The sequence below is a fragment of the Thioalkalivibrio sp. ALE17 genome, from assembly GCF_000425605.1.
In the GTDB taxonomy this organism is placed as follows: Bacteria; Pseudomonadota; Gammaproteobacteria; order Ectothiorhodospirales; family Ectothiorhodospiraceae; genus Thioalkalivibrio.
The window spans coordinates 54,520-110,606 of sequence record NZ_AUDT01000003.1 but is presented as its reverse complement, the minus strand read 5'-3'; the positions used below and the strand labels follow the sequence as shown (position 1 = coordinate 110,606).

Below are 56,087 nucleotides of genomic sequence, written 5' to 3'. Positions count from 1 at the left end.
GTGACCATCGAGAGCATCAACGGTGAACCGGCGCGCCAGTCCCCGTTCGCCGCCGCCCTGCGCGCCGGCGGCGCACTGGGCGAGGTGCGCGGCCTGCGCCTGGAGCCACCCGCCGGCCGCCGCTAACCCAACTTGCAGGGAAAGGGCCAGGAAGGGCTTTTCACCACAGAGCGCACAGAGGACACGGAGAAGTTTGGGTCTCGGTTAACAGGAAGATGAGAAGGCTGGAAGGAGAGCTTCGGGGGTGTGGCCGATTGGGCGGCATCCCGCCGCAGGGCGGCATTCGCACCCCCCCCAGCCGGTAGGAGCCTGCTCGCAGGCGAAGCCCCTGCCCACGGTGGTGCGACCAGGAAGGTGTCAGGTGGAGAGGGCCTGCCCCAGCGCCGCCAGGAAGGCGTCGTTTTCGTCGGGGCGCCCGACCGTGACGCGCAGGCAGTCGGCGAGCAGGGGATGCGCACGGCCGACGTCCTTGATCAGGATGCCGGCGTCGCGCAGGGTGGCGAAGGTCGCATGCCCGTGTCCCTCGCGCACCCGGAACAGGATGAAGTTCGCCTGGCTCGGAAAGACCTGTTCGACGCCCGTCGTGGCCGCCAGGCGCTCGCCCAGGCGGTCGCGCTGGTCGATGATCCCCCGCGCCTGGGCATCCAGTGCCTCGCGATGATCCAGGGCGAAGGCGACGGAGCGCTGGGTCAGGGTGTTGATGTTGTATGGCAGGCGCAGCCGGTCCAGCGCGTCGATCCAGGCCGGGGTGCCGGCCAGATAGCCGAGCCGAGCGCCGGCCAGCCCCAGCTTGGAGACCGTGCGCATCACCATCAGGCCGTCATCCGCGCCGACCCGCGAGAGGAAGCTGTGGGCGGCAAACGGGGCATAGGCCTCATCGACCACGGTAACCCCCGAATTCGCGTCGACGACCGCCTCCACCGTCGCGGCGTCGTCCAACGTGCCGGTGGGGTTGTTGGGGTAGGCCAGGAACACCACGGCCGGGTTGTGCTCGGCCATCGCCGCGCGCATCGCCGCGAGGTCCAGGGTGAAGTCCGCGTTCAGGGGCACGCCAACGAACGGCACGCCCAGCGCCCGGGCCAGCACGCCGTACATCACGAAGGTCGGCTCCGGCGCCAGCACCGGTCGCCCGGATCCGGCGATCGCCGTGATCAGGATCTGGATTAGCTCGTCGGAGCCGTTGCCGAACATCAGCCCGGCGGCCTCGGGCACGCCGTGGGCGGCGCGCACCTGCCCGGCCAGGCCCAGCGCCTGGGCATCCGGATAGCGGTTCAGTTGCGGGTCGCGCAGGGCCTCCAGCCAGGCGTCTTCCAGCGCGCCGGGCCAGGGGTGCGGGTTCTCCATCGCGTCCAGCTTGATCAGGCCGGTGGCGTCGGCCACCTGATAGGCCGGCTGCGCCAGCACCTCCGGGCGCATCAGGGCGTCCGGGGTTCGTGTCGAGCGTGCGGTCATCGACTGCGCAGTTCGGCGGATCGCGCGTGGGCGGTCAGGCCCTCGCCGTGCGCGAGGGCGGCGGCGGTCTTGCCGAGCGTCGCCGCGCCCTCGGCCGAGCAGTGGATGATGCTCGAGCGCTTCTGGAAGTCGTACACCCCCAGCGGCGAGGAGAAGCGCGCGGTGCGCGAGGTCGGCAGCACGTGGTTGGGCCCGGCGCAGTAGTCGCCCAGGGCCTCGGAGGTGTAGCGGCCCATGAAGATCGCGCCGGCGTGGCGCAGGCCGGCGTCCAGCATCGCCTGCGGGTCGGCCACGGACAGCTCCAGGTGTTCCGGGGCGATGCGGTTGGCGACGGCAACGGCCTCGGCGGAGTCGCGTACCTTCATCAGCGCACCGCGCTTGTCGAGGCTGGTGCGGATGATCTCGGCGCGCGGCATCTCGGCCAGCAGGCGGTCCATGGCCTCCGCGACGCGGTCGAGGAAGGCCGCATCCCAGGACAGCAGGATGGACTGGGCCTGTTCGTCATGCTCGGCCTGCGAGAACAGGTCGGCCGCGATCCAGTCCGGGTCGGTCTCGCCGTCGCAGACCACCAGGATCTCCGACGGGCCGGCGATCATGTCGATGCCGACCGTGCCGAACACCTCGCGCTTGGCCGCGGCCACGAAGATGTTGCCGGGGCCGACGATCTTGTCCACCGCCGGGATGGTATCGGTGCCATAGGCCAGGGCCGCCACCGCCTGGGCGCCGCCCACGGTGAACACGCGGTCCACCCCGGCCACGGCGGCCGCGGCCAGCACCAGATCGTTCAGTTCGCCGCCCGGGGCGGGCACGACCATCACCAGCAGCTCGACGCCGGCGACCTTCGCCGGGACCGCGTTCATCAGCACGGAGGACGGGTAGGCCGCCTTGCCACCGGGCACATACAGGCCGGCGGAATCCAGCGCGGTCACGCGCTGACCGAGGACCGTGCCGTCTTCGTCGGTGAAGTCCCAGTCCTGCATCTTCTGGTGTTCGGCGTACTGGCGGATGCGCGCGGCGGCGGTCTCCAATGCCGAGCGCTGCTCCGGCGGGATCGACTCCAACGCGGCCCGCAGGCGCTCGTGCGGGATCTCCAAGTCCGCGACCGCAGGGCGATCGAGGCGATCGAATTTGGCGGTGTAGCGCAGCACGGCCGCGTCACCCTCGGCGCGCACGGCCCCCAGGATCTCGTCCACCGCATCGCGTACGCCGGTGTCGGCAACGGACTCCCAGGACAGCAGGTGCTCCAGGGCCTGGTCGAAGTCGGGCTGCTGGGTATCGAGTCGGGCAATGGAGGGCATGGCGTATTCCTCGGTTCAGACGGGCACGGACGTCTTGTCAGGCAGGCACGGGCGTCTTGCGGCGGGCCCGCACGGCCTCGGCCAGCAGGCGCAGGGTGGCCTCGCTGTCGTCCCAGCCCATGCAGGCATCGGTAATGCTCTGGCCATATTTCAGCGGCTTGCCGGGCAGGATGTCCTGGCGGCCGCCGGTCAGGTGGCTCTCCAGCATCACACCCATGATGCGTCGGTCACCGCCGGCGATCTGTTCGCCCAGCACCCGTGCCACCTCGACCTGCTGTTGCGGGTCCTTGCGGCTGTTCGCGTGGCTGCAGTCGACCATCACCATCTCCGGAAGCTCGGCCATGCGCAGCTCCTTGCAGGCCTGTTCGATGCTCGCGGCATCGTAGTTCGGCTGCTTGCCGCCGCGCAGGATGATGTGACAGTCGTCGTTGCCGGTGGTGGAGAAGATTGCCGAGCGCCCGGCCTTGGTCACCGACAGGAAGTGGTGCGGGCGCGAGGCTGAGCGGATCGCGTCGATCGCCACCCGCAGGCTGCCGTCGGTGGAGTTCTTGAAGCCCACCGGGCAGGACAGGCCGGAGGCCAGTTCGCGGTGCACCTGGCTCTCGGTGGTGCGTGCGCCGATCGCGCCCCAGGCGACCAGGTCCGCGATGTACTGCGGGCTGATCAGGTCGAGGTATTCGGTAGCCGCCGGCATGCCCTTGACCGCCAGATCGCGCAGCAGCCCGCGCGCCACGCGCAGGCCCTTGTTGATGTGGAAGCTGCCGTCCAGGTCCGGGTCGTTGATCAGGCCCTTCCAGCCGACCGTGGTGCGCGGCTTCTCGAAATACACCCGCATCACGATGTGCAGGGCATCGGAGAGTTCCTCGCGCAGGGTCTTCAGGTGATCGGCATAGTCCAGCGCGGCATCCACGTCGTGGATCGAGCAGGGGCCGACGATCACCTGCAGGCGATCGTCCTCACCGTGCAGGATGCGATGGCAGGCCTGGCGTGCCTCGAACACGGTGTCGGCGGCCGCATCGGTGATCGGCAGCTCCTCGCGGACGGTGTCCGGGGCGGACACCTCCTGGATTTCGCGGATTCGGAGGTCGTCGGTATCGGCGGTCATGGTGTTCTCGGTTACGTCGTCGCGGGCGTGACGGCCTCCCGCAGGCCCTCGATGAGATTTTGAATGGTTCTATGTCGCATCTTCATGGCTGCCTGGTTCACGATCAACCGGGAACTGATAGGGGTAATCAGTTCCAGCGGCTCCAGGCCATTGGCCTTGAGGGTGTTCCCGGTATCGACCAGGTCCACGATGTAGTCGGCCAGACCGACCAGCGGCGCCAGTTCCATCGAGCCGTAGAGCTTGATGATCTCGACCTGACGGCCCTGCTGGGCGAAATAGTTCTGCGTGATGTTCACGAACTTGGTGGCGATGCGCAGGCGCTGCTGCGGGTCCGGCTGCTGGCCCGGGCGCCCGGCCAGCATCAGGCGACACTGGGCGATATGCAGGTCCAGCGGCTCGTACAGCCCCGCGGCCCCATGCTCCATCAGGACGTCCTTGCCGGCCACGCCAATGGATGCCGCGCCGTGCTGCACATAGGTGGGCACGTCGGTCGCGCGCACCACCACGATCTTCACGTCCTCACGGTTGGTGTCGAGGATCAGCTTGCGCGTCTTGTCCGGATCCTCCAGCAGTTCAATCCCGGCGCTGGCCAGCAGCGGCAGGGTGTCCTTGAGGATACGGCCCTTGGACAGGGCGATGGTCAGGGCGTTGGGATCCATCATGGGTCAGGCGTTCGTCCGGTTCCGTGTGAGTCGCGTATCAGACCGGCTCGCGACGGATGGTCGCGCCGATCTGGCTCAGTTTTTCCTCGATGCACTCGTAGCCGCGGTCGATATGGTAGATGCGGTCCACCTCGGTCTCGCCCTCGGCCACCAGACCGGCGATGATCAGGCTGGCCGAGGCCCGCAGGTCGGTCGCCATCACCGGCGCGCCGACCAGCCGTTCCACACCCTCGACGATCGCGGTATTGCCCTCGATCGTGATGTGCGCGCCCATGCGCTGCAGCTCCAGCGCGTGCATGAAGCGGTTCTCGAAGACCGTCTCCACCACCGAGCCGGTGCCCTCGGCGACCGTGTTCAGCACCATCATCTGCGCCTGCATGTCGGTCGGGAAGGCCGGGAACGGCGCGGTGCGCAGGTTCACCGCCTTCGGCCGGCGGCCTTCCATGTCCAGTTCGATCCAGTCGGGCCCGGTATCCACGCGGGCACCGGCCTCGACCAGCTTGGCCAGGACCGCATCCAGTAGCTCGGGACGGGTATTGCGGCAGCGTACGCGCCCTCGGGTCACGGCCGCCGCAACCAGGAACGTACCGGTCTCGATTCGATCCGGCATCACGTCGTATTCGCAGCCGTGCAGGCGTTCCACGCCCTGCACCCGGATGGTGTCGGTGCCGGCGCCCTGGATCTTCGCCCCCATCGCCGTCAGGCAGTCCGCCAGATCGATCACTTCCGGCTCGCGCGCGGCGTTCTCGATCAGAGTCTCGCCCTCGGCCAGGGTCGCGGCCATCAGCAGGTTCTCGGTCCCGGTCACGGTGACCTGGTCGAACACCACCCGCGCGCCCTTCAGGCGATCCGCGCGCGCATGGATGTAGCCGCCGTCGACATCGATCTCGGCGCCCAGGGCCTCGAGGCCACGCAAGTGCAGATTCACCGGCCGCGAGCCGATCGCACAGCCACCCGGGAGCGACACCTCCGCCTCGCCGAAGCGCGCCAGCAGCGGCCCCAGCACCAGGATGGAGGCGCGCATGGTCTTCACCAGATCGTACGGCGCCACGCACTGGGTCAGCGTGGTCGGGTCGACCTCGATGCGCATGCGCTCGTTGACCGTCAGGCTTACGCCCATGCGCCCGAGCAGCTCCATGGTCGTGGTGACGTCCTGCAGGTGCGGGACGTTGCCAATGGTCATCGGCCCGTCCGCCAGCAGGGTGGCGGACAGGATCGGCAACACGGCGTTCTTGGCCCCGGAGATCCAGACCTGACCCTCGAGTCGGCCGCCTCCGGTGATGATCAGCTTGTCCATGGGGTGTCCGGATTCACCGCCGGACCGACCATGGCCCGGCGAAACGCGCCATGATAACGAATCCGCGCGGCACTCGCCCGTTCGCCCGGGTCAGGCCACGGAACGGGCCGCGGAGTCGGTGATGATCGCCTCCAGGTCATACAGCCCCAGCAGCGGCCGGAGCCCGTCCGGCAGGGGTTCGAAGACCAGCGTGCGGCCCTGCTCCCGCGCCCGGCGCCAGAGGATGACGAGGAAGGCCACGCCGGCGCTGTCGATGCGTCCGGCCCGGGACAGGTCCACCCGTGCATGCTCCGGCAGGTGCGCCATCAGCCCGCGCGCCCGGGCCTCCAGCCCGGAGACGGTGGCGAAGGTCAGCGGCCCGCTGACAACCAGGCCACCGTCATCGGCCCGGATCTGTGCATCGCTCACGGGTTGCCGGCCCCGTTGTCCTGGATGGCATCGCCCACCGCGTCCTCGACCAGACTCTCGTCCCCGTCTTCCAGGCGCTCGATCAGGGCGTCCAGACCGTCGCGGTTGATCTCCTCGTTGAATCGGGTGCGGAAGTTGCCCACGAAGCTGAGCCCCTCGGCCTCGACATCGAAGACCTTCCATTCGCCGTTCACCGGGCGCAGCCGGTAGTTCACCTGGATGTTCGACTGGCCGGAGCCCATCACCACCTCGGTGGCCACCACCGCCATGCGTTCGTCCTGGCGCGAGCGGCGCTCGATCACGCGCACATCCTTGTCCAGATGGTCGGCCAGTTGCACCCCGTAGGCCTGCAGCAGCGTGTTCTTGAAGGCTTCGGTGAACCGGCTTTGCTGCTCGCTGCTGGCATCCCGCCAGTGGCGCGCCAGGACCAGCCGGGCCATGCCGTTGACGTCCACGCCCGGCAGGATCTTGTCCTCGATGACACCGATCACGAAGTCCGGATCCTCCTGCGCACGCGACTCGTTGGCGCGCAGCTCCTTGTACACCGCGTCGATGGACTGCTGGATGATCTCGGCGGGATTGTCGGCCTGGGCCGGCGCCGCCAGCAGCAGGACCATCAGCCCCAGCGGCAGGCTCCACATATAGTCACGCAACCGTGTCATGTCTCTTGCTCCGGGTTTGGGCGAATCAGTCACTACCCATGTTGGTCATGAAACGACCAATGAGGTTCTCCAGCACCAGGGCCGACTGGGTAAACATCAGCTCGTCGCCGTCCTGCAGGGTTTCGTAGTCGCCGCCCGGCTCCAGGGCGATGTACTGCTCGCCCAGCAGCCCCGCGGTATGGATAGCCGCCTGCGTATCCATCGGCAGATAGTCGTGCTCCGAGCGGATGGCGAGGGTCACCTCGGCGCGGAAGCGCTCCGGATCGTAGCGGATATCCGCGACCCGGCCGATGCGCACACCCGAGACCGTGACCGGGGCCCGGGTCTTGAGCCCGCCGATGTTGTCGAAGTAGCCAGTCACCGTGTAGGTGTCGCGGTCGTGGTAGTCGGTTACGTTGCTGACCTGGACCGCCAGGTAGAACAGCGCCCCGATGCCCAGCAGTACGAAGACACCCACTGCCAGTTCGAAGAAACGTACCTTCATATTGCCACCCTAGGGAAATACTGGTTGGTCAACCCGCGCCGAACATCAGCCCGGTCAGGATGAAATCGAGGCCCAGCACCGCCAGCGACGCGACCACCACCGTTTGCGTGGTCGCGCGCGAGATGCCCTCGGAGGTCGGCTGCGCGTTGAAGCCCTGGAACACCGCGATCCAGGTCACCACGAAGCCGAACACGATGCTCTTGATCACGCCGGACAGCACATCCTCGTTCCAGTCGGTCACCGACTGCATCTGCGAGAAGTAGGCGCCGCTGTCCACGCCCAGCAGCCCCACCCCGACGAGGTAGCCCCCCATCACCCCCACGGCGCTGAAGATCGCTGCCAGCAGCGGCATGGAGAGGAATCCCGCGACAAAGCGCGGCGCGAAGATCCGGCGGTACGGATTCACCGCCATCATCTCCATCGCCGAGAGCTGCTCCGTGGTCTTCATCAGGCCCAGCTCTGCGGTCAGCGCCGAGCCGGCGCGGCCGGCGAACAGCAGCGCGGTGACCACCGGCCCCAGCTCGCGCACCAGCGACAGCGCCACCACCCCGCCCAGGGCCTCGGCCGCGCCGAAGTTCACCAGCGTGATGTAGCCCTGATACCCGAGCACCATGCCGACGAACAGCCCCGACACGATGATGATCAGCAGCGAGCGCACGCCCACCGAATACACCTGGGCGAGTGTCAGGCCGAACCGACGGATGACGATATCGAGGCTCGCCAGCACCCGCATCAGGAAGACGAAGGCGCGACCGAACACCACCAGGGCGTTGATCGTGGTCCGGCCCAGCGAGGCAATCGCGTCAGTCATCGCGGCGCTCCCCCTGTCCCAGCAGGTCGTCGCGATAGGACGCGCCCGGATAGTGGAACGGCACCGGCCCGTCCGGGCGGCCCTGCAGGAACTGCGCGCTCCAGTCGGAGGCGCGCGCCTCCAGCTCGTCCGGCGGCCCGGCATCCACCACCCGGCCATTGGCGATCAGCACCACATGGTCGGAGATCGCCATGGCCTCCGCCACATCGTGCGAAACCAGCACGCTGGTGAGCCCCAGGCTCTCGTTGGTCTGGCGAATCAGGCTGACGATCTGGCCCATGGTGATCGGATCAAGCCCGGTGAACGGTTCGTCGTAGAGGATCAGGTCCGGGTCCAGCGCGATGGCCCGCGCCAGGGCGACGCGCCGGGCCATGCCCCCGGACAGCGAGGCCGGGTCCAGCTCGCGCGCCGCGCGCAGACCCACCGCCTCCAGCTTCAGCAGCACCAGTGCGTGCAGCACATCCTCCGGCAGATCGGTGTGCTCGCGCAGCGGGAAGGCGACGTTCTCGAATACGGAAAGGTCGGTCAGCAGCGCGCCGCTCTGGAACAGCATGCCCATGCGCTTGCGCAGCGCGTACAGGCGGCGGGTGGAGAGCTTCGCCACCTCCTGGCCATCCACCCAGATGCGCCCCGCGTCCGGGCGCAGCTGTCCGCCGATCAGGCGCAGCAGGGTCGTCTTGCCGCTGCCGCTGGGGCCCATCACGGTCGTCACCTGCCCGCGCGGGATACGCATCGACAAGTCGTCGAAGACCACCTTGCGCCCGCGCCGGAAACGCAGGTTCTCGATCACGATATGCGGACTGTCTGCCACTGCCGGGTCAGCCACGCGCGCTCCTCGCCATTAAGGAACTCGGAAGTCTGGCCGCCGGCCGGTGGACCGTCAAACCCACGGGGAGATGCTCATCCCATTCCCAGTAGCTGGGCGATGGTCCGAAAGTCCGACAGACGGTCCGGGCGGGCCCGCAGGAAGACCGGAGTCTCGCCGCTTCCGCCGGCCGCACCCAGGGCCTCCACCAGCGCACGCCAGCCCGGCGCGCCCAGGCCCGGCTCGGGGGTGATCTGCCAGGCTCCACCCACGGTCGTCGATCCCGTCGGGGCCGGATAAAACAAAGCCGCCTCGGCGTGGGTGATCGTATGTGGCTCACCGGGTCCATAGACCATCAGTCGCGCCAGGCCGGCCGCCTCGAGCGCCTCCCGGATCGCCGAGACCTGCGCCGCCGTCATCGGCCCCGGCGCCACCGCCTGCAGACAGGGGCCCGCGGCCTCGGCAAGCGCGAGCGCCCGCGCGGCCCCCGACTCGGGCGTGACCTCCACCGGCCACTCGAGCGTCAGCCGCAGCGCGGGGGCGACGGCCTCGCCCCAGTCGCCGAACGCGGGGGCCGAGGTCTCCAGCCACAGCGCGGCGGGCAGCAGCAGGCGGCTGTGATAGTGGGTGTAATACTCGAGTTGCCACTCGCGCGGCAGATCCTCCGGGAAGAAGCCTTCCCACCAGTCCTCGCCGGGGCCCGCGACTCCGGCGGCCTGCAGCGCCAGCGCTTCCTGATCGTTCGTCATGTCTCTCCTTCCGTGCCGTCACCGCCCGGCCATCACCACGTTGTAACCGTATCCTCGCGCAGTCTGCTTGTATCGCCCCCGTGCGCGCGGCACAGTTGCGCCATGCGCTTCGACCTGTTCCATGAACTCTCGGTGCCCGACTTCCTGCAGACCTCCGAATCGGAGGTGCTGGAGAACACCCTGCGCCTGTGGGAGCGGGCCGACCGTCTGGGCTTCGGCACCGCCTGGCTGGTGGAACACCACCTGATGCCGGAGTTCTCGCACTCCACCGCGCCGGACCTGGTCCTGGCCGCCGCCAGCCAGCGCACCGAGCACCTGCGCCTGGGGCTCGGCGTAGTGCCCCTGCCCTACCACCACCCGCTGCGGGTGGCCCAGCGGGTCGGCATGCTGGACCAGCTCTCCGGCGGTCGGCTGGACCTCGGCATCGGACGCGGCTTCTCGCCGCGCGAATATGCCACATTCGGGGCCGAGATGAGCGAGTCCCGCGCGCGGGTCGATGCCGGGCTGGACGCGCTGCGCCAGGCCTTCGCGACCGGCCGCATCACCCAGGACGGCCCGTTCCATCACCTGGACGACGTGCCCGTGATGCCGCGCCCGGTGCAGGCCCCGCACCCGCCGATCTGGACCGCCGCGGTCAGCCCGGAGTCCTTCACCTGGGCGGCCGAGCAGGGCATCGGGGCGCTGGCGGGCCCGTTCAAGCCCTGGCAGATGATCCGCGAGGACATCCGCCTGTACCACGAGGCCTGGGATGCCTCGCGCGCCGATATCGCCCATCCGCCGCGGGTCGGCATGACGCTTGGAGTCCTGTGCCTGCCGGACGGCAAACGCGCCCGGCGCGAGGCCAAGCCTGCGTTCGAGTGGTTCTACCGCCACATGTTCCAGCAGACCCTGCCGGTGCTGGAACGCCTGATCGAGGGGTACGACTACTACCGTTCGCTGGGCCGCTTCCGCCACCTGGTCAAGGCCGGGATCAACCTCAAGATCCTCGACATGCTGGGCATGACGCTGGTCGGCACGCCCGCCGAGTGTCGCGAGCGCATCGAGGGACTGCGCGAGGCGGGGGTCGACCAGGTCCTGCTCGCCTTCGGCGCCGGCGCCGTCCCGCAGGCCCTGGCCGAGGAGTCCATGGACTGCTTCGCGGAGGAGGTCATGCCCGCGTTCGCCGACCCCGCTCCAGCCGTCGCCCGCAGCGCGACCTGAGGGCCACACGGACCCATGCATATCGCCGTGACCGGCGCGGCCGGATGCGTGGGACAGGCCCTGCTGCCCGCCCTGGCGCGCGAGCCGGCGATCCTGCGCATCCTCGCGCTGGACCGGACCCCGCCGGCGCTCCCCCCGCCGGGAGGCGCCGCCGTCTGCGAGGCCCGTGTGGGCGACCTGACGCGGCTCCGGCCGGAGGATCTGGCCGGGGTCGACACCTTGGTGCACCTCGCCTTCCAGTTGATGGGGGGCCACGGCCGCCGGCACGACCGTGCCTGGGTCCGGCAGCAGAATGTCGCCCTCAGTGATCAGGTCTTTCGGACCGCCATCGCCGCCGGCGTGCGCCACCTCGTGTTCCTGTCCAGCGCCGCGGTCTACGGCCCCTGGCCGGACAGCCCGCAGCCCCTGACCGAAGACCACCCGACCCGGCCGCGCTTCCCCTATGCAGAGGACAAGGTGGCCGTGGAGCAGGCCCTGCGCGCCCTCGCGCGCGAACACCCTGAATGCCGCGTGACCATCCTGCGTCCGCCCGCGATCGTCGGGCCGCATGCGCACCCGCTGCTGCTGCAGATCGCCCGCGGACGTCTCTATCCCGCCGGGGGCGAGCAACCGGTGCAGATCCTGTGGGAGGACGATGCCGCGGCGGCGATCGCCCGCAGCGTGACCACCCGCACACAGGGCACCTTCAATCTGGGGGCCGAACCCGCCTGGTCACTGCGGGCCATGGCTCACCACCAGCGGCGCTGGGGGGTACCGGTCCCCCTGGGGCTGATCCGCGCCCTGCACCCGCTGGCCTGGCGCCTGAGCGCCCGCGCGGGCGACCCCGGGTGGGTGCGCGGGCTGGACGGCCCGCTGGTGCTGGACTGCACCCGCGCTCGCGAGCAGCTGGGCTGGACCCCGCGGGTCAGTACCACCGCGTGCCTGGAGCGCCTGCGCCACTGACACAGCGCCCCAATCCGCTACAATCGCGGCCTGACCGTTCGGGACCCGTCTGCCCCATGGCCCTACCCATCGCCGCCGTCATCGTCGGCCTGATCCTGCTGACCTGGAGTGCCGACCGCTTCGTGTTCGGCGCCTCCGCCTTTGCCCGCGGGGTCGGCGTGAGCCCGCTGGTCATCGGCCTGACCATTGTCGCCTTCGGCACCTCGGCCCCGGAACTCGTGGTCTCGGTCCTCGCGAGCCTGCAGGGCAACCCGGGCGTGGCGGTAGGCAACGCGATCGGCTCGAACATCGCCAATATCGCACTGGTGCTGGGGGCCGCCGCGGTGGTCGCACCACTGGCGATTGGCCGCGGCATGGTTCGCCGCGAACTGCCGATCCTGTTGCTGGTCAGCTTCGGCGTACTGCTCCTGCTGGTCGGCGGCGAGCTGGGCCGGATGGAAGGCATCGCCCTGCTCGCGGGACTGACCGCATTCACCGCCTGGATGGCGTTGACCGCCCGCCGCGCGCAACAGGCCTCGGGCGAGGATGCCCCCGAAGTCGTGCGCGGCATGGTGGAGACCATCCCGGACAGCGATCGCCTCGGTCCCGCGATTGCGTGGCTGGTGTTCGGGCTGCTGCTCCTGCTGGCCAGCAGCCAGGCCCTGGTCTGGGGCGCGGTGGAAATCGCCGAACAACTGGGGGTCAGCGATCTGGTCATCGGCCTGACCATCGTCGCGATCGGCACCAGCCTGCCCGAGCTGGCCACATCGGTGGTCGCCGCCTTCCGCCGCGAGGCGGGGCTGGCGATCGGCAACGTGGTCGGCTCCAACCTGTTCAACCTGCTCGCGGTGCTGGCGGTTCCGGCCCTGATCGCGCCGCTGGCAATCGACGCCGACGTCCTCGCACGCGACTATCCCGTGATGCTGGCACTGACGGTGGCCCTGTTCCTGATCGCGCTGGGCCGCCGGGGACAGATCCTGCGCTGGCAGGGCGCCCTTCTCCTCGTCGCCTTCGCAAGCTACCTTGTCTATTTGGGAATTACGGCAACTGCATGAACTTCAACCCCGAAACCACCCGCAACCTGGCCCTGGCCGTCCTCAACGACGAGGCCGAGGCCGTGCACAACCTCGCCCGGCGCATCGACGACAGCTTCCTCGAGGCCTGCCGCTGCATCCTCGAGTGCAAGGGCCGCGTGATCGTCACCGGCATGGGCAAGTCCGGGCACATTGGCAGCAAGCTGGCCGCGACCCTGGCCTCCACGGGCACCCCCGCGTTCTTCGTGCACCCGGGCGAGGCCAGCCATGGCGATCTCGGGATGATCACCCGCGAGGATGTGGTCATCGCGCTGTCGAACTCCGGAGAGACCGACGAAATCCTCACCATCCTGCCGCTGATCCGGCGCCTGGGCGTGCCGCTGATCGCGATGACCGGCAACCCCGGCTCGCGCCTGGGCGCCGACGCCACCGTGCACCTCGATGTCAGTGTCGAGCGCGAGGCCTGCCCGCTGGGCCTGGCCCCCACCTCCAGCACCACCGCGGCGCTGGCGATGGGCGACGCCCTGGCGGTCGCGGTACTGGATGCACGCGGCTTCACCGCCAACGACTTCGCCCGCTCGCACCCTGGCGGCCGGCTGGGCCGGCGGCTGCTGGTGCATGTCGCCGACATCATGCACACCGGCGACGCGATCCCGCGCATCACGCCGGAGGCCCCGCTGAAGGACGCCCTGTTCGAGATCACCCGCAAGGGCCTCGGGCTGGTGATCGTGGCCGGCGCCGACGACCGCATCCAGGGCGTGTTCACCGATGGCGACCTGCGCCGCACCCTGGATGCCGGGCACAGCCTGGACGGCCTGACCATCGGCGAGGCGATGACCACCGGCGGCCACACCGCGCAGCCCGACTGGCTGGCGGTCACGGCACTCGAGACCATGGAGAGCCGGCGCATCAACGCCCTGCCGGTCACCTACGCCGACCAGCGCCTGGTCGGCGTGATCAACATGCACGACCTGCTGCGCGCCGGGGTGGCCTGATGAACCTGGATGCCGCGACCCTGCGCACCCGCCAGCAGGCCGTACGCCTGCTTATCCTGGACGTGGACGGCGTGCTGACCGACGGCAGCCTGTTCCTGGGCGATGGCGGCGAGCAGTACAAGGCCTTCAACAGCCGCGACGGCCACGGGATCCGCCTGGCGCTGGACGGCGGCCTCGACATCGCCATCCTGACCGGGCGCACCTCCGGGGTGGTCGAACACCGCATGCGGGACCTGGGCGTGGAGCACCTGATCCAGGGCCGCCGCGACAAGGGCGAGGCCCTGCACGAGTTGCTGCAGCGCACCGGCCATGACCCGGCGGAAGCCGCCTTCATGGGCGACGACATCGTCGATCTGCCGGCCATGCAGCGGGTCGGGCTCGGGATCGCGGTCGGGGACGCCCACCCGCTGGTATGCCGCCACGCCCAGTGGGTCACCGAGGCCCACGGCGGGCGCGGCGCCGTGCGCGAGGCCTGCGAGGGGCTGCTGGCCGCGCAGGACCGGCTGGACGCCCTGCTCGAGACCTACCTGAACGGATGAGCCGGCGGAGACGCAACCGGTACGGTCTGGCGCCGCCGTTGGTCCTGTTCACGCTGGCGTGCGCAAGCCCCGCAACCGCCGAGGTCACCCCGCCCGAGGGCGAGGTGACCCTGCAGATCGACGGATTCACGCTGCACGCCACCGGCGACGACGGTGAGCGGACCCACCGGCTGCAGGGCACCCGACTGCGCGAATTCGGCCGCGACGGGCCGCAGTGGGTGGATGACCCGGAACTCGACCTGTTCGCCGATGGCGGTATCGAATGGCGCTGGACCGCCCCGGCGGCCCTGCACCGCCCGGCTGACGAAACCCTGGACCTGGTCGGCCCCACCCACGGCGTACAACCAGCCCGCGGCGAACGCGTGCAGACGGTCATCGACTCGCGGGATGTACGTATCGCCACAGACACCATGGTCGCCACCTCGGACGCCCTCTCCACCCTGAACCAGCCCGGGCTGTTCCAGCGCGGCACCGGCCTGCGCGTGGACTCGCGAGCGGATACCATAGAGCTGTTCCATGACGTGTACTCGCTCTACAGCGAGGCGAGCGAGGAGGACCCCGCGCATGACCCCGATCCCGAATAGCCGCCGCCTGCCGGGCCTGCTTGCGGCGGCCGGCCTCCTCTCCGCCCTGCTGGCGACGCCGGCCCTGGGCCAGCAGGGATCGGGACCCTCGCTGCCGGTGGAGATCACCGCCGACCGCGCGGAGATGGACGAACGCCAGGGCCTGGGCACCTACACCGGGGACGTGATCGTGATCCGCGGCGACATGACGCTGGAGGCCGACACGGTCTACGTGCGCACCCGGGATCGTCGCCCTTACGAGATGGAGGCCCACGGCGAGCCGGCCCGCCTGGAATCCCCCGACCCCGAGACCGGCGAGATGCGTATCGCCACCGCGCTGCGCATCGACTACCTGCTGAACGAGGACCGCATGATCCTCACCGACCAGGCCCATGTGATCACCGCCAGCGAAGAGGCGCGCGGCAAGCGCATCACCTACGACCTGACCACCGACGTGATCGAGGCCGAACGCGGCGAGGGCGACAGCGAACGCGTACGCATCACCATCCAGCCACGCGACGACGAATGAACGCACCCGCCACCAGCCCGGCGCCGGAACCCGCCGAGGCCCGTGATCGCCTGATCGGGCGCGAACTGACCAAGCGCTACGGCCAGCGCACCGTGCTCGACCAGGTGGATGTCGACCTCGCACCCGGTGAAGTGGTCGGCCTACTGGGTCCCAACGGCGCCGGCAAGACCACCTGCTTCTACAGCCTGGTCGGGCTGATCCGCCCTAACGCCGGGCGCATCACCCTGGGCGGGCACGACATCACCCGCGCGCCCATTCACGTGCGCGCCCGCGCCGGTCTCGGCTACCTGCCCCAGGAGGCCTCGATCTTTCGCCGCCTGAGCGTGTGGGACAACCTGCAGGCCGTGCTGGAACTGCGTCCCGGACTGGACCGCCACGAACGCCGGCGTATCGGCGACGCGCTGATCGAGGAGTTTCAGCTCGAGACCGTGCGCCACAGCCCCGGGATCGCGCTGTCCGGCGGCGAACGTCGGCGCGCCGAGATTGCGCGGGCCCTGGCCGGTGACCCGCAATTCATCTGCCTGGACGAGCCCTTTGCCGGGGTGGACCCGATCTCGGTGGGCGATATCCAGGATGTAATTCGCCACCTTGCAGCGCGCGGCATCGGGGTTCTGATCTCCGATCACAACGTGCGCGAGACCCTCGGGATCTGCCACAGGGCCTATATTCTGAGCGAGGGGCGCCTGCTGGCCGCCGGGACACCCGACGAGCTACTGGCCGACCCCCAGGTGCGCCAGGTCTATCTCGGCGAGAATTTCCGCCTGTGATGCCGGCACGCGCACAACCCGCGCCGGTGCACAAACCACGAGGCACGATTTAAGATCGCTCTTATGGTCACCCGCGCCCCGCATAGCCAATGCTGAAACCCGGCCTGAATCTTCAGCTGGGTCAGACGCTCACCATGACCCCGCAACTGCAGCAGGCCATTCGCCTGTTGCAGCTGTCCACGCTCGAACTACAGGTGGAGATCCAGCAGGCGCTGGAGAGCAACCCGATGCTGGAGCAGGTGGAGGACGAGGACGAGATGGCCGCGACCGAGCGCCTGGACGCGGAGGGCGAGGTGGTGGAAGGCGACCGCATGGAGGCCACTACCACCAGCGATGACGTGATTCCCGAGGAGCTCACCACCGACAGCCGCTGGGACGACATCTACGAACCGCCGCCCGCCCCCAAGGGCGTGGATGACCGCGACCCACTGGAGAACACCAGTGACGATGACGGCGAGGGCCTGCAGGACCACCTGCTGTGGCAGCTGCACCTGAGCCACCTGACCCCGCGCGACCAGCGCATCGGCGCGGCCCTGATCGACGCGATCAGCCCCGATGGCTATCTCGAAGGCGACCTCGAGACCCTGGCCGAGACCATCAGCCGCGGCGAGGACGAACCCGTCGGCGTGGACGAGGTCGAGGCGGTCCTGCACTGGATCCAGCAATGCGACCCGCTGGGCGTGGGCGCGCGCGACCTGCGCGAATGCCTGGAGATCCAGCTGCGCGAACTGGCCCCGGACGCCCCCGCCCGCGAGGCCGCCCGGGCGATCCTGGAACACGGCATGGACAGCCTGGGCAAGCGGGATTACAAAGCCCTGCAACGCCAGTCGGGTGTGCGCGACCCGGACGAACTGGCGCGCGCCCTGGACCTGATCCGCACCCTGAACCCGCGGCCGGGCGCGCAGATCAGTGCCGCCACCTCCGAATACGTGGTGCCCGATGTCTACGTGCGCCACACCCCGGAGGGCTGGCGCGTGGAGCTGAACCCGGAGATCGCGCCACGCATCCGTATCAACGACCTCTACGCCGGCATGGTGCGCCAGGTATCGGATGCCCGCGACAGCGCCTTCATGCGCGACCAGCTGCAGGAGGCGCGCTGGTTCCTGAAGAGCCTGCACAGCCGCAACGACACCCTGCTGCGCGTCGCCGAGGCGATCGTCCATCGCCAGCAGGGCTTCCTGGAACACGGCGAGGTCGCGATGCAGCCATTGATCCTGCGCGATATCGCCGAGATCCTGGAGATGCACGAATCGACCATCTCCCGGGTCACAACCCAGAAATACATGCACACCCCGCGCGGGGTCTTCGAGTTCAAGTATTTCTTTTCCAGCCACGTCGGCACCAACGACGGTGGCGAGTGTTCCGCCACCGCCATCCGTGCCATGATTCGCGAATTGATCGACGACGAACCCGCGAACAAGCCGCTCAGCGATGCCCGGCTCGCCCAGATCCTGGCGGACCGGGGCATCAATGTGGCGCGTCGCACCGTAGCCAAGTACCGCGAGGCGATGCACATCCCTTCATCCAGCGAACGCCGGCAGATGGCCTCCATGCCCACCGGCCACAAGTAACCAAGGAGTCCCGACCATGCAGATCAACCTGACCGGCCACCATGTGGACCTCACCGACGCCCTGCGCGACTACGTCAACGAGAAGTTCGCGAAGCTGGAGCGCCACTTCGACAAGGTCATCGACGTGCACGTCGTGCTGACCCACGAGAAGACCCAGAACCAGTTCAACAAGGCCGAGGCGAATCTCCAGGTCAGCGGCAATCACATCCACGCCGAGGCCTCCCACGAGGACATGTACGCCGCCATCGACGCGCTGATCGACAAGGTCGACCGCCAGCTGATCAAGCACAAGGAAAAGGTCAAGGATCATCACCGGGCCGAGGGCGCCCAGCGCAACCGCGAGCAGGCCTCCTGACCCATGTCCATTGCCGAGCTGATCACCGCCGAGCGCATCCGCCTGGAGCCGGAATGCTCCAGTCAGAAGCGGGCCCTGGAGGCCCTGTCGGAACTCCTCGCCGGCGGCGGTGATGCCGGCGGACCGGGCAGCACCGCGATCTTCGAGGCCCTGTCCGCGCGCGAAAAGCTGGGCTCCACCGGCCTGGGCCATGGGGTTGCGATCCCCCATGGCCGCCTGGCCGATCTCGAGGCTCCGCGCGTGGCCGTCCTGCGCCTGGAGAGCGGCGTCGACTTTGACGCCATGGACCACGAGCCGGTCGACATCCTGATCGCCCTGCTGGTCCCGGAGGCCGCCACCAGCGATCACCTCGACCTGCTGGCCCAGCTGGCGCGCGGGCTTTCGCAACCGGACACCATTGCCGCCCTGCGCCGGGCCGGCGATGCCGCCAGCCTGGAACAGGAACTCGTCCGCCGCTTCCGCGAGGGCTGATCCCGTGCGCCCCGCACCCTGCCACGCCACCGATCCCCGCCGGCCCTGCTCATGAACGAGGCACTGGGCGAAGGCGGGATTGCCCGCGACATCAACGTGGAGAGCCTGATCCAGGCTATGGGCAACCGCCTGGATCTGCGCTTCGTGCATGGCGAGCACGCCGCCCCCGACCGCAAGCTGGTCGGCGAGGACGGGGATGACCTGCCACTGGCCGGCCACCTCAACCTGATCCGCCCCAACCGCATCCAGGTCATCGGGGACTTCGAGGCCCGCTACATCGCCGGCCTCAGCGACGACCAGCGCAACGACCTGATCCTGGAGATGGCCCGCACCGGCACCACCGCGGTGATCTTCGCCGAGGACACCTGCCCGTTCTCGGAGATGCCCCATGCCCCGCAGGAGGCGCTGCCGCTGATCCTGTGTTCCAGCACCAGCAGCCACGAGATCATCGCGCTGCTGCGCTACTTCCTGCAGCAGCGTCTGGCGCACTTCGAGGTGCGCCATGGCGTGTTCATGGAGATCCTCGGCATCGGTGTCCTGATCAGCGGGGCCTCCAGCGTCGGCAAGAGCGAGGTGGCGCTGGAGCTGATCTCGCGCGGGCACCGCCTGATCGCCGACGATGCCCCCGAATTTGCGCGTATTGCCCCCGACATCGTGCGCGGTCACTGCCCGGCCCTGCTCCAGGACCTGCTCGAGGTGCGCGGGCTGGGGGTCCTGAACATCCGCGCCATGTACGGCGACTCCGCGATCAAGGGCGGCAAGTACCTGCGGCTGATCATCGACCTGCGCGATCACGGCGAGCCCTCGCCGGTCCCCGACGACCGGCTGAACGGCCGCCGCGGCGAGATCGACATCCTTGGCCTGCGGATCCCGCTGATCAGCCTCCCGGTGGCGCCGGGTCGCAACATCGCGGTGATGATCGAGGCCGCCGTGCGCAACCACATGCTGCACATGCAGGGCTACATCGCCGGGGATGACCTGCGCGCCCGCCAGCGCCGGCAGATGAGCGGCGAGGCCGAGGAGCCGCCCTACCACCGGGCCGTGCCCGCCACGACCGTCCCTAACCCGGACCCGGAGGGCTGAGCCCGCCATGCGCCTGCTGATCGTCAGCGGTCTGTCCGGATCCGGCAAGACCGTGGCCCTGCACACCCTGGAGGACGCGGGCTATTTCTGTGTGGACAACCTCCCGCTGCCGCTGCTGCCGGACCTGATTCGCCAGGTGCGCCAGGGCCACTACGACACCGAGGGCGATCGCCACCTGGCGGTCGGCGTCGACGTGCGCAGCGGGCTGGAGGCCCTGAAGGGGTTTGCCAGCCTGCTGGCCGGGCTACGGGCGGAGGGCCTGCAGGTGGAGGTCCTGTTCCTGCAGGCCTCAAGCGACGTACTGCTGCGGCGCTACCACCTGACCCGGCGGCGTCACCCGCTGGCGCGCGATGGCGTGCCCCTGGTGGAGGCCATCGACCGCGAACGCGAGTGGCTGGGCCACGTCGCGGCGGAGGCCGACCTGACGGTGGACACCTCGCGGCTGTCGATGCACGACCTGGCCCGTACCCTGCGCGACCGCATGGGCGAGCGCGGAGAGCACGAGCTGTCCCTGCTGTTCCAGTCCTTCGGCTTCAAGCACGGCGCGCCGATGGACTCGGACTTCGTGTTCGACGTGCGCTGCCTGCCCAACCCCTACTACGAACGCGAGCTGGCCGGCCTGACCGGCCGCGACCCGGCCGTATGCGAGTTCCTCGAGGGGCACGGGGAGGTCGCGGCCATGTTCGACAGCATCCAGGGCTTTCTCTCGCAGTGGCTCCCGCGGCTGCTGGAGGACCACCGCAGTTACGTGACGGTCTCGATCGGCTGCACCGGTGGCCGACACCGCTCGGTATACCTGGTCGAACGCCTTGCGGGGGCGTGGCGGGACCGGGAACATGTTACTGTTAGCACCCGTCACCGCGAGCTGGGCAAGCAGTAACCACGAAGCGCGGGGGCAGGCCCCTACGGAACCCGCAATTGGAGCAGATCCATGGGCGTTGGTCTCATTCTGATCACGCATCAAAACCTGGGCGACACCCTCTTGCAGACCGCACAAAGCATGCTTGGCGGCCTGCCCGATGACTGCGAGTCCATGGCGATGTCCCAGAACGACGACCCCGACGAGGTCCTGGCCCGCGCCCGCGAGCGCCTGACCACTCTGGACAGCGGCGCCGGGGTACTGATCCTGACCGACATGTTCGGTTCCACCCCCTCCAACGTCGCCAGCCGAGTGGCTCGCGGGGCCAACGCGCGCGTGATCGCCGGGATCAACCTGCCGATGCTGATCCGCGTCCTCAACTACCAGCATCTCCCGCTGACCGAGCTGGTCAACAAGGCCCTGTCCGGCGGGCATGACGGAATCCTTCTCTGCGACCAGGAGTGCAGCGATGCCGCAGCGCGTAGTCCCCATCGTTAACCGCCTGGGGATGCACGCGCGTGCTGCGGCCAAGTTTGTCAGCCTGGCCAGCCAGTACGCCGCCGATGTCACCGTCTCCCGCAACCAGCAGGAGGTCAACGGCAAGAGCATCATGGGGGTCATGATGCTGGCCGCGGCCCAGGGCAGCGAGATCACCATCGAGACCGAAGGCGAGGATGCCCCCGAGGCGCTGGACGCGCTGACCGAACTGGTGGCCGACCGTTTCGGCGAAGAGGCCTGACCCCCCTGACGCCTGTGTGCCGCTGAACAGGCGGCTATCCCCCTTATCCCGGCCCTAACCCGGCCCGACGCCGAGGTCGGACACCTCCGCCGCCAGCCCCTCGAACCCGAGCTGCGCGAGCTTGCGCTCGGCCAGGCGCACGGCCGCGTACAAGGCCTGCTCGGGGGGGGTGCCGGAGACCAGCGCATCGATCAGGCCGGCATTGAAGGCATCTCCCGCACCCACGCTGTCCACCACCTGCAGACCGGGCGTGGGTGCACAGTGGTGGATCGCGCCACGGGCAGCCAGCCAGGCACCGGCGCTTCCGGCCGTCACGGTCAGGATGCGGTCGGGGAAGCGGCTCGCCATCTGCCGCAGCGCGTCCTCCGGTGTGTCCGCCACAGTGGCAGCCCAGTCCCGCGAAAGCATCAGGACGTCGGCATACTCCAGGCAGGCCTCCAGGCCGGGACGGGGTTTCTCCAGCTCCAGCGATACGGGCTGGTCGAAGATACTCGCGCGCGCGGCTGCCAGGATCGCGACCAGGGCTTCGGGGTTACGGCCCTCGAAGTGCAGCCAGTCGTATTCCGACCAGGGCACGCCGGAGACATCCGCTTCCTCCAGTTCGGGGAGATCGCGGTGGTGGACGATGGTACGGCTGCCGGTGGCCCGGGAACGCAGGATATGCGAGGTCGGCGTCGCTCCGGGCTTCCGCACGCAGTGCCGCACGTCCAGCCCGCGCGCCTGCAACTGCTCGACCTGGGCATCCCCGCCCGCGCCCCGGGCAATCACCGCGGCCAGTCCCGGGCGATGCCCGAACTGGGCCAGGATCGCCGCGGTATTGGTAGCGTTGCCGCCGGGCTGGGTCGTGCTGGCGAGCGCGCGGATCTCCGCGTCCTCGGCGGGAAATGCGGCGACGTCGAGGGTATGGTCGAGGGTCACAATGCCGGTGGCGAGGATGCGTGCCATGCGGGCTCCAGAGGTCCGGGGGCGCCATTCTGGCGGCTCGAGCCGACTACGTCATCTCCCGGGCCCGACCCGCATTCGTCATCGGGAAGCGCTCCTGCGACAATAAGCATTCCGTTTCTGGAGCTCCCCCGACGCGTATGGCCACGTTCCCCTCTCCCCAGTCCGCGGAAGCCGCGTTCTACGAAGCCTTTCAGGCGGGCGACCCGCAGGGCATGCGCGAGGTCTGGCACGACAGCGACGAGTGCGTCTGCATCCACCCCGGGGGCGAACGCCTGCAGGGCACGGACGTGATCCTGGAGAGCTGGGACGACATTCTGCCCGGCATGCGCGGCGTCGTGGTCCACCGCACCCAGGTGACGGCGATCCCGGGCGATGACCTCGTCCTGCACGTCCTGCGGGAAAACCTCTACGTCCACGGGGAGCGCCGAGGCGTGATGCTGGCGACCAACGGGTACCGCCAGGTGGGCGACAGCTGGCGCATGGTGCTCCACCACGCCAGCCCGGACCCGGAACCGGCCCCGGAATGGCCGACCGGGGGTATGCACTGATGGAGACCGATGCCGACCGCTGCGTCGAGGCGTACTACACCGCGTTCCGCGCCGCCGACATCGAGCAGATGATGCGCCTGTGGGCCGAACGCCCGGACATCGTCTGCATCCACCCGGGCAGCCCGCGCGCGCACCGCGGCGTGGCGGAGGTGATGGAGAGCTGGCTGCTGGTCTTCGCGCGCGAACTGAACATCGGTATCGAGCCGAAGATCGTGGGGCGCCACGAGAGCGGCGAAGTCATCAGCCTGGTCATCGAGGAGGCGATCACCCGCCCGGGCGACGTGGCGCCGACCGGGACCATCCTGATCAGCCAGACCTGGCGACGGGTGGATTCGCGCTGGCGGCTCCTGTTCCATCACGCCTCGCACGGCCGCCGCTCGCCCCCCTCCCAGGAAGGCATGTTCGTCCCCGACGGCGGCGGCAACACTCGCCACTGACGACCAACTGGATAACCCAACGGGAACCGCACACAGAAAGTCAAAAGCGGATCACAGGAAGGCTGGAAGATGGGAAGTTGGGTCAGGGTCCGGTGCGCTCGGGCATCACTCGCAAAATCACTCTTCCGCTCTTCCAGACTTCCTGTCACCGCTTTTGTCCTGTTTCCCCAAGAGGTCGAGCAAACTAACCGTCGGAGCGGGGCTGGCACAGGTCGGGGCGCTGGACCTGGAGGGCCGAGCACACGCCTTTGACGGCGTCGCGCACACGGCGACCTTTGCCCTCCAGTGTCAGGCTGGCGATCTCCTGATAGAGCGGGTCTCGCGCCTCGAACAGCTCCTGCAACCGCGCCTTCGGATCCGCCGCCTCCGCAATCAGCGGACGCTTGCGGTTGCGCCGAGTGCGGCGGAACTGCTCTTCAACCGGGACGCGCAGGTAGATCACGAACTGATCGCGCAGCCGCTCGCGATTCTCCGGGCGCTCGACAATCCCGCCCCCCGTGGCGATCACGGCCCCTTCCTGTTCCAGCAGGGATTCCAGCATCGCCGTCTCGCGCTTGCGAAACCCCGCCTCGCCCTCGAACTCGAAGATCGTCGGGATATCCACACCGGTACGCCGCTGGATCTCCTGATCCGTGTCGAAGAAGGGACGCCGCAGCAGCCCGGCCAGGCCGCGCCCGATTGTGCTCTTGCCGGCCCCCATAGGGCCTACCAGTACGATGTTCTGCATGGTCGCCAAGGCTACTGGCTGGGTCCGACAAAGAAAAGCCGGGGACTGGCCCCGGCTTTTCGGATCAACTCCCGGTGCCTTCGGCAGCCGGGGTATCACGCGGACTCAGTCGAGCACGCGCGGGGTCACGAAGATCAGCAATTCGGCCTTGGTGTTCTCCGTGGAGCGGTTGCGGAACAGGTTGCCGAGGAACGGGATGTCCCCGAAGAACGGCACTTTCTCCAGGTTGGTGCGGCTGTCGATCTCGTACACGCCGCCCAGCACCACGGTCTCGCCATTGCCGACAAAGACCTGGGTCTCCACCTCGCGCTTGTTGATCCCCGGCACGCCGAGGATGACGCGCTGGCTGGGCTCATCCTTCTTGACGTTGATGTCGAGGATCACGTTTCCGTTCGGTGTGATCTGCGGCGTCACCTCGGTGGAAAGCACCGCCTCGATGAACTGGGTGGACGTCGCCCCGGAGGCGGTCGCCTCCTGATAGGGGATCTCCTCACCCTGCTTGATCGTGGCGGTCTGGCCGTTGGCGGTGATGACACGCGGGCTGGAGATGATCTCGCCGCGACCCTCGACCTGCAGGGCCGACAACTCGAGATCCAGCAACACGCCGCTACGCAGAATGCTCAGGCCTGCCTGCCCGGCATTACCACCGGCCGGCAGCGAACTGTTCAGCCGATCGCCAATGGCAAGGCCACCCATGTCCCCGGGACTCGTCCCCAGGGCGCTGTTCGAGCCTTCCAGCGATCCGGACAAACCCGCAGGGGTGCGTCGATCACTTCCACGAGTAGCGCTGATCCCAAAACGAGCGCCCAGTTCGCGGTTGAAGGTGTCCTCCGCGATCACGATACGAGTCTCGATCAGGACCTGCTGGACCGGGACGTCCAGCGTAGAGACCAGACGACGCACGTCCTCGATCCGGCTCTGAGTGTCCTGCACCAGCAGGGTATTGGTACGCGTATCGATGGTGATGCTGCCACGCTCGGACAGGAACTGGCCGCCATCACCACCCCGGATCAGCGAGGCAATCTGTTCCGCCTGGGCGAAGTTGATCTGCACGAACTCGGTGCGCAGGGGCTCCAGCTCCTGGCGGTCACGCTGTGTCTCCATCTCCTGGCGCTCGCGCGCGGCGATCTCCTGGCTGGGGGCGACGTACAGGACGTTGCCGTCCATGCGCTTGTCGAGGCCGCGGGCGCGCAGAATGATGTCCAGCGCCTGGTCCCAGGGGACGTTGTTCAACCGCAGCGTGATGTTGCCCCCCACGGTATCGCTGACCACGATGTTCAGATCGGTGAAGTCCGCCAGCAGCTGCAGGACGGAGCGCACCTCGATGTCCTGGAAATTCAGCGACAGGCGTTCACCCTCGAATTCCTCTTCCTCACGCGCACGGGCCTGGCGCTCCGCCTCGGAGATCGGGGCGACCTCGAGGACAAACTGGCGGTCGCTCTGGTAGGACAGGATCTCGTATTCCCCGCGCGCCTCGACCTCCATACGCACGCGGTCACGTTCCGCGACGGTGTCGATCATATGCACCGGGGTGGCAAAGTCGACGACGTCGAGGCGGCGCTCGAGGGCTTCGTCGATCATCGCGCGGGGGAAGGTCATCTCGATGCGCCCCGCCTGCTCACGGACGTTGATCTCGGCGCCGGAGCGCGAGAGATCGACCTCGACGCGACCCTCGCCCTCGCTGCCGCGACGGAAGTCGATTCCGGTAATCTCGACCGGGCGCGCACTGCGGGTGACCGGGGTCGGTTCACCCGCGCGGTCCACGACCTGCTGGGTTCGGGCATCCGCCTCGGAGACCCCGCGACCCAGGGTCAGGATCAGGTTATTGCCCTCCACCCGGGTCTGGTACTCGGAGGCCTGGGTCAGATTGAGGACCACGCGCGTGCGGTTGCCCGCCTCTACGGAGCTTGCGCGCAGGATGGGCCCCACGTTCAGGTCGGTCTCGCGCTGTGGCAACGAGTTGCCCACGTTGGGCAGATCCAGCGCAATACGCGGCGGCGAATCAATCGCGAAGGCACGGATGTCGGAAGGCGGCGCTTCGGAGAAGCGCAGGTTCACCTGCACCCGGTCCCCGCTTAGGCTGCCGGCCCGGATCTCTTCCAGTTCGGTGGCAGCCACCCCCTGGGACACCATGAACAGCAGGCCGGCCACGACCGTCCCTGCGAAAGCGCGCATGGAAGAACCCATGTTGAATCCCCTGTTGGTTATGCCGACCTTGCGGCGAATGCTCGTCATCATGTTCTTCTCCCCCAACCGCTATTCGGTCAGCGCTACCGAATTCTCGCGTTCCACATGTCCCCCGAAGGCATCCGGCACCACCTCGATCAACCGGATCTGGGTGGGCGTGATTTCGACGATTTCGCCGTGGTTCTGTCCCATGTAGTTGCCTTCCGTTACCCGCTGGACCCCGCGGTCCGGGGTTCGGACCAGGGCATAGCGAACGCCATGCTGCTCCAGCGACCCGACCATACGCAGGGAATCCAGCGGGAAGCCCTCGAGGAACTCGCGCGGGCGATCGGGATCGACCTCGGCATCACCCGGCTGCCCCTCGGCCGCCGCCAGCTCCGGCTGCGCGATTACCGACGAGTCAAACGGCGACCGCGTATGTCCGGGATAGAGGTACGGTTCGTGCGGGTCCAGGGTCGGGATCGGCTCGATCCCGCTCCCCGGGCGCTCCTTTACCTCGGCGATATAGCGCTCGAGGTCGCGGTTATCCTGGGTGCAGCCGGAAAGCAGGAAGCCACCCGCCAGCACCAGGGCCAACCCGGGCCACACCACCTGCATGGAAGAATGCTTCATCAGTTCTCCTCCAGGTAGCGGTAGGTACGGGCGACCGCATCCATCAGCAGGTCATTGTCGGAATCACCGGGACGGATATGCATGTTGTGCATGGTCACCACCCGAGGCAGGGCCGACACCCCGCTGGCGAACTCGGCAAGGTCCTCGTATCCACCGCGGACCCGCAGCCGGATCGGGACCTCGGCGTAGAAGTCACGGCGGTTCTCGCCGCGGGGCTCGAACAGCTCGATTTCCAGCCCCGCCTGCAATCCGGTCTGCGAGATGTCCACCAGCAGACTGGGGATCTCCGCGCTGCTGGGCAGCAGCTCGAGCAGGGAGGCGAACATGCGCTCCATCTCCTCGAGCTGGTCCTCGTAGGCCTGAAGGTTGGCAGCGCGCTGCTGTTTGTCCTCGAACTCGTCGCGCAGCTGCAGCTCACGGCTCTCCGCGCGCTCGAGATCCGTGCGCTGATCACCGATGAACAGGTAGTAGGACAGGCCGAGGATGGCCAGGACAATCACGACCAGGATCAGGCCCTTGACGCCCCAGGAGGCCTCCCCGATGTTGTTGAAGTCGATCTGGTTGAGTTCCTTGAGATCCATCAGGAATCCCCCTCTTCGGCATCCGGCCGGGTCTGCGTGGCATCCAGACGGAAGTCACGCACCTGGAGACGGCCCTCTTCCCGGGTCTCGATGATCTGCAGGTTGGAACTGCCCAGCCAGGGCGACGCGTCGATCCGGCGCATCAGCGCGGAGATCCGCGTGTTGGACTCGGAACGCCCGACCAGCCGGACATTCTCGCCCTCCTGACGAACCTCGCTGAGGAATGTGCCATCGGGCAGCGTCTCGACCAGCTGGTCAAACAGGTGGACCGCCTCGGGACGGCGGGCCTGCAGGGTCTGGATCACTTCCATGCGGGCGATAAGCGCCTCGCGCTGCTCGTCCAGATCTCGGATCCGGGCAATCTGGCGGTCCAGCTCGCGGATCTCGCTCTCCAGCATCTGGTTGCGCGACTGCTGATGGTCAATCAGCGCGCCCATGAAGCTGTAGCCAGCGAAGGCCAGCAGAACGCCGACCACGGCGGCGCCGCCGGCCGCACCGAAGAACTGCTTGCGCCGTTGCTCGCGGGCCTTCTCGCGCCAGGGAAGGAGGTTGATGTAGATCATGACGCATACCCCCGCATGGCCAGGCCACAGGCGGTCATCAGCGCCGGGGCATCATTGGCGAAGCGTTCCTGGTTGACCCGCTTGGCCAGCGCCATGCCGCGGAACGGATTGGCGATGGAGACCGGCGTGCCGGCAGCCTCCTCCAGCAGTTCGTCCACACCCGGGATGGCCGCACACCCGCCGCCCAGGAGGATGTGGTCGATGGTGTCCTGCGGGCGCGTGACGTAGAAGTACTGCAGCAGCCGCTGGATCTGGTCGACCATGGTCTGCTTGAAGGGCTCGAGGATGGAGCTGCCGTAGTCGGCCGGCAGGTCACCGCTCATCTTGGCGGACCCGGCTTCCTGATAGTTCATGCTGTAGCGGCGCATGATCTCCTCGGTAAGCATGCGACCGCCGAAATTCTGCTCGCGGGTGTAGACCACGCCCTCGTCCTGGCTGACGACGTACACCGCGGTGACCGAGGAGCCGACGTCCACCACCGCCACGATAGGCTTGCTTTCGCGATCGGGGATCTGCTCCATCAGGCGCTCGGCGGTGTGCTCGATCGCGTAGGCCTCGACGTCCACCAGCTCGGGGGTCAGCTTGGCGGCCTCGGCAATGGCCACGCGCGAATCGACGTTCTCGCGGCGCGAGGCCACCACGAGGACATCCACCATCTGCGGGTTCTTCTCGTTCTTGCCCAGGACCTGGAAGTCCAGGTTGACCTCTTCGAGGGTGTAGGGGATGTACTGATCGGCCTCCACGAAGACCTGGCCTTCGAGTTCCGCATCGCCCAGCGCGGCCGACATTTGAATGGTCTTGGTGATGACAGCGGAAGAGGGGACGGCCATCGCACAATGCTTGAGTCGAGTCCCGGACCGCTTGACCGCCCGGGCCAGGGCATTGCCCACGGCCTCGGTGTCCTGACAGACCTTGTCGACCATCACCCCGTCCGGCAACGGCTCGACCGCGAAGGCCTCGACCCGGTACCCCTTACCCTGTCGCGCCAGCTCCAGCACCTTGACGGCTGCCGAGCTGATGTCCACGCCCAGGACCCCATGTTTGGATTTTCCGAGACTCAGCACACATCCCCCTGTATACCCCAACGAAAGTAACTGGTAGCGTTACAATCACGTATGCTAGCTCGTTCACAATATACACCGCGACTTCGAGGTTGCAAGTCGCATTGAATGCGACTTCTCACCTTGGCCTCACTTTTTTTGCTGTCATGAATCCGGTCTTGAAGATTATTTCGGCGCTGCTGGCCCTGATTCTGGCAGCCGGTATCGGCCTGTCCGTCGCCCTGGCGGCCCTGTACATCTACTATGCGCCCACCCTCCCCGAGGCGGACGCCGTGCGGGACGTACGCCTGCAGACACCCCTGCAGGTACGCAGTGCGGATGGACGCCTGATGGGCGAGTTCGCGGAAGAACGGCGCATCCCGGTGCCGATCGACGCCATCCCGCAGCAGGTTCGCGACGCCTTTATCGCGGCCGAGGACGAGCGCTTCTACGATCATCCCGGCGTGGACGTGATGGGCCTGGCCCGGGCCGCGCTGAACCTCGTCTCCACCGGCGGCCAGCGCACCCAGGGCGGCAGCACGATCACCATGCAGCTGGCGCGCAACATCTTTCTTACGCGCGACCGTACGTATGAACGCAAGCTCCGCGAGATCTTCCTGGCGATCCGTCTGGAACAGGAAATGTCCAAGGACGAGATCCTCGAGCTGTATCTGAACAAGATCTACCTGGGCCAGCGGGCCTACGGTATCGAGGCCGCCTCGCGGGTCTACTTCGGCCGGTCGCTGGAGGATCTGGAACTGGACGAGATCGCCACCCTCGCGGCCCTGCCCAAGGCCCCCTCCACGACCAACCCGGTCGCCAGCCCCGAACGCGCCGAGATCCGCCGCAACTATGTGCTGCGACGGATGCTGGAGACCGGCGCCATCGACGAGGCCGCCTTCGAAACGGCGGTGTCGCGCCCGGTCCTGTCGGAACGCCACACCGCCGCGACCGAAATCGACGCCCACTGGGTCGCGGAGATGGCACGCCAGATGGTTGTGAACCTGTGGGGTGACGAGGCCTATCGCCGCGGGCTCCAGGTGCACACCACGATTGATTCCCGCCAGCAGGAAGCGGCCAATCAGGCCCTGCGGGAAGGATTGCTGGAATATGACGAACGTCACGGTTTTCGCGGTCCGGAGATGCGCATTCCGGAGGCCACACTGGACGATTCCGATGCCCGCGAACGGGCACTGAAGGCCATCGGCATCCACGGACGCCTGCTTTTTCCCGCAGTGGTGCTAGGCCTGGACGAGGACGGGACCCTGCGGGTCGACGGTGGCCGCATCGGCGAGCAGACAATCCTGCCGGAGGACCGCGAATGGGCCGGATCGCCCGATTTCGCCCGCGGCGACGTCATCCGCATCCGCCCCTACACCGACGGGCGCTGGCGCCTGGCGCAGAAGCCGGAGGTTACCGGGGCCGTGATCGCGCAGGCCCCGGAGGACGGTGCCATCACAGCCCTGGCCGGCGGGTTCGATTTCTTCGAGAACCGCTACGACCGGACGACCCAGGCCCAGCGCCAGCCCGGCTCGGCCTTCAAGCCACTGGTGTACGCCCTCGCCCTGCGCGAGGGCTACCGCCCCGAAGGGACCGTCATCGACGCCCCGATGGTCTTCAACGACCCGGCGCTCGGGGCGGAATGGCGGCCCCAGAACTACACCCGGCGTTTCCATGGCGAGACTACCCTGCGCGAGGCACTGGCCAACTCCCGCAACCTCGCGTCCATCCGGCTGCTGGACCGCCTGGGTACCGGGAACGTCCACCTGGAACTGACCCGCTTCGGCCTGGACCTGGAAACCCAGCCAAACAACCTGTCCATGGTCCTGGGCACGGGGACCCTGACCCCGCTGCAGCTCAACAACGCCTATGGGGTATTCGCCAGCGGCGGCCGCCTGAACAGCCCCTGGATCATCACCCGCATCGAGACCGTGGATGGCGAGGTGCTCTACGAGGCCCCCACCGAACGCGCCTGCCCGGCCCCCTGCTCCAGCCCCAAGGGGCAGGACCTGCCGCTGGTCGCGAGCAGCGGGCCCCTGCAGTACACCGACCCCACTCCGGTCCTGCAGCCCGGGGTCGCCTGGCAGATGGGCGAGATGCTGCGCGGCGTCATCACCTCGGGCACGGGCCGGCGCGCCCTGGAGCTCGGGCGCTCCGACCTGGCCGGCAAGACCGGCACCACCAACGATTACCGCGACGCATGGTTCGCCGGGTTCAACGCGGACCTGGTCGCGACCGCCTGGATCGGGTTTGACGACAATCGCGAACTGGGCCGGCGCGAGAGCGGCGGACGTGCGGCACTGCCGATCTGGACGCGCTTCATGGGGAGCGTTCTGGCGGATGAGCCGGAACGCCCGATGGAGCGCCCCGACGACCTCGTGCGCGTCGCCATCCTGCCGAATGGCCAGCGCGCGCCCAGTGACGACACGCCGGGCGCGCGCAACCAGTGGCTACTGCCCCATCAGATCCCGGAGCGCGGCCACGTGATCCCGGGGAGCAACGGAGACGGCGACAGCGGCAGTCAGCAACCCGAACTGGTGTTTTGATGGGCACCCCTTCGCGTATCCGCCAGGAACTGGCGCAGGAGGCCGCGCGCATCATGCTGGACGACGGCATCCGCGACTTTGCGCTCGCCAAGCGCAAGGCCGCCGAGCACCTGGGAGTAGACTACCGTCACGAGATGCCCGGCAATCTGGAGATCCAGGATGCCGCCATCGAGCGCAGCCGGCTGTTCGCCAGCCCGGCCAGCCGCGCTGCCTATCGGGAACGACTGGCGGCGGCCCTGATCGTGATGGAGCGCCTGCGCCATCTCGAGCCGCGCCTGGTCGGCCCCCTGCTCCAGGGCCTGGTCGAATCCCAGCCCCTGCTCAATCTGCATGGTTTTGCCGAGACCGTGGAGGAGGTGATCCTGGAACTGGGTGAACGGGGTATCCAGTGCGAGACCGGGGAACGCCGCTATCGCAGCCGTCAGGGCCGCGAGCAGCGCATTCCCTTCCTCGCCTTTCGCGGACCCGACGACACCGACGTGGAACTGACGGTCTTCCCGCTGGACGGGTTGCGCCAGTCGCCCCCCTCCCCGGTGGACGGGCGACCGATGCCCCGGGCCACGCGCGCGGAGGTAGAAAGGCTGCTAGCAGAGGCCGACGCCGAAGAAGCGCCGGCACCGGCGGACTGAGCGGGGCCTCAAGAGCAGGCGCCGCCAGCGCAAAGCGCAGTTCGTGGAATGTCCCGGCCCGTCCGGGCCGCCGCGAGCCGGATGCCGCTATCGGCCGTAGTTCGTGACCGTATCCACCATCGCGGCAACGCGCTCGGGGTCGATCCCCGGGTGGACGCCATGACCCAGGTTGAAGACGTGGCCGGTATCGCGATCGAAGCCGTCCAGCACCCGCCGCGTCTCCTCGCGCACCACGGCCTCCGGCGCGTAGAGCACCGACGGGTCGAGATTGCCCTGCAACGCGACGCGGTCGCCGACCCGCCGGCTGGCCTCGCCGATCTCGATGGTCCAGTCCAGGCCCAGGGCATCCGCCCCGGTATCGGCCATCGTCTCCAGCCAGGCACCGCCGCCCTTGGTGAACAGCGTCACCGGCACACGGCGACCGTCGTTCTCTCGGATCAGGCCATCGACGATGCGCTGCATGTAGGCCAGCGAAAACTCGCGATAGGCGCGCGGGGTCAGGGAACCGCCCCAGGTGTCGAAGATCATCACCGACTGGGCGCCGGCGCGGATCTGCGCGTTGAGGTAGTCGGTGACCGCAGTGGCCACCTTCTGCAGCAGGGCGTGCATCGCCTGCGGCTCGCCGTACATCAGACGCTTGGTCTCGGCGAAGTCGCGCGAGCCCTGGCCCTCGACCATATAGGTCGCCAGGGTCCACGGGCTGCCGGCGAAGCCGATCAGCGGCACCTGCCCGTCCAGCTCGCGGCGGATCAGGCGCACCGCATCCATCACGTAGCGCAGTTCCTGCTCCGGATCGGGCACCGGGAGGTTCTCGATCGCCTCCAGCGTGCGGACCGGCTCGCGGAATCGCGGGCCCTCGCCGGTCTCGAAGTACAGCCCCAGCCCCATCGCATCCGGAATGGTCAGGATGTCGGAGAACAGGATCGCGGCGTCCAGCGGGAACCGGCGCAGCGGCTGCATGGTGACTTCGCAGGCCAGCTCCGGGTTCTGGCAAAGGCTCATGAAGCTGCCGGCCTGCGCACGGGTCTCGCGGTATTCCGGCAGATAGCGACCGGCCTGGCGCATGATCCAGATCGGCGGACGGTCCACCGGCTCGCGCAACTGGGCCCGCAGGAGACGATCGTTTTTCAGGCTATTGGACATCGAAAGGCTCAGACGCCGAGGTATTCGAGGATGCCTTCGGCGGCCTCGCGGCCCTCGAAGACGGCGGTGACCACCAGGTCGGAGCCGCGCACCATGTCGCCGCCGGCAAACACCTTCGGGTTGCCGGTCTGGAAGGCATGCTCGCCCGCGGTCTGCACGCGCCCGCCCTCGTCGATACCGATCTTGTAGTCGGCAAACCAGTCGGAGGGCGACGGACGAAAGCCGAAGGCGATCAGCACCCGGTCGGCCGGGATCACGTGCTCGGAGCCGGGGACCGGTTCGGGACGGCGGCGGCCGCGTTCGTCCGGGGCACCCATCTGGGTGCTCACGACCTTTACGCCCTCCACCTTGCCGTCGCCGACGATCTCCACCGGCTGCACGTTGAATTCGAAGTGCACGCCCTCTTCGCGCGCATGCACCACTTCCTTGCGCGAGCCGGGCATGTTCTCTTCGTCGCGCCGGTAGGCGCAGGTCACCGAGGCGGCGCCCTGGCGAATCGAGGTGCGGTTGCAGTCCATCGCGGTATCGCCGCCGCCCAGCACGACCACGCGCTGCCCGGCCATGTCGATGAACTCGCCGCCCTCTTCCTGCGGCCAGTTCATCACCTGGCGGATGTTGGAGATCAGGAACGGCAGGGCCGGATACACGCCCGGCAGGTCCTCGCCGGGAAAGCCGCCCTGCATCGCCGTGTAGGTGCCCATGCCGAGGAACACGGCATCGTATTCCTCCAGCAGGGCGTCCATCGCGATGTCGCGGCCGATCTCGGTATTCAGCCGGAACTCGACCCCCATGCCCTCGAGGATCTCGCGGCGGGTGCGGATGACGTGCTTTTCCAGCTTGAACGGCGGGATGCCGAAGGTCAGCAGGCCGCCGATCTCCGGATAACGGTCATACACCACCGCCTGCACGCCGTTACGCGCCAGGATATCGGCGCAGCCCAGCCCCGCGGGGCCGGCGCCAATCACCGCGACCCGCTTGCCGGTCGCGGTGACGTCAGAGAGATCCGGGCGCCAGCCGGCCTTCAATGCCTCGTCGGTGATGTACTTCTCGACCGAGCCGATGGTGACCGCGCCGAAGCCGTCATTCAGGGTGCAGGCGCCCTCGCAAAGACGGTCCTGCGGGCACACGCGGCCGCAGACCTCGGGCAGGGAGTTGGTCTTGTGCGAGAGCTCGGCCGCGGCAAACAGGTTGCCTTCCTCCACCAGCTTCAGCCAGTTGGGGATGAAGTTGTGGACCGGGCATTTCCATTCGCAATAGGGATTGCCGCAAGCCAGACAGCGGCCCGCCTGCTGCCCCGCGGTCGCCGGGTCGAACTGACCAATGATCTCGCCGAACTCGTGGATACGAATCTCGGCGGGGGTCTTCTGAGGGTCCTGGCGCGGCAGGTCCAGGAACTGCATCGGATTGGAAGCCATGGATCACTCGCTCCGACGGGAACCGGCGGCATGACGCCACGGGGTTCAACCGTTCATGCGTTCAGGAATGGTCCGTTTCGCTCAAACGAGCGTAACGGTCAAGAATGCCCCAGTGCGGACCGGACCTTCTGGCTCACCTGACCCATGTCGGCACGACCGAAGACCCGGGGCTTGAGTACGCCCATCACCTTGCCCATGTCGCCGGGGGCTGCGGCGCCGGTCTCGGCGATCGCCTCCTGCACCAGCTGATCGAGGGCCGCCGCATCCAGCGGCTCCGGCATGTATTCCTCGATGATGGCGATCTCGGCGGCCTCGCGCGCGGCGAGATCCTCGCGACCACCCTTCTGGTACTGATCAATGGAGTCGCGCCGCTGCTTGAGCATGCGATTGAGGATTGCCAGAACGGTGTCGTCGTCGGCCTCGCGCCGCTCGTCGACCTCGAACTGCGACACCTCGGCCTGAATCATGCGCAATGCCGCCAGGCGGTCCTTCTCCCGGGCCCGCATGGCCTGCTTCACGTCATCCTGCAACCGGGCCTTGAGCGACATGGTCGGGTCCTCGGGTCCGGGCAGCTACCCGGACAGGGGTTCAGTACAGGCGCACCCGGCGGGTCATGTCGCGGGAGTTCTTCTTCAACTGGCGCTTCACCGCGGCCGCGGCCTTACGCTTGCGTTCGGTGGTCGGCTTTTCGTAGTACTCGCGGCGGCGGACTTCCGCGACCACACCGGCCTTCTCGCAGGTGCGCTTGAAACGGCGCAGGGCGACCTCGAAGGGCTCATTCTCACGAACTCGTACGTGCGGCATACAATCTCCGAAACGGATGCTGGATCTTTTCGATCAAAAACAACAAAACCGGCCGCCAACACTCCGGGCGACCATGCAGAACTCCCTATGGTAATCCAACCCGCACCAATTGCAAAAGTCCGTGAAGCGATCCGCAGCACGGCGCATGCCCGGCTTACGCCACCATCGGCCCGCACGCTATGATGGCGCCCATGGAAAGCCTCAATGTCGAACTGGGCGAGCGCGCCTACCCGATCCACATCGGGCCGGGCATGCTGGCCGCCCCGGAACACCTGCGCCCGGCGCTGGCGGGCCGGCGCGTCGCGGTGGTGACCAACACCACCGTGGGCCCCCTGTACGGCGACGCCCTGCGCCGCAGCCTCGCGGCCTGCGACCTTGACGGCGAGCCGTTGTGGATCGAACTGCCCGACGGCGAACAGCACAAGACCCTGGCCACGGTGGAGAGCATCCTGACCCGGCTGCTGGAGGCTCGCCTGGACCGGGGCAGCCGGATTGTCGCCCTCGGCGGAGGCGTCGTCGGCGACATCGCCGGGTTTGCCGCCGCCATCTATCAGCGCGGCATCGACTTTGTGCAGGTGCCAACCACCCTGCTCGCTCAGGTCGACTCCTCCGTGGGCGGCAAGACCGGGGTCAACCACCCGCTGGGCAAGAACATGATCGGCGCCTTCCACCAACCGCGCGCGGTCGTGATCGACACCGACACCCTGAAGACCCTGCCCCGGCGCGAGCTGCAGGCCGGCCTGGCCGAGGTCATCAAGTACGGCCTGATCCGCGACGCCGACTTCTTCGCCTGGCTGGAGGAGCACATCGACGCCCTCGGCGCGCTGGACCCGGAGGCGCTGGCCTACGCCATTCGCCGTTCCTGCGCCTGCAAGGCCGAGATCGTCGCCGCCGACGAGCGCGAGGGCGGCATCCGCGCCCTGCTGAACCTGGGCCATACCTTTGGCCACGCGATCGAGGCCGGCATGGGCTATGGCGCCTGGCTGCACGGCGAGGCCGTCGGCACCGGCATGGCCATGGCCGCACGCATGTCGGAGCGCATGGGCTGGCTGGACCGCGCCGGCCGCGAACGCGCGGAGGCCCTGATCCGACGCGCCGGCCTGGCCCTGGAGCCCCCGGCCGAGGTCACCCCGGAGCGCTTCCGCGAATTGATGGCCATCGACAAGAAGGTCGCCAGTGGCCGCCTGCGGCTGGTCCTGCTGCGCGGCATTGGCGAGGCCGTGCTGACCGACGCATTCGATCCGGCGGCCCTGGACCATACCCTGCGCGAGCATGCCCGTGTCGCCTGAGGCCATGACCACGCCCGGCAGCCTCACACCGGGACTGGCACCCTGGGCCTGCGATCCCGCGCACTCGCGCGGGCGCGCCCAGACGGAGCCCGCCCCCCGCCACCGCAGCGACTTCCAGCGCGATCGCGATCGCATCGTGCACTCCAGCGCCTTTCGCCGCCTGGAGTACAAGACCCAAGTCTTCATCAGCCACGAGGGCGACCTGTTCCGCAACCGTCTGACCCACTCGCTGGAGGTCGCGCAGATCGGGCGCTCGATCGCGCGCGCCCTGCAACTGAACGAGGACCTGGTCGAAGCCATCGCCCTGGCGCATGACCTCGGCCACACGCCGTTCGGGCACGCCGGGCAGCACGCCCTGAATGCCTGCATGCGCGAGCGCGGCGGCTTCGAGCACAACCTGCAGTCCCTGCGCATCGTCGATCTGCTGGAGCGCCACTACGCCGAGTTCGACGGCCTCAACCTGACCTTCGAGACGCGCGAGGGCATCCTCAAGCACTGCTCGCCCGAAAAGGCCCGCCAGCTGGGCGAGGTCGGGGTGCGCTTCCTGCAGAAGGAACAGCCGAGCCTGGAGGCCCAGCTCGCCAACGTGGCCGACGAGATCGCCTACAACAATCACGACGTCGACGACGGCCTTCGCTCCGGCCTGCTCACCATGGACCGCCTCGCCGAGGTCACCCTGTTCCGCGACTGCCGCGAGAAGGTCCAGGCCCGCTATCCGGATCTGGATCCACGACGAACCCAGCACGAGACCGTGCGCCGCATGATCGACACCCTGGTCAGCGACCTGATCGGGAGCAGCCAGGCGGCCATCGACCGCCACCGCCCGCAGTCCGCCGATGACGTCCGCCGCGCCGGGGAGGCCCTGATCCGCTTCAGCCCGGAGGTGGCCGAGCAGGCGCGTGAACTCAAGGGCTTCCTGCGCGAGAACCTCTACCATCACCATCAGGTCCACGGGGTCATGCACAAGGCACGTCAGCTGATCCACGACCTGTTCGCCGCGTTCGAGTCCGAGCCCCGCTTGATGCCCGAGAACTTCCAGCGCCACGCGGACGCAATCGCCGCGCATGATCCGCACGCCCTGCAACGCGCCATCGCCGACTACATCGCCGGCATGACCGACCGCCACGCCATCCGCGAACACCACCGCCTGTTCGACCTGGGCACGCTGACCTGAGACCGAATCCGATGGCGCTTTCCGAACAATGCCTGGAACAACTCGGCCTGCACGCGCCGCCGTTTGACGACGCCCCCGACGAGACCTTCATCTACAGCGACCCGCTGCTGGACGGCCAGCTGGAATCGGCACGGGCTGCTCTGAACGGCCCCGGGGCGGTCGTCCTGATGACCGGGGAGAACGGCTCCGGACGCAGCCTGCAGCTGATGCGGCTGCTGGCCATGCTGCCCGACCCGTTCGAGCTGATTGCCTTCCGCGCACGGATCAATACCCAGTTCGAATCGGTGGACAACACCATTCGCAACTACCTGCGCTCGCAGAACGCGGACGACCCCGACCGCCCCCTGACCGAACTGCTGGCCGACCGCGTCGCCGACGGCGTCGACCCTGTCATTGCTATGGACGACGCCCACCTGGTGGGGACCGACATCGTCAACAATCTGATGCGGATGCGCAGCGAGGTCCTCGCCAAACACGGCCGCGCCCCGCGCATCATCCTGGTGGGGTCCGGCGGCCTGCTGCGCCGCCGCCTGTACCTGCCCGACCCCTCCGACGAGGATCAGGTCACCCGGGTCAGCCTGCGCGCCTTCAACCTGGAACAGACCGCGGCCTACCTGCGCCATCGCCTGCAGGCGGCGGGCCTGACCGACCCCGACCGCCTGCTGGACGCGGACGCCATTGCCCACCTGCAGACCACCAGCCAGGGCCTGCCGGGCAACCTCAACCGCGAGGCCAACAGCTTTCTCGAACGCCAGTGCCGCAGCGAGCGCCGGGCCGGCGCCGCGGCGACCACCGGCAGTGCCGCGCCCGGCGTGGCCGCAGGGGACGCCGCCGAGGTCGATACCCCCGACCCGGAACCGGACACAGAAGAACCGGCCTTTCACGCCGCTCGCAGGGAGCCCGAGCCGACCCCCGAGCCCGCCCCGGAACCGGAACCGAGCCTCCGGGCGAGCCGCGACGACGAGGACTTCACGCCCGCGGCCGAAGCCCTGTCCGCCTCCACCGCCGAGCCTCCCGCCCCGGAGAGCTCCGCGAGCGAGCCGGGCAGCATTGCGGCCGACGACCGTATCCCCGAGCCCCCGGCACCGGAAAACGCCGCGTTCTGGAACCAGCGCTGGTTCGTACCCGCCGTCGCCATCACCGTGGCACTGGGGATCGCCGCACCGGTCGCCTGGCAACTGCTGGAGGGCGAGCCCGCGCCCGCCGACAGCGAGATCATCGAGCTGCCCCTGCCCGAACCGCGCGTCACCGAGGCCGAGCCCGAACCCAGGCCCGAGCCGGCGCCCGCGCACGATGACGAGATCGCCGTGGCCGACCCGCTGGATCTGCCCCCGCCGGCCGCGGCCGAACCGTCCGCGCCCGGGACCGACTCCCCGGAACCGGCCGCAGAAGCACCCGAACCCGAACCTGAACCCACCGCAGAAGCCGGTGACGCAGAACCCGCTCCGGAGCCGGAGCCAGCACCCGAGCCGGAGCCAACCCCCGAGCCCGCACCGGAACCGGCGCCAGAGCCGGAACCGGAACCCGAGCCGGAACCCGCCGCCGAAGCACCGGCCGTGGACGACGCCGACGCCGCGCGTCTGGCCAGTGACCGCGACTGGCTGAACAACCAGGACGGCAGCGCCACGACCATCCAGCTGCTGGCCGCGCCGAACATGGAGGCCGCACGCGCATACGCGGACCAGCACGATCTGGGTGCCATCCGCTACATCCCGACCCGGGTCAACAACCGCGACTTCGTGGTCATCCTGGCCGGAGTCTTCTCCGACCGGGCGGCCGCCCAGCGCGCCGCCGAGGACCTGCCGGCCGCAGTGCGCAACGACGAGCCCTGGATCCGCTCCATCGGCTCCGTCCAGAACGCCGTCCGCGACTAGCTCCCGCTCTGTTTGTGCACCACGAAGCACACGAAGGCACGAAGAAGGTCAAGAGCTTTTCACCACAGAGGGCACAGGGCACAGGGCACAGGGCACAGGGCACAGGGCACACAGAGAAATGCAAAGTCTTTTCATGGTCGGTGGGCCAAAGCGGGGGCGATGTGTTTTGCCCTTCCACCTTGAATTGCTCCGAGCACTCCGTGTCCTCTGTGGTGCAAAACGCTTTTGAAGTTGACCTACTTCGTGCCTTCGTGAGCTTCGTGGTGAACAGCCCTGCCGGGCTTTACCTGCGCGGGTGTCGTGTCTTTTTGACCGGGCCCGGTTTGCCGGGAGAATGGCGGTTCGCTATATTCCTGCGCCTTTTTTCGTGTTCTTGTTCCCAGGGACGGCCCTGACCCACGTACCGCGCCCGCGCAAGGCCCTGCGCGCTGCGACCGGAGTTCACCGATGCGACAGAACCAACTGAACGGCACCCTCTACCGCCCCGAATTCGAGCGCGACAACTGCGGCTTCGGCCTCATTGCGCACATGGACGGCGTCGCCAGCCACTGGGTGGTGGACACGGCAATCAAGGCACTGGAACGCATGACCCACCGCGGCGCGATCGCCGCGGACGGCAAGACCGGCGATGGTTGCGGGCTGCTGATGAAGGCCCCCGAGGCCTTCCTGCGCACCCTGGCCTCGGAGTCGAACATCGAGCTGGCCGAGCGCTTCGCCGCCGGTATCGTGTTCATCAACCCGGAAAAGATCGCCGAGACGCGTGCCGCCGTGGAGAACGCGATCGAGCGCGGCCCGCTTACGCTTGCCGGCTGGCGCGAGGTCCCGGTCAACCCGGAAGACGCCTGTGGTGCCGAGGCCCTGAAGAGCCAGCCGCACATCCTGCAGGTGTTCATCAACGCCCCGGCCGACATGGACGGCGATGACTTCGAGCGCGCCCTGTTTGTGGTACGCCGCCGCGCCGAGATCGCGATGGGCGACGACCCGGTGTTCTACGTGCCGAGCCTGTCCGCGCGCGTGGTCTCCTACAAGGGCCTGGTGATGCCGGAAAACCTGCCGGTGTTCTACCGCGACCTGCAGCGCCCGGAGCTGGAGACCGCGATCTGCGTGTTCCACCAGCGCTTCTCCACCAACACCTTCCCGCAGTGGGGCCTGGCGCAGCCGTTCCGCTTCCTCGCCCACAACGGCGAGATCAACACCGTGCAGGGCAACCGCAACTGGGCGGTCGCGCGCCAGCACAAGTTCGCCACCGAGAAGCTGCCGGAACTGGCCGAACTGGAACCGCTGGTGAACCTGGAGGGCTCCGACTCGCAGAGTCTGGACAACATGCTGGAGGTGCTGCTGGCCGGCGGCATGGACCTGTTCCGCGCGATGCGCCTGCTGGTCCCGCCGGCGTGGCAGAACGTCGCGCACATGGACTCGGACCTGCGCGCGTTCTACGAATACAACTCCATGCACATGGAACCCTGGGACGGCCCGGCCGGGATCGTGCTGACCGACGGCCGCTACGCCGCCTGCACCCTGGACCGTAACGGCCTGCGCCCGGCGCGCTACGTGATCACCAAGGACCGCCACATCACCCTGGCCTCGGAGATCGGCGTATATGACTACGCGCCCGAGGACGTGGTCGCCAAGGGTCGCCTGAAGCCCGGGCAGATGCTGGCCGTGGACACCGAGTCCGGCGAGCTGCTGCAGCCCGAGGATATCGACCGCATCAACCGCACCCGCCAGCCCTATCGCCAGTGGCTGCGCGCGCAGGTGCACCATCTGAAGAGCCAGCTGGACGACAACCAGCTGTTCTCCGGCGAACCGATGCCACCCGAACGGCTGGAGACCTACGAGAAGCTGTTCGACGTGACCTTCGAGGAACGCGACCAGATCCTCCGCGTGCTGGCCGAGGCCGGCCAGGAGGCCGTCGGTTCCATGGGCGACGACACCCCATTTGCGGTGCTCTCCCGCCACACCCGCTCGCTGTTCGACTACTTCCGCCAGCAGTTCGCCCAGGTCACCAACCCGGCGATCGACCCACTGCGCGAAAGCATCGTGATGTCGCTGGAGACCTGCTTCGGCCGCGAGCAGAACCTGTTCGAGGAGACCCCGGACCACGCCCACCGGCTGGTGTCCGACTCCCCGGTGCTGTCCGAGGCCAAGTTCCGCGAGCTGTGCAACCAGACCGAGGACGCCTTCCGCGTCGAGCGCATGGACCTGAACTACGACGTCCACTCCGGCTCGCTGGAGGACGCCGTAAAGGCCCTGACCGAGCGCGCGGTCGAGGCCGTGCGCGAGGGCGCCGTGGTGCTGGTGCTCTCGGACCGCGGCATCGACCCGGAACGCCGCCCGATCCCGGCCGCGCTGGCCGTCGGCGCGGTGCACCACGCGCTGATCCGCGCCAAGCTGCGCACCGACGCCAACATCGTCGCCGAGACCGCGACCGTGCGCGACCCGCACCACTTCGCGGTGCTGCTCGGCTACGGCGCGACCGCGATCTACCCGTACCTGGCCTACTCCGCGTTGCACGGCATGTGCCAGTCCGGCGAGATCCCGAACGCCGACCCGCTGACCCTGGCGCAGAACTACCGCCGCGGCATCAACAAGGGGCTGTTCAAAATCCTGTCCAAGATGGGCATCTCCACCATCGCCAGCTACCGCGGCGCGCAGCTGTTCGAGATCGTCGGCCTGGCCGACGAGGTCGTGGACACCTGCTTCACCGGCACCACCAGCCGCATCAAGGGCACCCGCTTCGCCGATATCGAGGCGGACCTGGAGACGCTGTCCAAGCGCGCCTGGAACCCGCGCAAGAGCGCCGGCCAGGGCGGCCTGCTGAAGTACGTCCACGGTGGCGAGTACCACGCCTACAACCCGGACGTGATCCAGACCCTGCACCGCGCCGTGCAGTCCGGCGACTACGGCGTGTACCAGGAATATGCAGACCTGGTGAACGAACGCCCGGTGACCGTGCTGCGCGACCTGCTGAAGGTCCGCGACGACATCGAGCCGATCGCGCTGGACGAGGTCGAGCCCGAGGCCGAGATCCTGCCGCGCTTCGACTCCGCTGGCATGAGCCTGGGCGCGCTGTCGCCGGAGGCCCACGAGGCCCTGGCCACCGCGATGAACCGCCTCGGCGGGCGCTCCAACTCCGGCGAGGGCGGCGAGGCCGTCTCCCGCTACGGCACCGAGCGCATGTCCAAGATCAAGCAGGTGGCCTCCGGCCGCTTCGGCGTGACCCCGCACTACCTGGTCAACGCCGAGGTGCTGCAGATCAAGGTTGCCCAGGGCGCGAAGCCCGGCGAGGGCGGCCAGCTGCCGGGCCACAAGGTCAACAAGATGATCGCGGAGCTGCGCTACTCGAATCCGGGCGTGGCCCTGATCTCGCCGCCGCCGCACCACGACATTTACTCCATCGAGGACCTGGCGCAGCTGATCTTCGACCTCAAGCAGGTCAATCCGGATGCGCTGGTCTCGGTGAAGCTGGTCTCCGAGGCCGGGGTTGGCACGATCGCCGCCGGCGTGGCCAAGGCCTACGCCGACCTGATCACCATCTCCGGTTACGACGGCGGCACCGGCGCCAGCCCGCTGACCTCGGTGAAGTACGCCGGCACCCCGTGGGAGCTGGGCCTGACCGAGACCCACGCGACCCTGCGCGGCAACGACCTGCGCGACAAGGTGCGGCTGCAGACCGACGGCGGCCTGAAGACCGGCCTCGACGTGATCAAGGCGGCGATCCTGGGTGCGGAGAGCTTCGGCTTCGGCACCGGCCCGATGGTCGCGCTGGGCTGCAAGTACCTGCGGATCTGCCACCTGAACAACTGCGCAACGGGTGTCGCCACGCAGGACAAGGTGCTGCGCATGAACCACTTCATCGGCCTGCCCGAGATGGTCATGCACTACTTCCAGTTTGTCGCCCGCGAGACCCGCGAGTGGATGGCGAAGCTGGGCGTGCGCAGCCTGACGGATCTGATCGGCCGTACCGATCTGCTGGAGATCCTGCCGGGCGAGACGCCGAAGCAGCAGCACCTGGACCTGAACGGCCTGCTGGCCAGCGGCGACCTCGCCGACAAGCCACGCTTCTGCAAGGAGCCGAAGAACGAGCCGTTCGACAAGGGCGAGCTGGCCGAGAAGATGGTCGCCGAGATGCTCGAGGCGATCGAGAACAAGGCCGGTGGCGAGTACCGTTTCGACGTTGCCAACACCGACCGCTCGATCGGCGCGCGCCTGTCCGGCGAGATCGCCAAGCGCCACGGCAACCAGGGCATGTCCGATGCCCCGATCACCGTGCGTATGAGGGGCACGGCCGGGCAGAGCTTCGGCGTCTGGAACGCCGGCGGCCTGCACCTGTACCTGGAAGGCGATGCCAACGACTACGTCGGCAAGGGCATGACCGGCGGCAAGCTGGTGATCCGCCCGCCGGAAGGCTCGGGCTTCGCCAGCCAGGACACCACCATCATGGGCAACACCTGCCTGTATGGCGCGACCGGCGGCAAGCTGTTCGCCGCCGGCCAGTGCGGCGAACGCTTCGGGGTGCGCAACTCCGGCGCGATCGCCGTGGTGGAAGGCATCGGCGACCACGGCTGCGAGTACATGACCGGCGGCGTGATGGTGGTGCTGGGCAACACCGGCATCAACTTCGGCGCGGGCATGACCGGCGGCTTCGCGTTCGTGCTGGACCGGGAGAACGACTTCCCGGACCGCATCAACAACGAGCTGATCGACCTGCACCGCCTCGACACCGAGGACATGGAGGCGCACCGCAACTATCTCGAGGAACTCATCACCGAGTTCGTGCACGAGACGGACAGCGCCTGGGGCCGCGAGATCCTGGAACGTTTCGACGACTACCAGGGCTCGTTCTGGCTGGTGAAGCCCAAGGCCTCCGAACTCCGGGGCCTGCTGGCCAACCTGCGCCAGGCCGCCTGACCCGCCACCCGGCGGCACGACGACGCGGGCCCCTCACGGGGCCCGTTTTGTTTTGGCCCGTCTCAGTGCGGAACCGAGGCGTTTGGAGAACCGTCGGGCAAGCCGATACTCCTGCTAGACTCGAGGCCATGGAAACGAGAGCCGAAATTGCGGATATCCGGCGCACGCTGGAACAACATCCGGAACTGGAGCTGGCCATCCTGTTCGGATCGCTGGCTCGCAGCGGCGCACGGTTCGACAGCGACCTCGACCTCGCCGTCAGCGCCGGATCGCCGCTGGGCACACAGGCACGCATCGAGCTGGTCGATGCGCTGGCCGCGGCCACCGGGCGTCCGGTGGACCTCGTGGACCTGACGCAGGCAGGCGAGCCCCTGCTGGGCGAGATCATGACCCGGGGTATCCGCATGCTCGGCAGCGATGAGGCCCACGCGCGCTACCTGACCCGTCACCTGATCGAACAGGCCGATTTCCTGCCCTACCGTAATCGCATCCTGGCCGAGCGGAGAGACGCGTGGACCCGCGCGTAGTCGAGCAGAAACTCGAGACCCTACGGTACTGCGTTAACCGGGTCAGCCAGCGTTGCCCCGCCACGGCCGAGGAACTGGCCCGGGACCCGGACACTCAGGACATCATTGCCCTGAACTTGTCGCGCGCCGTGCAGCAATGCGTAGACATCGGGGCACACCTGGTCACCTCGCTCGACCTCCCGCCGCCCAACACCATGGGCGAGACGTTCGACCGCCTCGTCGAAGGCGGCGTGATCGAGCAGACCCTGGCCGAGCGACTCAAGAAGGCGGTCGGCTTCCGCAACATCGCCGTGCACAACTACGAACGCATCAACTGGGACATCACCCACTCGGTCTGCTCCCGGCATCTGGATGATTTTCGGGCCTTCGCACGCGTGGTTTCCGACCACATCTGACCCACAAGCCGCGGCAGCCGGTATCATCCGGATACCCCCACGGCTCAGGCACCCCAGCAGACCCCCATGGCAGGCCTCATTCCACAGGCATTTATCGACGAGCTGCTCGAGCGCAGCGACATCGTCGAGGTGATCCAGCGCCGCGTGAGCCTGAAGAAGGCCGGGCGCGAGTTCGCCGCCTGCTGTCCGTTCCACGGCGAGAAGACGCCGTCGTTCTATGTCTCGCCGCAAAAACAGTTCTATCACTGCTTCGGCTGCGGGGCGCACGGCACGGCCATCAGCTTCCTGATGGAGTACGAGAACCTGAGCTTCCCCGAGGCGGTGGAGCAGCTGGCCGAACAGGCCGGACTGGAGGTCCCGCGCGAGGCCGGAGGGGACGACAAACGCGAGGCCCACGCCCCGCTGTACGAGGCCCTCAACGCGGCCGCCGACTACTACGTGCAGCAGCTGCGCCAGACGCCGAAGGCGGTCGAATACCTGAAAAACCGTGGCATCGACGGCACGACCGCCCGCGACTACCAGATCGGCTGGGCCCCGCCCTCGGGCCTGCTTGAGGCCCTCAAGCCCCGCTTCACCCCGCAGCAACTGGTGGATGCCGGGCTCGCCGCGCGCCGCGACGACGGCGGCATCCGCGAGCGCTTCCGCGGGCGCATCATGTTCCCGATCCGCGACCGGCGCGGGCGCATTACCGGCTTCGGCGGGCGCCTGATCGAAGACGGCGAGCCGAAGTACCTGAACAGCCCGGAGAGCGAGGTCTTCCACAAGGGACAGACCATCTACGGCCTGTTCGAGGCTCGCAAGGCCGGCACCCGGCTGGATGACATCGTGGTGGTCGAGGGCTATATGGACGTGGTCGGACTGGCCCGCGCCGGTTTTCGCCGAGCGGTGGCCTGCATGGGCACCGCCCTGACCCGCGCCCACCTGGACAGCCTGTTCCGCCAGGTCTCGCGCATCACCCTGTGCTTCGACGGCGACGCCGCCGGGCGCCGCGCGGCCTGGCGCTCACTGGCCGAGGCCCTGCCCGCGATCCAGGGCCTGCGCGAGGTGCGCGTGCTGTTTCTGCCCGAGGGGGACGACCCCGACAGCCTGGTGCTGCGTGACGGCCTCGCCGGCTGGGAGGAACGGCTGGCCGGTGCCCTGCCCCTGTCCGAGACGCTGGTCCGGCTGCTGCGCGAGGAGCACCCGACCGACACCGCCGAAGGCCGCACCCGCTTCGCGCATGCCGCGATGAAGCTGGTCGCCACCACGCGCGATCCCCTGTTCCGCGACCAGTTGGTCGAACGCATCGCCGAGGAGACCCATCTGAGCCACGAGCGCCTGGAACAGGTCTTGTCCGAGCAGCCCCCCGAACCCGCCCGCGCGACGGCCTCGGGTTCGGGGGGCGATCTTCCGGCCAACCCCACCGCCAGCCGGGCACCCGGCGGCGAAAGCCCGCCGGCCCTGTGGGGCGCCCTCCTGGCGCGTGTCCTGCAACACCCGGAACTCGACTGGTCGCAACCGGAAATCCGCCAGCTCGTCGAACTGCCCGGCGTGGCCGCGGCCACCCTGCGCGAGCTCCTCGCCGCCCTGGACGAAAACCCCGAACGGCATACCGCCGGGCTGCTGGAACGCTTCCGCGAGGAACGCCACTTCCAGCGCCTGATGGCCCTGGCCCACCAGGCCCTGGACGACGGCGAGGTGGCCGTCACCCGGCAGACGGCGCTGGACTGCGCCCGCCAGCTCCTGCGCCAGCACTACCGCTCGCGAATTCGTGAACTGACTCGCCCCGGCACCGAGCTGGGGACGGAACAACGCGCCGAGCTCGCCCGTCTTACCGAGCAGCTGCAGCGATTCGACCGGCCGCAATAGCCAGCCCGGGCCTTGAAGCGGACGCGATTGCCCGCATTGTTCAGACAGCCGGAGGGCGCCACACGGCGCGCCGCGCAGGGCCTTGACCGCAATCAGCGTCCGGCAACCGGCAATATAAGAATCTTCTGCTACAATACAGGATTGATTTTTCTGCGCCCCAATTTCCTAGAGCCGTCCTGTAGCGGCTCGACCAAGCACCTCGGAGTACGACCGCAATGAATCGTGAAGAGCAGCAATCCCAGCTCAAGGAACTGATTGCCAAGGGCAAGGAGCAGGGATACCTCACGTATACCGAGGTGAACGACCACCTGCCCGACTCGATCATCGACTCCGACCAGGTCGAGGACATCATCGCGATGATCAACGACATGGGCATCGCGGTGCACGAGCAGGCCCCGGACGCCGACAGCCTGCTGTTGTCCGACGGCTCCGTCTCCGCCGACGAGGACGCCGAGGACGCCGTGGCCGCGCTCGCCTCGGCCGATTCCGATTTCGGTCGCACCACCGACCCCGTGCGCATGTACATGCGCGAGATGGGCACGGTCGAGCTGCTGACCCGCGAAGGCGAGATCCGCATCGCCAAGCGCATCGAGGAAGGCCTGATGCAGGTCCTGTTCGCGCTGGCTCACCACCCGGGCGCGATCGAACGACTGATCCACGAGTACGACCAGATTGTCGAAAACAACGGCCGTCTGACCGACCTGGTGGTCTCCTTCATCGACCCGAACGACCACGCCAACGGCGAGGCCGTGGCCCGCGGCCTGGTGACGCCGGAACAGGCGCAGAAGGCCCAGGACGAGCAGAAGGCCGCGGCCGCGGCGGCTGCCGAACAACAGGCCAGCGCCGAGCTGGATGCCATCGTCGACGAGGTGGAGGACGCCGAGGAAGACGAAGAAGCCGCCGAACCAGTCGACACCGGCCCGGACCCGGAAGAGGCCCGCGAACGCTTCGAGAAGCTGCGCAAGCTGCACGCCAAGGCCCACAAGGCCTTCGAGAAGGGCAACCGCGAGGCCTACGCCGTCGCGCGCGAGGCCACCGCCAAGTACTTCATGGAGTTCAAGCTGGTCCCGCGCATGGTCGACCAGCTGACCACCCAGCTGCACGGCAGCATCGACCAGATCCGCCGCCACGAGCGCCGCATCATGGCGCTGGCCGTGGAACAGGCGCAGATGCCGCGCAAGACCTTCATCGACAGCTTTCCCAAGAACGAGACCAACCTCGACTGGATCAAGGAAGCCTGCAAGGCCAAGGGCAAGTACACCACCGCCCTCGCCGAGCACGAGGACGAGATCGTGCGCCTGCAGAAAAAGCTCGCCGAGATCGAGCACGAGGCCAGCCTGAACATCTCCGAGATCAAGGAGATCAACCGCCGCATGTCCATCGGCGAGGCCAAGGCCCGCCGCGCCAAGAAGGAGATGGTCGAGGCCAACCTGCGCCTGGTGATCTCCATCGCCAAGAAGTACACCAACCGCGGCCTGCAGTTCCTCGACCTCATCCAGGAAGGCAACATCGGCCTGATGAAGGCGGTGGACAAGTTCGAATACCGCCGCGGCTACAAGTTCTCGACCTACGCCACCTGGTGGATTCGCCAAGCCATCACCCGCTCCATCGCGGACCAGGCCCGGACCATCCGCATCCCGGTGCACATGATCGAGACCATCAACAAGCTCAACCGCGTCTCCCGCCAGATGCTGCAGGAGATGGGCCGCGAGGCCACGCCGGAAGAGCTGGCCGAGCGCATGGAGATGCCCGAGGACAAGATCCGCAAGGTGCTGAAGATCTCCAAGGAACCGATCTCCATGGAGACCCCGATCGGCGACGATGAAGACTCCCACCTGGGCGACTTCATCGAGGACGAAAAGGTCGCCTCGCCGTCGGACTCCGCCGCGCAGGAAAGCCTCACCGAGGCCACCCGCGAGATCCTCTCCACGCTGACCCCGCGCGAGGCCAAGGTCCTGCGCATGCGCTTCGGCATCGACATGAACACCGACCACACCCTCGAAGAGGTCGGCAAGCAGTTCGACGTCACCCGCGAACGCATCCGTCAGATCGAGGCCAAGGCCCTGCGCAAGCTGCGCCACCCGACTCGCGCCGAACTGCTGCGCACCTACACCGACGCCGAGTAACCGGCGTCCCGGCCGAACGGCCGGAACCTGCCCTGCCGCTGCGGCGCCATCGCTCCCTTTCCGGGTAGAATGGCGCCGCAGTCGTTTGTACCCTCCCCGAATACGGGCCTGTAGCTCAGTTGGTTAGAGCAGGGGACTCATAATCCCTTGGTCGTCGGTTCGAGTCCGACCGGGCCCACCATATTTTCAATCGCTTACAATCTCGCCGCTCTAAATCTAAAAGCTGTGTAGGCCGCGTGTAGGCGCACCGCCCGATAATTTTACGCCCTATCCTCTCCGCCCGGGCCTAGACCCAACCAGGCCTCACGAACCCATCCGCTACCACCACCTCGGTGTCCTCACAGACGGCCGACACGTCGCGCGCCGCCAGCACCACGAGACACCTTGCGAATTGCTGGCAGTCGAACTCGATATGCAGCCATTCTCCATTCTTCCTTCGACCTACCAGTCCTCGCCTGATTCTAAAGCTCGGCCCCGCGCAAAAGCCCAGGAAGCGTCCGGCAACGCCGCATTTCACTAGGGCTCCGCTAGCTGTCGCCCCCAGGTTCGCCCGTCGCGCCCCAAAAACAGTCACCGAAAGCGGGGGACCGCGTTCGGGCCTCGAACTTTGTTACTCTTTGACAGACCAAGAAGGAGTGCGTTACTCTTTCCCTATTACGGCTATTGGAGAGTCTATCGTGATACGTAAACCTTCAGAGAGAAGCCAAGATGCCAAAGAAAATTGACTACCCCCGCGCCCCGCTATCACGGGCATTGGAGCTTGCCCAAGCGATCAACGCTTACGGCGGAAAAGCGACGATCGAATCGGCCGCAGAAAAACTAGGGGTGAAGGTCAGCGGCGCATTCAACTCCCTTGTTTCCAGCGCCGCCAAATACGGCTTGGTCGAGTCTGACGGCAAGTCGTCGGGCGGGGGGCGCCAGCTGGTGACTTCGTCCCTATACCGCCAATACAAGCTCGCATACTCAGACGACGAACGACGGGAAGTCCTCCAAAAAGCCGCCTTAGGCCCCCCTGTATTCGCGGCTATCCACGACCGGTTCACGGGTCAACAGCTACCACACGACTATCTAGATAACCTGCTTGTACGTGAATACCAAGTATCGGAGCCGGAGGCCTCACGAGTTAGAGGATACCTGCTTGAGGCTTTTTCCTTCGCTGGACTAATAGATGATGACTACCGGGTAACCTCAGGGTCTCAGGACGAGGAAGAGAACCCCGATCCCACTCTTGAAGTAGCTAGAGAGCCAGACACCCCCAGACCAGCTCACCTCATGCAGGGAGGCGGAGCCGCTCAACAGCCAGGCGGGGCTTCTACACGCGAACAGTATGAAATAACGATCGTGGGGCCTGACCTCAACACTCGGGTGGTAGTAAGGGAGCCAGACGATTTCGACATGGTTGATGTCGCTATTAAGAGGATCCGGGGACGGATCGAGCGGCAGACGCAAATCCAGGCCCAACGCGGATCAGAGGGAGCGAACGAAGACGAAGACCTTCTCGCATGAAATAAAAAGGACCCGAAGTGCTAGGAACACTTCCGGTCCTCTATATCCCCCATGGGTGAAAGGCAGCTGCCCAACGGGGGGCCGTACCGCATTGAGTGCGATCGACTGTGGCTTGCAACTTCAGAGTTACGCACATCGCGGACGGTGTCAACAGGCTGCCGGAGGATAAAGCTATGAGCGACTTAAGCTCGAAGCCCGCTCCTCCGGGATACCGTTGGGTGTACTGTCCTTATTACACCCACCATATCACCGGTAAGCGGGTATATCCGAAGCAAGCGAAGTGCTTCTGCTTTCTTGTGAGAGCGTAGCGCTATTCGAAGCGCAGAGTGGGGTGGCGGCATCAGTCGCCGCCCCTTTTTGTTTAACTAGCCTACGCATTTGCTCACCCAATTCAGTTTCGAGCCGCGCTCGATCATTCAGCGACCGTACACTTATTGACAGGACTCCAAGGCGGAACGCCCTACGGGCGCCCCGCTACCGGACGCAACTCCCAGGTGTGATTGCGGGTCTGGACGGCAACTGAAGCGTCCGGCGTTTCGACGCCTAGCACCTGGTCGCCTTTCTCTTCCCCGTACGCACCCAGCTCGTCGCTCCAGACCTTCAGCAAGCGCAAGGGATGGCGGAAAAGCGCTTCCGTGAAACGCTCCCAATCGCCAACGTCGGCCGCCAAGGCTGCGTCCCGAATCGGATCATCTGCGTCGCCACGGGTGCGGCGTAACTCTCGCCAGATACCGACCGGCTGGGTTCCGTAGAACGCGAACTGACGAATTCGCCAGACCGCCGACCATGCCTGGACCCTCTGTGCCGCCGTGTCCGACATGTGTCCGACGCTGTCCTCCGTGAGCCCATAACCGTCGATATTCTTGCTGACGTACTTGGCGACGTAGCCCGTAGCGGTTCCGCGGTCGTAGTCGATGTACTCGACGGTGAACCGATGGCGCCGGGCCCCTCGTTCGGTGGGCGAATCCTTCAACGCCCACTCTTGCATGATCTCCACCACCCGAGGCTCTTGATCCGGCGGAGTGAACAGAAGGTAGTGATCGTGGGGCGTTTCGTCGTGCTGGGGCTCACGGACCCGAATGCCGTAGAAGGCAATATCCGCATCCTTGAACCAGCGACGTACGTTAGCCCACACCTTATTGAGGTAGGTCGCGCCGTCTTTTGGCGTCGAACGGTCGAAGCTCGGATTGGCCTCTCCGGTCTGCGAGGCCGTGGCGTGAAACCGAGATGGGCAAGTGATCGTCACGAACAGCGCGCGGTAGCCTTGGGAGCGCGCGTGTGCCTCCGTCCCGGCGATCCGCGCCATGAGTTCGTTTCGTCTTAACTTGGGGTTCGACACCGATCGCTCGGCCAATTCGGCCAGTGAGAACGCATCGCCCAGGTCGTTGACAGCCTCCATCGTGGCCAAGGTTGCGCGGTTGCGTTGATTGCGCTGGCGTACGAGCTGGAGGCCCACATCGCTGACATAAATCTGCTTGCGCCGAGACACCAGCGCCAACTCGCGAGCGATGGCCTCCACCGCGACCAGTTGCAGGCTGCGGAGCTGACGGCGCCACCACCGGTCACAGCGATAGCGCATAAGCTCCCCTTCTTCCGACTTCGCACTGGAGCAACAAAGACCCGCATCGGTGGCGACCGTCCGGGCGCCTGCCAACGTAAGCTTCTCGCAACGCCGTGCGAACTCATCTCCCTTATTCCGCAGCGCATCGTCACTGGCCGACAGGTTCACTGGCGCTCGCCTGGCTTGCTTGCCTAGATCCAGAAGCCAAAGGTTTGCGTTCCTCCGGCCCTTGGTTTCTAGAAGTTCGCGGTAGCGAAGTTCACACAGGGGCCGCCACGCTTTGGGCAGCACTCGCAGGCACTGCTCCAGATGCGGAAGATCGTCGAGCGGGTAATCCCAGCCCTTCGGGGCCCAGACTGGCCAGCGGTGAATAGTGGTCTTTCCATCCGGCCAGCGTCTGGGGCGGACCTCCAAACGCCATCCGCACTCAAAGCCTTCGATATCAAAACCAGTCTCCAGAGGTGGCGTGTTCTGGCGTGGTCGGCTTATCTGCCCGGTGTGCTCGACCATGGGGCTTAGCCTTCGGCCGTCGAACGACGGACTTGCCGTTCGAGGTAGTCATTCAGGTCGTTCAAGCGATAGCGCACAGTCCGGCTACCGACCCGAATGAAGGGGATACGCGCACCCGCCCAGCGGTCACGTTCCAGAAAGGCTTTGCTCACACCCAGGAATTGGGCAGCTTGAGAGGTGTTCAAAAGATGGTCAGGCATGATCGCGCTCCGTCGTGGATTGACGCGATCATTCAAACGCCGGGATGCAGCCCCCGGAATTCCCAGTGGCCGCCAGACGTACTACATCTAGCCGCTAGGTGTATGCGTGATGGACCGGGCAGCGCGGGCGGGCGGGGCGGACAAGCCGCTCCCCCGCCCGCGCCCCGCTGCTACTGCGACTCGGGGCGGAGGTGCCTACGAAGGGCATTCGTCAGATTGCGAATCGCGGGTTCCAGATCCCGATTATTGGTGATGAGGCGTTGCTCTTGCTCGGTCAATCCTTCAAAAAACTGCCGTGCCGCCTCCCGCTGCGAACGAAACTCACCTTCACGGTAGAACGCGAAGAACTGGTGCTTAAGAGCTCGGTTGGGGCTGTGCCGAACCTCTGCGCCTTTCTTGCCGGAACGGCCTTGGGTGCGCTTGATCGAGTTGAGGCCGTGGCGATGGCGCTCTGCGGCCTCGACCAGTTGCTGCCCTTCAATCGCCAATTCCGCCATACGCTCATACGCCCTTAGTTGCTTAGGCCACCAGCTTTTCGCCAAGTCGTGGGCCAACGCATTCGCCTGGGCCGACACCCCGAGCGCGTGGACAGCGATCGCGTCAAGCAACGTCGTTTCCGGGAGTTTGGGCAGCACCAACCGCTCGTAGTCATCGGCACGAATCATGAAGTCCAGCCCCAGGCAGGCGAACTCTTCCACTGTCTCTGATGGGTTCCAGGGCTGCGGCGAGTCGTCCGAGTCACTTTCGTCTGCCCGCAAATCCTCCAATCGCATTTCGTCCAGCCCTTCCGCCAGCACGAGAATGTCCTCTGCTTCCCAGAGGGACCGGGGTCAAACCTTGCCTTTTGCTCTGCTTCGGCCCTGCGAAATCCTGCTTCGCGCCAGTACACGAAGGTCTCCACCCAATCAGGCCCAGCGGCCAAGCCGATATTTGCGGCGCAAAGCTGGCCTGAACTGAGCCTGGATCCAGCCAAGGCTGCCCCACCCCCTCAGCAGCACTCCCAGAGGGACCGGGGTCAAACCTTGCCTTTTGCTCTGCTTCGGCCCTGCGAAATCCTGCTTCGCGCCAGTACACGAAGGTCTCCACCCAATCAGGCCCAGCGGCCAAGCCGATATTTGCGGCGCAAAGCTGGCCTGAACTGAGCCTGGATCCAGCCAAGGCTGCCCCACCCCCTCAGCAGCACTCCCGCGGAAATCGCGCTCAGGGCGCCTCGGCGGTGATGAGGCCGCGCTGGAGGTCGACGGTGATCCGCTGGCCTTCGATGACCGTGGCGCAGGCCAGCAGGAAGATCTCGACGAACTCGTTGCGCTCTTCCTCCGGCATCTCCGAGGAGGTATTGGAGGCATTGAAGGTGCCGAACATGGTGTCGTGGGCGCCGGCCGAGTAGAGGATCAATCGCTGCATGGCGGCCTGGTCGTCCGGCGATGGCGCGGCAGTATCCAGCATCGGTTCGCCCAGCTTCTGCTTGATGGTGGAATAGAGATGAAACAGGTATTCCGCCGCGCTCTGGCGCCCCCGCCGATCCTGCAGGGTGAAGTCGGCCGAGACCGCCTGGCCACTGCGGGCGCGCAGCACGATGTGCTTGGGTTCAGGCTGATCGTCGGCGTACGGGTTCAGGATGTGGGCCACGATGTCTCCAGAGCGGAATGGACGAGCCGGGGAGACTACGAGACCCCCTTGGAGATTTCCACGGCGGCCCCGTCCGCCGAGGGGTTATCCATGCTGGTTGATACGCGATGACGGCCAAGTGACGCTTCGATCGATCATCCATCACATGCAGGAGTCGAATGGCCCGGTGCGGTCGCGGGTAACACTTAGGGCCTTCCTCCGAAGAGGGACCTAGCACTTCGAGTAGCCGCAGTCGCGGCAGGTGGGACAGCCATCGATGATATCCAGGTGTCCGCCGCACTGCGGGCACAGCGACGAACCCATTGGCCCAGACTGCGGGGAGTCCAAAACAGGAACGTCCGCAGGCCGAGTATTACGAGCCTTGTCGTGGTAGGCGGCCAGGTCGCGTAGCGGGCGGGGATGGCCGTCCGGGTCGAGGAAGCCGCGGCGCTGGAGGATGTTCTGCAGGGCAAAGGCGATGGCGGCGACCTCGGAGGGGTGATAGAGGGGTTTCCCGTAGTCGCTGGTGCCGCTGCGGACCGGGCCGCGGTCCCAGGTGACCTTGCGCAGGTCGCGCAGGGCGCGGGCGGCATAGCCTCCTCGGGCCGCCAGCGACAGGCTGCGCATCGTGGCGGAGATCCACTGGTAGGACTCGGAGTGCTGGCCGGTGGGCAGGAAAAACTCAATCGGGCGCTCGATGGTCACGGTCTCGCCGTCCACCGTGCCGGAGACAGCGACGAAGCTGACCACCAGATAAACCGTCTGCGGCCCGTCCTGGGTCCAGTAGCGCACCTTCTCGGTGACCGACTCGAGCTCGCCCTCGGGGCGCGACGGGATACGCTTGCCCAGCGGGTTGTCGTCGCCCGCCGGGGCACTCTCCCCGGCCGCCGGGAGCAAGCCCGGAGGGTCAGACCTTGCTTTTTGCCTCTCTGGTGAAGGCGAGGCAAGCCCGGAGGGTCAGACCTTGCTTTTTGCCTCTCTGGTGAAGGCGGGTCGAAAGGCAAGGCCTGTCCCGACTCACG

Annotated in this window: 56 protein-coding genes and 1 tRNA gene (1 of these 57 running past the window's edge); 30 read left to right on the top strand and 27 right to left on the bottom strand. The window is 67.4% G+C overall.

The features are described 5' to 3' along the window. Positions 1-126: the final stretch of a DEAD/DEAH box helicase gene (locus H609_RS0103750; protein ID WP_028484351.1), read on the top strand. It extends 4,407 nt beyond the left edge of the window; 126 of the gene's 4,533 nt are visible here — the last part of the coding sequence; its start codon lies off the left edge, out of view; its stop codon occupies positions 124-126. A gap of 231 nt (positions 127-357) precedes the next feature. Here H609_RS0103750 and hisC read toward each other — a convergent pair whose 3' ends face one another. From hisC to H609_RS0103695, 11 genes are all read right to left on the bottom strand, one after another. Further along, positions 358-1,452, bottom strand: a complete 1,095-nt coding sequence (hisC, locus tag H609_RS0103745; RefSeq protein ID WP_028484350.1) for a histidinol-phosphate transaminase — start codon at positions 1,450-1,452, stop codon at positions 358-360. After that, positions 1,449-2,750 carry a histidinol dehydrogenase gene (gene hisD, locus H609_RS0103740; RefSeq protein ID WP_028484349.1) on the bottom strand — a complete coding sequence of 434 codons (1,302 nt, stop codon included), beginning with the start codon at positions 2,748-2,750 and terminating at the stop codon, positions 1,449-1,451. The genes hisC and hisD overlap by 4 nt, the downstream gene beginning before the upstream one ends. Before the next feature lie 37 nt (positions 2,751-2,787). After that, complete coding sequence (locus tag H609_RS0103735) at positions 2,788-3,855, bottom strand: 3-deoxy-7-phosphoheptulonate synthase (RefSeq protein ID WP_017942744.1); 1,068 nt, start codon at positions 3,853-3,855, stop codon at positions 2,788-2,790. Between the two features lie 11 nt (positions 3,856-3,866). After that, complete coding sequence (hisG, locus tag H609_RS0103730) at positions 3,867-4,517, bottom strand: ATP phosphoribosyltransferase (protein WP_017942743.1); 651 nt, start codon at positions 4,515-4,517, stop codon at positions 3,867-3,869. Positions 4,518-4,554: 37 nt separating this feature from the next. Further along, positions 4,555-5,814 carry a UDP-N-acetylglucosamine 1-carboxyvinyltransferase gene (murA, locus tag H609_RS0103725; RefSeq protein WP_017942742.1) on the bottom strand — a complete coding sequence of 420 codons (1,260 nt, stop codon included), beginning with the start codon at positions 5,812-5,814 and terminating at the stop codon, positions 4,555-4,557. 90 nt (positions 5,815-5,904) lie between these two features. Next, positions 5,905-6,222, bottom strand: coding sequence for a lipid asymmetry maintenance protein MlaB (locus tag H609_RS0103720; RefSeq protein ID WP_018865613.1), 318 nt, complete (start codon positions 6,220-6,222; stop codon positions 5,905-5,907). Continuing rightward, positions 6,219-6,863, bottom strand: coding sequence for an ABC transporter substrate-binding protein (locus H609_RS0103715; protein WP_017942740.1), 645 nt, complete (start codon positions 6,861-6,863; stop codon positions 6,219-6,221). Before H609_RS0103715 ends, H609_RS0103720 begins: the two co-directional genes overlap by 4 nt. Positions 6,864-6,909: 46 nt before the next feature. Then, positions 6,910-7,368, bottom strand: coding sequence for an outer membrane lipid asymmetry maintenance protein MlaD (gene mlaD / locus H609_RS0103710; RefSeq protein WP_017942739.1), 459 nt, complete (start codon positions 7,366-7,368; stop codon positions 6,910-6,912). A 28-nt stretch (positions 7,369-7,396) separates the two neighbouring features. Next, complete coding sequence (gene mlaE / locus H609_RS0103705; protein WP_017942738.1) at positions 7,397-8,179, bottom strand: lipid asymmetry maintenance ABC transporter permease subunit MlaE; 783 nt, start codon at positions 8,177-8,179, stop codon at positions 7,397-7,399. Next, a complete protein-coding gene (locus H609_RS0103700; RefSeq protein ID WP_026143123.1) occupies positions 8,172-9,005 on the bottom strand; it encodes an ABC transporter ATP-binding protein in 834 nt (277 codons plus the stop codon). Before H609_RS0103700 ends, mlaE begins: the two co-directional genes overlap by 8 nt. A 74-nt stretch (positions 9,006-9,079) precedes the next feature. Then, entirely contained in the window at positions 9,080-9,733 is a 654-nt protein-coding gene (locus H609_RS0103695; protein WP_018881409.1) for a hypothetical protein, read from the bottom strand. Between the two features lie 102 nt (positions 9,734-9,835). Between H609_RS0103695 and H609_RS0103690 the strand changes: the two genes are divergently transcribed. The 15 genes from H609_RS0103690 to H609_RS0103620 all read left to right on the top strand — a co-directional run bounded on the left by H609_RS0103690 (position 9,836) and on the right by H609_RS0103620 (position 21,359). Next, positions 9,836-10,933, top strand: coding sequence for an LLM class flavin-dependent oxidoreductase (locus H609_RS0103690; protein ID WP_018878135.1), 1,098 nt, complete (start codon positions 9,836-9,838; stop codon positions 10,931-10,933). Positions 10,934-10,948: 15 nt separating this feature from the next. Next, positions 10,949-11,875 carry an NAD-dependent epimerase/dehydratase family protein gene (locus H609_RS0103685; RefSeq protein ID WP_028484348.1) on the top strand — a complete coding sequence of 309 codons (927 nt, stop codon included), beginning with the start codon at positions 10,949-10,951 and terminating at the stop codon, positions 11,873-11,875. A 56-nt stretch (positions 11,876-11,931) separates the two neighbouring features. Further along, positions 11,932-12,909: a calcium/sodium antiporter gene (locus tag H609_RS0103680; RefSeq protein WP_018876516.1), complete on the top strand. Its 978-nt coding sequence runs from the start codon at positions 11,932-11,934 to the stop codon at positions 12,907-12,909. Next, positions 12,906-13,883, top strand: coding sequence for a KpsF/GutQ family sugar-phosphate isomerase (locus H609_RS0103675; protein ID WP_028484347.1), 978 nt, complete (start codon positions 12,906-12,908; stop codon positions 13,881-13,883). The genes H609_RS0103680 and H609_RS0103675 overlap by 4 nt, the downstream gene beginning before the upstream one ends. Then, positions 13,883-14,422, top strand: a complete 540-nt coding sequence (locus H609_RS0103670) for an HAD family hydrolase (RefSeq protein ID WP_018865605.1) — start codon at positions 13,883-13,885, stop codon at positions 14,420-14,422. The genes H609_RS0103675 and H609_RS0103670 overlap by 1 nt, the downstream gene beginning before the upstream one ends. A 38-nt stretch (positions 14,423-14,460) precedes the next feature. Beyond that, positions 14,461-15,006, top strand: coding sequence for an LPS export ABC transporter periplasmic protein LptC (gene lptC / locus H609_RS0103665; RefSeq protein ID WP_018880011.1), 546 nt, complete (start codon positions 14,461-14,463; stop codon positions 15,004-15,006). Further along, entirely contained in the window at positions 14,987-15,514 is a 528-nt protein-coding gene (lptA, locus tag H609_RS0103660) for a lipopolysaccharide transport periplasmic protein LptA (RefSeq protein WP_018880012.1), read from the top strand. The genes lptC and lptA overlap by 20 nt, the downstream gene beginning before the upstream one ends. Further along, a complete protein-coding gene (gene lptB / locus H609_RS0103655) occupies positions 15,511-16,281 on the top strand; it encodes an LPS export ABC transporter ATP-binding protein (protein WP_028484346.1) in 771 nt (256 codons plus the stop codon). The genes lptA and lptB overlap by 4 nt, the downstream gene beginning before the upstream one ends. Positions 16,282-16,370: 89 nt before the next feature. Further along, positions 16,371-17,852 (top strand): RNA polymerase factor sigma-54, encoded by a 1,482-nt coding sequence (locus H609_RS0103650; protein WP_018876518.1) that lies wholly within the window; start codon positions 16,371-16,373, stop codon positions 17,850-17,852. A 16-nt stretch (positions 17,853-17,868) separates the two neighbouring features. After that, on the top strand, positions 17,869-18,207 hold the full coding sequence (hpf, locus tag H609_RS0103645) for a ribosome hibernation-promoting factor, HPF/YfiA family (RefSeq protein WP_018865600.1): 339 nt from the start codon (positions 17,869-17,871) through the stop codon (positions 18,205-18,207). Positions 18,208-18,210: 3 nt separating this feature from the next. Next, entirely contained in the window at positions 18,211-18,678 is a 468-nt protein-coding gene (locus H609_RS0103640; RefSeq protein ID WP_018865599.1) for a PTS sugar transporter subunit IIA, read from the top strand. Positions 18,679-18,729: 51 nt separating this feature from the next. Next, positions 18,730-19,761 (top strand): HPr(Ser) kinase/phosphatase, encoded by a 1,032-nt coding sequence (gene hprK, locus H609_RS0103635; protein ID WP_018865598.1) that lies wholly within the window; start codon positions 18,730-18,732, stop codon positions 19,759-19,761. 7 nt (positions 19,762-19,768) lie between these two features. After that, the gene (gene rapZ / locus H609_RS0103630) at positions 19,769-20,641 is read left to right on the top strand and encodes an RNase adapter RapZ (protein ID WP_018865597.1); all 873 of its coding nucleotides are present in this window, start codon (positions 19,769-19,771) and stop codon (positions 20,639-20,641) included. Positions 20,642-20,692: 51 nt separating this feature from the next. After that, entirely contained in the window at positions 20,693-21,118 is a 426-nt protein-coding gene (locus H609_RS0103625) for a PTS sugar transporter subunit IIA (protein WP_018865596.1), read from the top strand. Beyond that, positions 21,090-21,359: an HPr family phosphocarrier protein gene (locus H609_RS0103620; protein WP_018865595.1), complete on the top strand. Its 270-nt coding sequence runs from the start codon at positions 21,090-21,092 to the stop codon at positions 21,357-21,359. Before H609_RS0103625 ends, H609_RS0103620 begins: the two co-directional genes overlap by 29 nt. Before the next feature lie 54 nt (positions 21,360-21,413). Here H609_RS0103620 and H609_RS0103615 read toward each other — a convergent pair whose 3' ends face one another. Next, on the bottom strand, positions 21,414-22,304 hold the full coding sequence (locus H609_RS0103615) for a PfkB family carbohydrate kinase (protein ID WP_028484345.1): 891 nt from the start codon (positions 22,302-22,304) through the stop codon (positions 21,414-21,416). A 137-nt stretch (positions 22,305-22,441) separates the two neighbouring features. On the opposite strand from H609_RS0103615, the gene H609_RS0103610 reads away from it, so the two are divergent. Beyond that, a complete protein-coding gene (locus H609_RS0103610; protein ID WP_018865593.1) occupies positions 22,442-22,852 on the top strand; it encodes a nuclear transport factor 2 family protein in 411 nt (136 codons plus the stop codon). After that, a complete protein-coding gene (locus H609_RS0103605) occupies positions 22,828-23,289 on the top strand; it encodes a nuclear transport factor 2 family protein (RefSeq protein ID WP_196800890.1) in 462 nt (153 codons plus the stop codon). The genes H609_RS0103610 and H609_RS0103605 overlap by 25 nt, the downstream gene beginning before the upstream one ends. Before the next feature lie 184 nt (positions 23,290-23,473). Here H609_RS0103605 and H609_RS0103600 read toward each other — a convergent pair whose 3' ends face one another. From H609_RS0103600 to H609_RS0103575, 6 genes are all read right to left on the bottom strand, one after another. Then, on the bottom strand, positions 23,474-24,016 hold the full coding sequence (locus tag H609_RS0103600; RefSeq protein WP_028484343.1) for a shikimate kinase: 543 nt from the start codon (positions 24,014-24,016) through the stop codon (positions 23,474-23,476). A gap of 105 nt (positions 24,017-24,121) precedes the next feature. Then, positions 24,122-26,254: a type IV pilus secretin PilQ gene (gene pilQ, locus H609_RS0103595; protein ID WP_028484342.1), complete on the bottom strand. Its 2,133-nt coding sequence runs from the start codon at positions 26,252-26,254 to the stop codon at positions 24,122-24,124. Positions 26,255-26,272: 18 nt separating this feature from the next. Next, a complete protein-coding gene (locus H609_RS0103590) occupies positions 26,273-26,815 on the bottom strand; it encodes a pilus assembly protein PilP (RefSeq protein ID WP_018865589.1) in 543 nt (180 codons plus the stop codon). Continuing rightward, a complete protein-coding gene (locus H609_RS0103585; protein WP_028484341.1) occupies positions 26,815-27,396 on the bottom strand; it encodes a type 4a pilus biogenesis protein PilO in 582 nt (193 codons plus the stop codon). The genes H609_RS0103590 and H609_RS0103585 overlap by 1 nt, the downstream gene beginning before the upstream one ends. Further along, positions 27,396-27,959, bottom strand: coding sequence for a PilN domain-containing protein (locus H609_RS0103580; protein ID WP_018865587.1), 564 nt, complete (start codon positions 27,957-27,959; stop codon positions 27,396-27,398). The genes H609_RS0103585 and H609_RS0103580 overlap by 1 nt, the downstream gene beginning before the upstream one ends. Beyond that, positions 27,956-29,023 (bottom strand): pilus assembly protein PilM, encoded by a 1,068-nt coding sequence (locus tag H609_RS0103575; RefSeq protein ID WP_018876524.1) that lies wholly within the window; start codon positions 29,021-29,023, stop codon positions 27,956-27,958. Before H609_RS0103575 ends, H609_RS0103580 begins: the two co-directional genes overlap by 4 nt. A gap of 143 nt (positions 29,024-29,166) precedes the next feature. Between H609_RS0103575 and H609_RS0103570 the strand changes: the two genes are divergently transcribed. Both H609_RS0103570 and H609_RS0103565 read left to right on the top strand, forming a co-directional pair. Beyond that, the gene (locus tag H609_RS0103570; RefSeq protein WP_026332052.1) at positions 29,167-31,545 is read left to right on the top strand and encodes a penicillin-binding protein 1A; all 2,379 of its coding nucleotides are present in this window, start codon (positions 29,167-29,169) and stop codon (positions 31,543-31,545) included. Further along, positions 31,545-32,174: a hypothetical protein gene (locus tag H609_RS0103565; RefSeq protein WP_019583680.1), complete on the top strand. Its 630-nt coding sequence runs from the start codon at positions 31,545-31,547 to the stop codon at positions 32,172-32,174. Before H609_RS0103570 ends, H609_RS0103565 begins: the two co-directional genes overlap by 1 nt. Before the next feature lie 87 nt (positions 32,175-32,261). On the opposite strand, the gene hemE is transcribed toward H609_RS0103565, so the two are convergent. The 4 genes from hemE to rpsU form a co-directional block, all read right to left on the bottom strand. Beyond that, positions 32,262-33,317: a uroporphyrinogen decarboxylase gene (hemE, locus tag H609_RS0103560; RefSeq protein ID WP_019583679.1), complete on the bottom strand. Its 1,056-nt coding sequence runs from the start codon at positions 33,315-33,317 to the stop codon at positions 32,262-32,264. Between the two features lie 8 nt (positions 33,318-33,325). After that, positions 33,326-34,732, bottom strand: a complete 1,407-nt coding sequence (locus H609_RS0103555) for an FAD-dependent oxidoreductase (protein ID WP_028484340.1) — start codon at positions 34,730-34,732, stop codon at positions 33,326-33,328. 98 nt (positions 34,733-34,830) lie between these two features. Further along, positions 34,831-35,280: a GatB/YqeY domain-containing protein gene (locus H609_RS0103550; RefSeq protein WP_018881419.1), complete on the bottom strand. Its 450-nt coding sequence runs from the start codon at positions 35,278-35,280 to the stop codon at positions 34,831-34,833. Between the two features lie 40 nt (positions 35,281-35,320). Further along, positions 35,321-35,536, bottom strand: a complete 216-nt coding sequence (gene rpsU, locus H609_RS0103545) for a 30S ribosomal protein S21 (protein WP_012981683.1) — start codon at positions 35,534-35,536, stop codon at positions 35,321-35,323. A 179-nt stretch (positions 35,537-35,715) separates the two neighbouring features. Between rpsU and aroB the strand changes: the two genes are divergently transcribed. The 10 genes from aroB to H609_RS14185 all read left to right on the top strand — a co-directional run bounded on the left by aroB (position 35,716) and on the right by H609_RS14185 (position 51,186). Continuing rightward, complete coding sequence (gene aroB, locus H609_RS0103540; protein WP_026280674.1) at positions 35,716-36,825, top strand: 3-dehydroquinate synthase; 1,110 nt, start codon at positions 35,716-35,718, stop codon at positions 36,823-36,825. A 4-nt stretch (positions 36,826-36,829) separates the two neighbouring features. Further along, positions 36,830-37,999, top strand: coding sequence for a deoxyguanosinetriphosphate triphosphohydrolase (locus H609_RS0103535; protein ID WP_028484339.1), 1,170 nt, complete (start codon positions 36,830-36,832; stop codon positions 37,997-37,999). 11 nt (positions 38,000-38,010) lie between these two features. Next, positions 38,011-39,873: an SPOR domain-containing protein gene (locus H609_RS0103530; protein ID WP_028484338.1), complete on the top strand. Its 1,863-nt coding sequence runs from the start codon at positions 38,011-38,013 to the stop codon at positions 39,871-39,873. Positions 39,874-40,320: 447 nt separating this feature from the next. Further along, a complete protein-coding gene (gltB, locus tag H609_RS0103525) occupies positions 40,321-44,784 on the top strand; it encodes a glutamate synthase large subunit (RefSeq protein ID WP_028484337.1) in 4,464 nt (1,487 codons plus the stop codon). A 128-nt stretch (positions 44,785-44,912) separates the two neighbouring features. Continuing rightward, complete coding sequence (locus tag H609_RS0103520) at positions 44,913-45,311, top strand: nucleotidyltransferase family protein (protein ID WP_028484336.1); 399 nt, start codon at positions 44,913-44,915, stop codon at positions 45,309-45,311. After that, positions 45,296-45,706 (top strand): DUF86 domain-containing protein, encoded by a 411-nt coding sequence (locus H609_RS0103515; protein ID WP_028484335.1) that lies wholly within the window; start codon positions 45,296-45,298, stop codon positions 45,704-45,706. Before H609_RS0103520 ends, H609_RS0103515 begins: the two co-directional genes overlap by 16 nt. Positions 45,707-45,772: 66 nt before the next feature. After that, positions 45,773-47,554: a DNA primase gene (gene dnaG, locus H609_RS0103510; protein WP_028484334.1), complete on the top strand. Its 1,782-nt coding sequence runs from the start codon at positions 45,773-45,775 to the stop codon at positions 47,552-47,554. A 215-nt stretch (positions 47,555-47,769) separates the two neighbouring features. Further along, positions 47,770-49,680, top strand: coding sequence for an RNA polymerase sigma factor RpoD (gene rpoD, locus H609_RS0103505; RefSeq protein WP_018865574.1), 1,911 nt, complete (start codon positions 47,770-47,772; stop codon positions 49,678-49,680). Positions 49,681-49,784: 104 nt separating this feature from the next. Beyond that, a tRNA-Ile gene (locus H609_RS0103500) sits at positions 49,785-49,861 on the top strand. 527 nt (positions 49,862-50,388) lie between these two features. Next, the gene (locus H609_RS14185) at positions 50,389-51,186 is read left to right on the top strand and encodes a hypothetical protein (RefSeq protein ID WP_155988718.1); all 798 of its coding nucleotides are present in this window, start codon (positions 50,389-50,391) and stop codon (positions 51,184-51,186) included. Between the two features lie 460 nt (positions 51,187-51,646). Here the strand turns inward: H609_RS14185 and H609_RS0103495 are convergent, their stop codons facing one another. The 5 genes from H609_RS0103495 to H609_RS13310 all read right to left on the bottom strand — a co-directional run bounded on the left by H609_RS0103495 (position 51,647) and on the right by H609_RS13310 (position 55,962). After that, positions 51,647-53,257: a replication endonuclease gene (locus tag H609_RS0103495; protein WP_231369958.1), complete on the bottom strand. Its 1,611-nt coding sequence runs from the start codon at positions 53,255-53,257 to the stop codon at positions 51,647-51,649. Positions 53,258-53,262: 5 nt separating this feature from the next. Further along, on the bottom strand, positions 53,263-53,457 hold the full coding sequence (locus H609_RS13700; RefSeq protein ID WP_081659415.1) for an AlpA family transcriptional regulator: 195 nt from the start codon (positions 53,455-53,457) through the stop codon (positions 53,263-53,265). A gap of 170 nt (positions 53,458-53,627) precedes the next feature. Next, positions 53,628-54,254 (bottom strand): hypothetical protein, encoded by a 627-nt coding sequence (locus tag H609_RS13315; RefSeq protein ID WP_231369957.1) that lies wholly within the window; start codon positions 54,252-54,254, stop codon positions 53,628-53,630. Between the two features lie 403 nt (positions 54,255-54,657). After that, positions 54,658-55,086 carry a hypothetical protein gene (locus tag H609_RS0103485; RefSeq protein WP_028484332.1) on the bottom strand — a complete coding sequence of 143 codons (429 nt, stop codon included), beginning with the start codon at positions 55,084-55,086 and terminating at the stop codon, positions 54,658-54,660. Between the two features lie 210 nt (positions 55,087-55,296). Then, a complete protein-coding gene (locus H609_RS13310; protein ID WP_051206743.1) occupies positions 55,297-55,962 on the bottom strand; it encodes a hypothetical protein in 666 nt (221 codons plus the stop codon). Positions 55,963-56,087 lie beyond the last annotated feature (125 nt).

What these genes read in the sequence shown, in the direction of transcription:
- hisC (WP_028484350.1), bottom strand. Translation starts at nt 1,452, where the DNA reads ATGACCGCACGCTCGACACGAACCCCGGACGCCCTGATGCGCCCGGAG.
- hisD (WP_028484349.1), bottom strand. Translation starts at nt 2,750, where the DNA reads ATGCCCTCCATTGCCCGACTCGATACCCAGCAGCCCGACTTCGACCAG.
- H609_RS0103735 (WP_017942744.1), bottom strand. Translation starts at nt 3,855, where the DNA reads ATGACCGCCGATACCGACGACCTCCGAATCCGCGAAATCCAGGAGGTG.
- hisG (WP_017942743.1), bottom strand. Translation starts at nt 4,517, where the DNA reads ATGATGGATCCCAACGCCCTGACCATCGCCCTGTCCAAGGGCCGTATC.
- murA (WP_017942742.1), bottom strand. Translation starts at nt 5,814, where the DNA reads ATGGACAAGCTGATCATCACCGGAGGCGGCCGACTCGAGGGTCAGGTC.
- H609_RS0103715 (WP_017942740.1), bottom strand. Translation starts at nt 6,863, where the DNA reads ATGTGGAGCCTGCCGCTGGGGCTGATGGTCCTGCTGCTGGCGGCGCCG.
- mlaD (WP_017942739.1), bottom strand. Translation starts at nt 7,368, where the DNA reads ATGAAGGTACGTTTCTTCGAACTGGCAGTGGGTGTCTTCGTACTGCTG.
- mlaE (WP_017942738.1), bottom strand. Translation starts at nt 8,179, where the DNA reads ATGACTGACGCGATTGCCTCGCTGGGCCGGACCACGATCAACGCCCTG.
- H609_RS0103695 (WP_018881409.1), bottom strand. Translation starts at nt 9,733, where the DNA reads ATGACGAACGATCAGGAAGCGCTGGCGCTGCAGGCCGCCGGAGTCGCG.
- H609_RS0103690 (WP_018878135.1), top strand. Translation starts at nt 9,836, where the DNA reads ATGCGCTTCGACCTGTTCCATGAACTCTCGGTGCCCGACTTCCTGCAG.
- H609_RS0103685 (WP_028484348.1), top strand. Translation starts at nt 10,949, where the DNA reads ATGCATATCGCCGTGACCGGCGCGGCCGGATGCGTGGGACAGGCCCTG.
- H609_RS0103680 (WP_018876516.1), top strand. Translation starts at nt 11,932, where the DNA reads ATGGCCCTACCCATCGCCGCCGTCATCGTCGGCCTGATCCTGCTGACC.
- H609_RS0103675 (WP_028484347.1), top strand. Translation starts at nt 12,906, where the DNA reads ATGAACTTCAACCCCGAAACCACCCGCAACCTGGCCCTGGCCGTCCTC.
- H609_RS0103670 (WP_018865605.1), top strand. Translation starts at nt 13,883, where the DNA reads ATGAACCTGGATGCCGCGACCCTGCGCACCCGCCAGCAGGCCGTACGC.
- lptA (WP_018880012.1), top strand. Translation starts at nt 14,987, where the DNA reads ATGACCCCGATCCCGAATAGCCGCCGCCTGCCGGGCCTGCTTGCGGCG.
- lptB (WP_028484346.1), top strand. Translation starts at nt 15,511, where the DNA reads ATGAACGCACCCGCCACCAGCCCGGCGCCGGAACCCGCCGAGGCCCGT.
- H609_RS0103650 (WP_018876518.1), top strand. Translation starts at nt 16,371, where the DNA reads ATGCTGAAACCCGGCCTGAATCTTCAGCTGGGTCAGACGCTCACCATG.
- hpf (WP_018865600.1), top strand. Translation starts at nt 17,869, where the DNA reads ATGCAGATCAACCTGACCGGCCACCATGTGGACCTCACCGACGCCCTG.
- H609_RS0103640 (WP_018865599.1), top strand. Translation starts at nt 18,211, where the DNA reads ATGTCCATTGCCGAGCTGATCACCGCCGAGCGCATCCGCCTGGAGCCG.
- hprK (WP_018865598.1), top strand. Translation starts at nt 18,730, where the DNA reads ATGAACGAGGCACTGGGCGAAGGCGGGATTGCCCGCGACATCAACGTG.
- rapZ (WP_018865597.1), top strand. Translation starts at nt 19,769, where the DNA reads ATGCGCCTGCTGATCGTCAGCGGTCTGTCCGGATCCGGCAAGACCGTG.
- H609_RS0103625 (WP_018865596.1), top strand. Translation starts at nt 20,693, where the DNA reads ATGGGCGTTGGTCTCATTCTGATCACGCATCAAAACCTGGGCGACACC.
- H609_RS0103620 (WP_018865595.1), top strand. Translation starts at nt 21,090, where the DNA reads ATGCCGCAGCGCGTAGTCCCCATCGTTAACCGCCTGGGGATGCACGCG.
- H609_RS0103615 (WP_028484345.1), bottom strand. Translation starts at nt 22,304, where the DNA reads ATGGCACGCATCCTCGCCACCGGCATTGTGACCCTCGACCATACCCTC.
- H609_RS0103610 (WP_018865593.1), top strand. Translation starts at nt 22,442, where the DNA reads ATGGCCACGTTCCCCTCTCCCCAGTCCGCGGAAGCCGCGTTCTACGAA.
- H609_RS0103605 (WP_196800890.1), top strand. Translation starts at nt 22,828, where the DNA reads ATGGCCGACCGGGGGTATGCACTGATGGAGACCGATGCCGACCGCTGC.
- H609_RS0103600 (WP_028484343.1), bottom strand. Translation starts at nt 24,016, where the DNA reads ATGCAGAACATCGTACTGGTAGGCCCTATGGGGGCCGGCAAGAGCACA.
- pilQ (WP_028484342.1), bottom strand. Translation starts at nt 26,254, where the DNA reads ATGATGACGAGCATTCGCCGCAAGGTCGGCATAACCAACAGGGGATTC.
- H609_RS0103590 (WP_018865589.1), bottom strand. Translation starts at nt 26,815, where the DNA reads ATGAAGCATTCTTCCATGCAGGTGGTGTGGCCCGGGTTGGCCCTGGTG.
- H609_RS0103585 (WP_028484341.1), bottom strand. Translation starts at nt 27,396, where the DNA reads ATGGATCTCAAGGAACTCAACCAGATCGACTTCAACAACATCGGGGAG.
- H609_RS0103580 (WP_018865587.1), bottom strand. Translation starts at nt 27,959, where the DNA reads ATGATCTACATCAACCTCCTTCCCTGGCGCGAGAAGGCCCGCGAGCAA.
- H609_RS0103570 (WP_026332052.1), top strand. Translation starts at nt 29,167, where the DNA reads ATGAATCCGGTCTTGAAGATTATTTCGGCGCTGCTGGCCCTGATTCTG.
- H609_RS0103565 (WP_019583680.1), top strand. Translation starts at nt 31,545, where the DNA reads ATGGGCACCCCTTCGCGTATCCGCCAGGAACTGGCGCAGGAGGCCGCG.
- hemE (WP_019583679.1), bottom strand. Translation starts at nt 33,317, where the DNA reads ATGTCCAATAGCCTGAAAAACGATCGTCTCCTGCGGGCCCAGTTGCGC.
- H609_RS0103555 (WP_028484340.1), bottom strand. Translation starts at nt 34,732, where the DNA reads ATGGCTTCCAATCCGATGCAGTTCCTGGACCTGCCGCGCCAGGACCCT.
- H609_RS0103550 (WP_018881419.1), bottom strand. Translation starts at nt 35,280, where the DNA reads ATGTCGCTCAAGGCCCGGTTGCAGGATGACGTGAAGCAGGCCATGCGG.
- rpsU (WP_012981683.1), bottom strand. Translation starts at nt 35,536, where the DNA reads ATGCCGCACGTACGAGTTCGTGAGAATGAGCCCTTCGAGGTCGCCCTG.
- aroB (WP_026280674.1), top strand. Translation starts at nt 35,716, where the DNA reads ATGATGGCGCCCATGGAAAGCCTCAATGTCGAACTGGGCGAGCGCGCC.
- H609_RS0103535 (WP_028484339.1), top strand. Translation starts at nt 36,830, where the DNA reads ATGACCACGCCCGGCAGCCTCACACCGGGACTGGCACCCTGGGCCTGC.
- H609_RS0103530 (WP_028484338.1), top strand. Translation starts at nt 38,011, where the DNA reads ATGGCGCTTTCCGAACAATGCCTGGAACAACTCGGCCTGCACGCGCCG.
- gltB (WP_028484337.1), top strand. Translation starts at nt 40,321, where the DNA reads ATGCGACAGAACCAACTGAACGGCACCCTCTACCGCCCCGAATTCGAG.
- H609_RS0103520 (WP_028484336.1), top strand. Translation starts at nt 44,913, where the DNA reads ATGGAAACGAGAGCCGAAATTGCGGATATCCGGCGCACGCTGGAACAA.
- dnaG (WP_028484334.1), top strand. Translation starts at nt 45,773, where the DNA reads ATGGCAGGCCTCATTCCACAGGCATTTATCGACGAGCTGCTCGAGCGC.
- rpoD (WP_018865574.1), top strand. Translation starts at nt 47,770, where the DNA reads ATGAATCGTGAAGAGCAGCAATCCCAGCTCAAGGAACTGATTGCCAAG.
- H609_RS14185 (WP_155988718.1), top strand. Translation starts at nt 50,389, where the DNA reads ATGCCAAAGAAAATTGACTACCCCCGCGCCCCGCTATCACGGGCATTG.
- H609_RS0103495 (WP_231369958.1), bottom strand. Translation starts at nt 53,257, where the DNA reads ATGGTCGAGCACACCGGGCAGATAAGCCGACCACGCCAGAACACGCCA.
- H609_RS13700 (WP_081659415.1), bottom strand. Translation starts at nt 53,457, where the DNA reads ATGCCTGACCATCTTTTGAACACCTCTCAAGCTGCCCAATTCCTGGGT.